Annotated in this window: 54 protein-coding genes (2 of these 54 running past the window's edge); 30 read left to right on the forward strand and 24 right to left on the reverse strand. The window is 71.3% G+C overall.

Annotation, left to right across the window (positions count from 1 at the left end; genetic code table 11):
* Both RBR11_RS12915 and RBR11_RS12920 read left to right on the forward strand, forming a co-directional pair.
* Window positions 1-343: the end of a ParB/RepB/Spo0J family partition protein gene (locus RBR11_RS12915; protein WP_308489756.1), read on the forward strand. The gene continues 635 nt to the left of window position 1, outside the view; 343 of the gene's 978 nt are visible here — the last part of the coding sequence; the start codon falls outside the window, past its left edge; the stop codon is at window positions 341-343.
* An 86-nt stretch (window positions 344-429) separates the two neighbouring features.
* Complete coding sequence (locus RBR11_RS12920) at window positions 430-771, forward strand: tryptophan synthase subunit alpha (protein WP_308489757.1); 342 nt, start codon at window positions 430-432, stop codon at window positions 769-771.
* Between the two features lie 577 nt (window positions 772-1,348).
* Here the strand turns inward: RBR11_RS12920 and trxA are convergent.
* The 5 genes from trxA to RBR11_RS12945 all read right to left on the reverse strand — a co-directional run bounded on the left by trxA (window position 1,349) and on the right by RBR11_RS12945 (window position 7,289).
* Window positions 1,349-1,672: a thioredoxin gene (gene trxA, locus RBR11_RS12925; protein WP_308489758.1), complete on the reverse strand. Its 324-nt coding sequence runs from the start codon at window positions 1,670-1,672 to the stop codon at window positions 1,349-1,351.
* Window positions 1,673-1,745: 73 nt separating this feature from the next.
* Window positions 1,746-2,699 (reverse strand): thioredoxin-disulfide reductase, encoded by a 954-nt coding sequence (gene trxB, locus RBR11_RS12930; protein WP_308489759.1) that lies wholly within the window; start codon window positions 2,697-2,699, stop codon window positions 1,746-1,748.
* Window positions 2,700-2,832: 133 nt separating this feature from the next.
* A complete protein-coding gene (locus tag RBR11_RS12935; protein WP_308489761.1) occupies window positions 2,833-3,486 on the reverse strand; it encodes an IMPACT family protein in 654 nt (217 codons plus the stop codon).
* Between the two features lie 10 nt (window positions 3,487-3,496).
* On the reverse strand, window positions 3,497-5,116 hold the full coding sequence (murJ, locus tag RBR11_RS12940) for a murein biosynthesis integral membrane protein MurJ (RefSeq protein WP_308489762.1): 1,620 nt from the start codon (window positions 5,114-5,116) through the stop codon (window positions 3,497-3,499).
* On the reverse strand, window positions 5,109-7,289 hold the full coding sequence (locus RBR11_RS12945; RefSeq protein ID WP_308489763.1) for a DUF6049 family protein: 2,181 nt from the start codon (window positions 7,287-7,289) through the stop codon (window positions 5,109-5,111). The genes murJ and RBR11_RS12945 overlap by 8 nt, the downstream gene beginning before the upstream one ends.
* Window positions 7,290-7,446: 157 nt before the next feature.
* On the opposite strand from RBR11_RS12945, the gene RBR11_RS12950 reads away from it, so the two are divergent.
* The 7 genes from RBR11_RS12950 (at window position 7,447) to RBR11_RS12980 (ending at window position 17,421) form a co-directional block, all read left to right on the forward strand.
* Window positions 7,447-8,979, forward strand: a complete 1,533-nt coding sequence (locus tag RBR11_RS12950; protein ID WP_308489764.1) for a DUF7059 domain-containing protein — start codon at window positions 7,447-7,449, stop codon at window positions 8,977-8,979.
* A gap of 20 nt (window positions 8,980-8,999) precedes the next feature.
* The gene (locus RBR11_RS12955; protein WP_308489765.1) at window positions 9,000-10,058 is read left to right on the forward strand and encodes an LLM class flavin-dependent oxidoreductase; all 1,059 of its coding nucleotides are present in this window, start codon (window positions 9,000-9,002) and stop codon (window positions 10,056-10,058) included.
* A 162-nt stretch (window positions 10,059-10,220) separates the two neighbouring features.
* Window positions 10,221-11,648, forward strand: a complete 1,428-nt coding sequence (locus RBR11_RS12960) for a CCA tRNA nucleotidyltransferase (protein ID WP_308489766.1) — start codon at window positions 10,221-10,223, stop codon at window positions 11,646-11,648.
* A 187-nt stretch (window positions 11,649-11,835) separates the two neighbouring features.
* Entirely contained in the window at window positions 11,836-13,467 is a 1,632-nt protein-coding gene (locus tag RBR11_RS12965; RefSeq protein WP_308489768.1) for an ABC transporter substrate-binding protein, read from the forward strand.
* A gap of 90 nt (window positions 13,468-13,557) precedes the next feature.
* The gene (locus RBR11_RS12970) at window positions 13,558-14,634 is read left to right on the forward strand and encodes an ABC transporter permease (RefSeq protein ID WP_308489769.1); all 1,077 of its coding nucleotides are present in this window, start codon (window positions 13,558-13,560) and stop codon (window positions 14,632-14,634) included.
* 103 nt (window positions 14,635-14,737) lie between these two features.
* A complete protein-coding gene (locus RBR11_RS12975; RefSeq protein ID WP_308489897.1) occupies window positions 14,738-15,709 on the forward strand; it encodes an ABC transporter permease in 972 nt (323 codons plus the stop codon).
* Window positions 15,706-17,421 (forward strand): ABC transporter ATP-binding protein, encoded by a 1,716-nt coding sequence (locus RBR11_RS12980; RefSeq protein ID WP_308489770.1) that lies wholly within the window; start codon window positions 15,706-15,708, stop codon window positions 17,419-17,421. The genes RBR11_RS12975 and RBR11_RS12980 overlap by 4 nt, the downstream gene beginning before the upstream one ends.
* A 198-nt stretch (window positions 17,422-17,619) precedes the next feature.
* On the opposite strand, the gene RBR11_RS12985 is transcribed toward RBR11_RS12980, so the two are convergent.
* The 3 genes from RBR11_RS12985 to RBR11_RS12995 all read right to left on the reverse strand — a co-directional run bounded on the left by RBR11_RS12985 (window position 17,620) and on the right by RBR11_RS12995 (window position 20,799).
* Entirely contained in the window at window positions 17,620-18,825 is a 1,206-nt protein-coding gene (locus tag RBR11_RS12985; RefSeq protein ID WP_308489771.1) for a hypothetical protein, read from the reverse strand.
* Between the two features lie 122 nt (window positions 18,826-18,947).
* On the reverse strand, window positions 18,948-19,940 hold the full coding sequence (locus RBR11_RS12990; RefSeq protein ID WP_308489772.1) for a hypothetical protein: 993 nt from the start codon (window positions 19,938-19,940) through the stop codon (window positions 18,948-18,950).
* 22 nt (window positions 19,941-19,962) lie between these two features.
* Window positions 19,963-20,799 carry a class I SAM-dependent methyltransferase gene (locus RBR11_RS12995; RefSeq protein ID WP_308489773.1) on the reverse strand — a complete coding sequence of 279 codons (837 nt, stop codon included), beginning with the start codon at window positions 20,797-20,799 and terminating at the stop codon, window positions 19,963-19,965.
* Between the two features lie 319 nt (window positions 20,800-21,118).
* On the opposite strand from RBR11_RS12995, the gene rpsF reads away from it, so the two are divergent.
* The 4 genes from rpsF (at window position 21,119) to rplI (ending at window position 22,806) form a co-directional block, all read left to right on the forward strand.
* Window positions 21,119-21,484 (forward strand): 30S ribosomal protein S6, encoded by a 366-nt coding sequence (rpsF, locus tag RBR11_RS13000; RefSeq protein WP_308489774.1) that lies wholly within the window; start codon window positions 21,119-21,121, stop codon window positions 21,482-21,484.
* Between the two features lie 6 nt (window positions 21,485-21,490).
* Entirely contained in the window at window positions 21,491-21,994 is a 504-nt protein-coding gene (locus RBR11_RS13005; protein WP_308489775.1) for a single-stranded DNA-binding protein, read from the forward strand.
* Between the two features lie 93 nt (window positions 21,995-22,087).
* Entirely contained in the window at window positions 22,088-22,342 is a 255-nt protein-coding gene (gene rpsR, locus RBR11_RS13010; RefSeq protein ID WP_040168021.1) for a 30S ribosomal protein S18, read from the forward strand.
* Between the two features lie 11 nt (window positions 22,343-22,353).
* Window positions 22,354-22,806 carry a 50S ribosomal protein L9 gene (gene rplI, locus RBR11_RS13015; RefSeq protein ID WP_308489776.1) on the forward strand — a complete coding sequence of 151 codons (453 nt, stop codon included), beginning with the start codon at window positions 22,354-22,356 and terminating at the stop codon, window positions 22,804-22,806.
* A gap of 161 nt (window positions 22,807-22,967) precedes the next feature.
* Here rplI and RBR11_RS13020 read toward each other — a convergent pair whose 3' ends face one another.
* Window positions 22,968-23,120: a hypothetical protein gene (locus RBR11_RS13020; protein ID WP_308489777.1), complete on the reverse strand. Its 153-nt coding sequence runs from the start codon at window positions 23,118-23,120 to the stop codon at window positions 22,968-22,970.
* A gap of 84 nt (window positions 23,121-23,204) precedes the next feature.
* Complete coding sequence (locus RBR11_RS13025) at window positions 23,205-24,194, reverse strand: hypothetical protein (protein WP_308489778.1); 990 nt, start codon at window positions 24,192-24,194, stop codon at window positions 23,205-23,207.
* 372 nt (window positions 24,195-24,566) lie between these two features.
* Between RBR11_RS13025 and RBR11_RS13030 the strand changes: the two genes are divergently transcribed.
* A complete protein-coding gene (locus RBR11_RS13030) occupies window positions 24,567-24,770 on the forward strand; it encodes a hypothetical protein (protein WP_308489779.1) in 204 nt (67 codons plus the stop codon).
* 550 nt (window positions 24,771-25,320) lie between these two features.
* A complete protein-coding gene (gene dnaB / locus RBR11_RS13035; RefSeq protein ID WP_308489898.1) occupies window positions 25,321-26,670 on the forward strand; it encodes a replicative DNA helicase in 1,350 nt (449 codons plus the stop codon).
* Window positions 26,671-26,683: 13 nt separating this feature from the next.
* Here the strand turns inward: dnaB and RBR11_RS13040 are convergent, their stop codons facing one another.
* Together RBR11_RS13040 and RBR11_RS13045 are read right to left on the reverse strand one after the other, a co-directional pair.
* Entirely contained in the window at window positions 26,684-27,142 is a 459-nt protein-coding gene (locus tag RBR11_RS13040; protein WP_308489780.1) for a MarR family winged helix-turn-helix transcriptional regulator, read from the reverse strand.
* A gap of 4 nt (window positions 27,143-27,146) precedes the next feature.
* Entirely contained in the window at window positions 27,147-27,968 is an 822-nt protein-coding gene (locus RBR11_RS13045; RefSeq protein ID WP_308489781.1) for an N-acyl homoserine lactonase family protein, read from the reverse strand.
* 144 nt (window positions 27,969-28,112) lie between these two features.
* On the opposite strand from RBR11_RS13045, the gene RBR11_RS13050 reads away from it, so the two are divergent.
* Window positions 28,113-28,697 carry a dihydrofolate reductase family protein gene (locus tag RBR11_RS13050; RefSeq protein WP_308489782.1) on the forward strand — a complete coding sequence of 195 codons (585 nt, stop codon included), beginning with the start codon at window positions 28,113-28,115 and terminating at the stop codon, window positions 28,695-28,697.
* 15 nt (window positions 28,698-28,712) lie between these two features.
* Here RBR11_RS13050 and RBR11_RS13055 read toward each other — a convergent pair whose 3' ends face one another.
* From RBR11_RS13055 to RBR11_RS13065, 3 genes are all read right to left on the reverse strand, one after another.
* Window positions 28,713-28,940 (reverse strand): RNA-binding S4 domain-containing protein, encoded by a 228-nt coding sequence (locus tag RBR11_RS13055; protein ID WP_308489783.1) that lies wholly within the window; start codon window positions 28,938-28,940, stop codon window positions 28,713-28,715.
* Between the two features lie 10 nt (window positions 28,941-28,950).
* Window positions 28,951-29,703 (reverse strand): potassium channel family protein, encoded by a 753-nt coding sequence (locus tag RBR11_RS13060; protein WP_308489784.1) that lies wholly within the window; start codon window positions 29,701-29,703, stop codon window positions 28,951-28,953.
* A 182-nt stretch (window positions 29,704-29,885) separates the two neighbouring features.
* Window positions 29,886-30,833: a DMT family transporter gene (locus RBR11_RS13065; RefSeq protein ID WP_308489785.1), complete on the reverse strand. Its 948-nt coding sequence runs from the start codon at window positions 30,831-30,833 to the stop codon at window positions 29,886-29,888.
* Window positions 30,834-30,903: 70 nt separating this feature from the next.
* Between RBR11_RS13065 and RBR11_RS13070 the strand changes: the two genes are divergently transcribed.
* The 6 genes from RBR11_RS13070 (at window position 30,904) to RBR11_RS13095 (ending at window position 34,851) form a co-directional block, all read left to right on the forward strand.
* Entirely contained in the window at window positions 30,904-31,755 is an 852-nt protein-coding gene (locus RBR11_RS13070) for a LysR family transcriptional regulator (RefSeq protein WP_308489786.1), read from the forward strand.
* A gap of 99 nt (window positions 31,756-31,854) precedes the next feature.
* Window positions 31,855-32,640: an SDR family NAD(P)-dependent oxidoreductase gene (locus tag RBR11_RS13075; protein WP_308489787.1), complete on the forward strand. Its 786-nt coding sequence runs from the start codon at window positions 31,855-31,857 to the stop codon at window positions 32,638-32,640.
* 92 nt (window positions 32,641-32,732) lie between these two features.
* Window positions 32,733-33,119 (forward strand): YciI family protein, encoded by a 387-nt coding sequence (locus RBR11_RS13080; RefSeq protein WP_308489788.1) that lies wholly within the window; start codon window positions 32,733-32,735, stop codon window positions 33,117-33,119.
* A gap of 6 nt (window positions 33,120-33,125) precedes the next feature.
* Complete coding sequence (locus tag RBR11_RS13085; protein WP_308489789.1) at window positions 33,126-34,205, forward strand: RNA polymerase sigma factor; 1,080 nt, start codon at window positions 33,126-33,128, stop codon at window positions 34,203-34,205.
* Between the two features lie 17 nt (window positions 34,206-34,222).
* The gene (locus RBR11_RS13090) at window positions 34,223-34,477 is read left to right on the forward strand and encodes a ribbon-helix-helix protein, CopG family (RefSeq protein WP_308489790.1); all 255 of its coding nucleotides are present in this window, start codon (window positions 34,223-34,225) and stop codon (window positions 34,475-34,477) included.
* A complete protein-coding gene (locus RBR11_RS13095; protein ID WP_308489791.1) occupies window positions 34,474-34,851 on the forward strand; it encodes a type II toxin-antitoxin system VapC family toxin in 378 nt (125 codons plus the stop codon). Before RBR11_RS13090 ends, RBR11_RS13095 begins: the two co-directional genes overlap by 4 nt.
* A gap of 59 nt (window positions 34,852-34,910) precedes the next feature.
* Here the strand turns inward: RBR11_RS13095 and pgi are convergent, their stop codons facing one another.
* Window positions 34,911-36,599: a glucose-6-phosphate isomerase gene (pgi, locus tag RBR11_RS13100; RefSeq protein ID WP_308489792.1), complete on the reverse strand. Its 1,689-nt coding sequence runs from the start codon at window positions 36,597-36,599 to the stop codon at window positions 34,911-34,913.
* Window positions 36,600-36,708: 109 nt separating this feature from the next.
* On the reverse strand, window positions 36,709-37,461 hold the full coding sequence (locus RBR11_RS13105) for a sulfite exporter TauE/SafE family protein (RefSeq protein WP_308489899.1): 753 nt from the start codon (window positions 37,459-37,461) through the stop codon (window positions 36,709-36,711).
* A gap of 150 nt (window positions 37,462-37,611) precedes the next feature.
* On the opposite strand from RBR11_RS13105, the gene RBR11_RS13110 reads away from it, so the two are divergent.
* The 3 genes from RBR11_RS13110 (at window position 37,612) to RBR11_RS13120 (ending at window position 39,608) form a co-directional block, all read left to right on the forward strand.
* Window positions 37,612-38,496 carry a helix-turn-helix transcriptional regulator gene (locus tag RBR11_RS13110; RefSeq protein WP_308489793.1) on the forward strand — a complete coding sequence of 295 codons (885 nt, stop codon included), beginning with the start codon at window positions 37,612-37,614 and terminating at the stop codon, window positions 38,494-38,496.
* A 217-nt stretch (window positions 38,497-38,713) separates the two neighbouring features.
* Complete coding sequence (locus tag RBR11_RS13115; protein WP_308489794.1) at window positions 38,714-39,040, forward strand: hypothetical protein; 327 nt, start codon at window positions 38,714-38,716, stop codon at window positions 39,038-39,040.
* On the forward strand, window positions 39,027-39,608 hold the full coding sequence (locus tag RBR11_RS13120; protein WP_308489796.1) for a carboxymuconolactone decarboxylase family protein: 582 nt from the start codon (window positions 39,027-39,029) through the stop codon (window positions 39,606-39,608). The genes RBR11_RS13115 and RBR11_RS13120 overlap by 14 nt, the downstream gene beginning before the upstream one ends.
* Before the next feature lie 26 nt (window positions 39,609-39,634).
* Here RBR11_RS13120 and RBR11_RS13125 read toward each other — a convergent pair whose 3' ends face one another.
* Window positions 39,635-40,942 (reverse strand): serine hydrolase domain-containing protein, encoded by a 1,308-nt coding sequence (locus tag RBR11_RS13125; protein WP_308489797.1) that lies wholly within the window; start codon window positions 40,940-40,942, stop codon window positions 39,635-39,637.
* Between the two features lie 183 nt (window positions 40,943-41,125).
* Here RBR11_RS13125 and RBR11_RS13130 point away from each other — a divergent pair, with 183 nt between their 5' ends.
* Both RBR11_RS13130 and RBR11_RS13135 read left to right on the forward strand, forming a co-directional pair.
* Complete coding sequence (locus RBR11_RS13130) at window positions 41,126-42,352, forward strand: serine hydrolase domain-containing protein (protein WP_308489798.1); 1,227 nt, start codon at window positions 41,126-41,128, stop codon at window positions 42,350-42,352.
* 1 nt (window position 42,353) lies between these two features.
* On the forward strand, window positions 42,354-43,637 hold the full coding sequence (locus RBR11_RS13135) for a serine hydrolase domain-containing protein (protein ID WP_308489799.1): 1,284 nt from the start codon (window positions 42,354-42,356) through the stop codon (window positions 43,635-43,637).
* Between the two features lie 186 nt (window positions 43,638-43,823).
* Here RBR11_RS13135 and RBR11_RS13140 read toward each other — a convergent pair whose 3' ends face one another.
* From RBR11_RS13140 to RBR11_RS13150, 3 genes are all read right to left on the reverse strand, one after another.
* A complete protein-coding gene (locus tag RBR11_RS13140; RefSeq protein WP_308489800.1) occupies window positions 43,824-44,525 on the reverse strand; it encodes a response regulator transcription factor in 702 nt (233 codons plus the stop codon).
* Window positions 44,516-46,363 carry a sensor histidine kinase gene (locus RBR11_RS13145; protein WP_308489801.1) on the reverse strand — a complete coding sequence of 616 codons (1,848 nt, stop codon included), beginning with the start codon at window positions 46,361-46,363 and terminating at the stop codon, window positions 44,516-44,518. The genes RBR11_RS13140 and RBR11_RS13145 overlap by 10 nt, the downstream gene beginning before the upstream one ends.
* 110 nt (window positions 46,364-46,473) lie before the next feature.
* On the reverse strand, window positions 46,474-47,424 hold the full coding sequence (locus RBR11_RS13150) for a J domain-containing protein (RefSeq protein ID WP_308489802.1): 951 nt from the start codon (window positions 47,422-47,424) through the stop codon (window positions 46,474-46,476).
* A gap of 87 nt (window positions 47,425-47,511) precedes the next feature.
* On the opposite strand from RBR11_RS13150, the gene RBR11_RS13155 reads away from it, so the two are divergent.
* Both RBR11_RS13155 and RBR11_RS13160 read left to right on the forward strand, forming a co-directional pair.
* Window positions 47,512-48,324, forward strand: a complete 813-nt coding sequence (locus RBR11_RS13155; RefSeq protein WP_308489803.1) for a 2-phosphosulfolactate phosphatase — start codon at window positions 47,512-47,514, stop codon at window positions 48,322-48,324.
* A gap of 165 nt (window positions 48,325-48,489) precedes the next feature.
* Window positions 48,490-51,357, forward strand: a complete 2,868-nt coding sequence (locus RBR11_RS13160) for an FAD-binding and (Fe-S)-binding domain-containing protein (RefSeq protein ID WP_308489804.1) — start codon at window positions 48,490-48,492, stop codon at window positions 51,355-51,357.
* A gap of 51 nt (window positions 51,358-51,408) precedes the next feature.
* Here the strand turns inward: RBR11_RS13160 and RBR11_RS13165 are convergent, their stop codons facing one another.
* From RBR11_RS13165 to RBR11_RS13175, 3 genes are all read right to left on the reverse strand, one after another.
* Window positions 51,409-51,651 carry a PLDc N-terminal domain-containing protein gene (locus RBR11_RS13165; protein ID WP_308489805.1) on the reverse strand — a complete coding sequence of 81 codons (243 nt, stop codon included), beginning with the start codon at window positions 51,649-51,651 and terminating at the stop codon, window positions 51,409-51,411.
* Between the two features lie 147 nt (window positions 51,652-51,798).
* Window positions 51,799-53,157, reverse strand: a complete 1,359-nt coding sequence (locus tag RBR11_RS13170) for a hypothetical protein (protein ID WP_308489806.1) — start codon at window positions 53,155-53,157, stop codon at window positions 51,799-51,801.
* A gap of 77 nt (window positions 53,158-53,234) precedes the next feature.
* Window positions 53,235-54,245: a hypothetical protein gene (locus RBR11_RS13175; protein WP_308489807.1), complete on the reverse strand. Its 1,011-nt coding sequence runs from the start codon at window positions 54,243-54,245 to the stop codon at window positions 53,235-53,237.
* Window positions 54,246-54,407: 162 nt separating this feature from the next.
* Between RBR11_RS13175 and RBR11_RS13180 the strand changes: the two genes are divergently transcribed.
* Window positions 54,408-55,259, forward strand: the 5' portion of a protein-coding gene (locus tag RBR11_RS13180) for a SufS family cysteine desulfurase (protein WP_308489808.1). The gene runs 453 nt beyond the window's last position; only the first 852 of its 1,305 coding nucleotides appear in the window; the start codon lies at window positions 54,408-54,410; the stop codon falls past the right edge of the window.

The following is a 55,259-nucleotide window of genomic DNA, read 5'->3' on the forward strand; positions in this document are numbered from 1 at the left end:
GACCGCCGGCCATGCCCGCGCCATCTTGTCGCTCGACGATGTCGACCTGATGCAGCGCCTGGCCGACAAGGTCGTGAACGAGGATCTCTCCGTCCGCGCCACTGAGGAGGCCGCGAAGAGCATCGGCGCGTCGGGCAGCGCGACGATGTCCTCGAAGCCGCACGCCGGCGCCCGGCGGGCCTACCTCGACGACGTCGCGGGCAAGCTCGGGGATCGGCTGAACACGCGCGTCCAGATCGCTCTCGGCGCACGGAAAGGCCAGGTCAAGATCGAGTTCGCGTCCATCCAGGACCTGAACCGCATCCTCTCCGAACTCGGCGAGGACAGCTACGGCACGAATTGAGCCGATCTCCGGACATCGAGGCCCGGATCTTCCGCAGCGCGGGAGGTCCGGGTTTCGTCGTCGTACGGAACGCGTAGGCTTGTCGAGTGACCGAATCCCCGACGACGAGACGCGCGAGCCTCGAGGTTCTGCGCGCGGAGGCGGCCGATGAGCTGGCCGTGCTCGTCCAGGAGCGCCTGCTCGGGGGAGAGGACCCCTGGGAGTTCATGGAGGAGCTCCCGCGTGTCGACGAGCTCGTCGTGTTCCTGCTTCGCGCCGATGAGATCGTGGAGAGCGGCGGTGTCCGTCCGGACGAGGCGCGCAACTTCGAGGTCCTCCGTCGCATCGCGATCGACTACCCGGAGCTCACCCGGATCGTGTGGGGTCTCCTGGGCGACGGTCCCAAGTACCGCCGCTGGGATCTCCTGACCGACGACGCTCACTCCTGAGCACCTTTGCGCGGACGTTCCCCGGTCGGTCCCCGGTCGCGTCCCGTTCGATCCCTGAGACGCTATCCTCCGTCCCTGAGCCACCATCCCCGGTCCCTGAGCCTGTCGAAGGGCCCTGTTCTCTTCTCGTGTTCGCACCCTGTGCTCTGTTCATCGGGACGGTCTGGTCGAGAGCGTTTCACGTGAAACGTCGGTCAGTCGGAGTGTGACGCGGGCCAGGAGACGATGTTTCACGTGAAACGTCGTGAGAAGCGAATCCGCTTACGCCGCGGGTGTGGATCTGACGGCGAGGACGGGGCGTCCCTCCGGCAGGCTCAGGGACCAGGAAGCGTGAAGAGGGCGGCTGAAGTCCCTTCGATGGGCTCGGGGACCGGACAACAGGTCCTGATGCACAGAGCGAAGGGCCCCCTCCCGGAGCGGGCGCCACCACCAGGGACCGGACAGGCCCCTTCGACGAGCTCAGTGACCGTGCCACGCACGAACCAGGAACGAGCGCAGCCAGGGAACGAGTGACCCCTGGGAACGACGAAGCCCGCCCTCCGTGGGGGAGAGCGGGCTTCGAGGAGAGCGTGTGGAATCAGCCGAGGAAGGCGGCCAGGTCCTGCTCGAGGGCGAACTTCGGCTTGGCGCCGATGATCGTGGTCTTGACCTCTCCGCCCTGGAAGACCTTCATCGCCGGGATCGACGTGATCTGGTACTTCATCGCCAGGTCGGGGTTCTCATCCACGTTGAGCTTGAGGATGGTGATCTTGTCGGCGTTCTCGGACTGGATCTCGTCCAGAACGGGCGCGACCATGCGACACGGACCGCACCACGCAGCCCAGAAGTCGACCAGAACGGGGCCGTCGGCCTGAAGGACGTCCTGCTCCCAGGTCGCCTGGCTGGTTGCCTTGGCAGTCATGAATTCTCCTTGATTGTGAAAGACGCTGAGATAGGTGAACGCCCGAGGGCGTGGATCTGTTCCCTCGAGGGACTCAGGCGACCGCGGCCGCGGCGGGTGCGCCGTCCGCGAGGGCCGCGAGGAAGTGCTCGACATCCAGAGCCGCGACCGTGCCGGATCCGGCGGCCGTGACCGCCTGGCGGTAGGTCGGGTCGATGACGTCGCCGGCCGCGAAGACACCGGGGACCGAGGTGCGCGAGGAGCGCCCGTCGACCCAGATCGTGCCCTCGGCGGTCAGGTCGAGCTTGCCGTGCACGAGGTGGGTGCGCGGGTCGTTGCCGATCGCGATGAACAGACCGTCCACGGCGAGGTCCGTGACGGACCCGTCGACCGTGTTGCGCAGGCGGACACCGGTGGTCGCGTCGTCGCCGAGGATCTCCTCGACGGCGCTGTTCCAGATGAACTCGATCTTGTCGTTCGCGAAGGCGCGGTCCTGCATGATCTTCGACGCGCGCAGGGTGTCCTTGCGGTGGATGACGTAGACCTTCGAGGCGAACTTCGTGAGGAAGGTGGCCTCCTCCATCGCGGAGTCGCCGCCGCCGACGACGGCGATCGTGCGCTCGCGGAAGAAGAATCCGTCGCAGGTGGCGCACCAGGAGACGCCGTGGCCGGAGAGACGGTCCTCGCCGGGGATGCCGAGCGTGCGGTAGGCGGACCCGGTCGCGTAGATCACGGAGGCCGCCTCGAGCACGGTGCCGCTGCCGAGCGTGACCTTCTTGACCTCGCCGTCCAGGTCGAGCTCGGTGACGTCGTCGTACAGCACCTCGGTGCCGAACCTCTCCGCCTGCTCCTGCATCTTGGCCATGAGGTCGGGGCCCTGGATCGCCTCGGGGAAGCCGGGGAAGTTCTCGACATCCGTCGTCTTCATCAGCTCACCGCCGACCTCGACCGAGCTCGCCACGAGCACGGGATTCAGATTCGCGCGCGCCGCATAGATCGCGGCGGTGAAACCCGCGGGACCGGAGCCGATGATGATGACCTGTCGCATTGCTTCTCCTTGCTTCCACGGGCCTCAACACATGCTACCGGCGCGGCATTCCGCAGGCCTGGGAGCGTGACATGCCCGAGGGTGCACTCCGCGGTCGTCCCGGGTGGCCGGGGGCGCGGGCTCCCCGGGTCGATCAGAGGGCCGCGGGCAGGTCGACGACGCGGGTCGCTCCGAAGACGGGGGAGAGGGATCCCGCCGAGAGCGCGGCCAGATCGTCGACGAGAGGGTCCTGCTCCGCGGGAGGGATCCAGAGCGTGAAGGTCGCCGAGGATCCGTACGTGACGTCGCCGAAGGAGGACCCGTGCACGGTCGCCCATTCGCGCAAGGCGTTGTCGATGCGGCCGGCGTCGGCGTGCGGGACGTCGATGCGCGCCTCGCGCAGCGGGACGCGATGCAGCAGCCGCGCGTCGTCGAGCGCCTCCGAGACGGCCGTGGAGTAGGCGCGGACGAGACCGCCGGCGCCGAGCTTCACGCCGCCGAAGTAGCGCGTGACCACCGCGACCACGTCAGTGAGGCCGCGCCGGCGCAGCATCTCGAGCATCGGGATGCCCGCGGTGCCGGAGGGCTCGCCGTCGTCGGAGGAGCGCGCCTGGTCGCCGGTGATCCCGGTGACCATCGCCGTGCAGTTGTGCCGCGCGTCCCAGTACTGCTTGCGGATGACGGCGATGACGGACTCCGCCTCCTCGACGGATCCGGCCGGCGCGAGGTGCGCGATGAAGCGCGACTTCTTGACGACGAGTTCGCGCGAGACAGGGGCCGCGATCGTGTCGGGGTACGGCGAGGACATGAGGACCGGATCAGCGCGACGGCACGAAGCGCCGGATGAGACCCTTGACCGCATCGAGCTCGGGCGTGCGCATCAGGAACAGGGCGCCGAGGTAGACCGCGAGCGTCGTGATCCCGACGATCGCTGCGCCCACGGCTCCGAGGTAGATGTTCGAGGTCATCCAGCTCTTCGCACCGCCGAGCAGCAGATAGGCGCCCCATCCGGCCCCACCGGCGGGGACGGCGGCGACCAGGAAACGAAGGAGGCCGAGCAGCCAGGTGCGGGTGTGGATCCCGCCCAGACGACGATGCAGCAGCCAGGTCGCGACGATGGTCTGCAACGTTCCGGAGATGGATTGGCCCAGGGCGATCGCGGCAGCCAACCAGGCGAGCGGAATCGCCCGGGCATCGACGAGTGCGCCTGCGGCCAGCGCGCTGACGACGATCAGCACGCACTGGAACAGCGTGAAGAGCAGCGGGGTGCGGGTGTCGCCATACGCGTAGAAGGTCCGCTGGATGATGAACAGCACGGCCAGCGGGACGAGCCCGGCCAGGTAGCAGAGGAGCACCTGGCCGGCCGCCACCGCGTCCGGGCCGGAGTTCGTGAAGATCCGCGATGCGGGAACGGCTGCCGCCGCGACCGCCGCCATCGCACCCATCAGGAAGAAGCCGAGCGTGCGGATGCTGCGCGAGATGTCGTTGCGGACCTCGTCGTCCCGGCCCGCGTGGGCGTGCTCGCTCAGCTGGGTGAAGTACGGAGTCCCGATCGAGTGCACGATCACGGAGTAGGGGAGCATGAACACCAGCCAGGCATTCATCATCACGGCGACGGACGGGTACTCGCCGGACGCCTGATAGGCGATGCGGGTCTGGACGAAGCCTGCGACCACGCTGATCACGGCCATGAGCAGTGTCCAGCCCGCGAGCTTGCCGACCTTGCCCAGGCCCACACCCCGCCAGCGGAAGTCGGGCTTGAGGGCGAGGCGGGTCCTCGGCCAGAAGAGCAGCAGGATCCCCGCCTGGATCGCGATCCCCAGCGTCGCGGTGCCGCCGAGCAGTGCGATCCGATCAGGGGTCCATGCGCCCGTGGCCTTCAGCGGGCCGCCGAACAGCGCCTGGATGACGAGGAAGCCGGCGATGGAGATCACGTTGTTGGCGACCGGTGCCCAGGTGAACGGTCCGAAGATCCGCCGTGCGTTCAGCGTCTCGCCGATGAGCGCGTAGAGCCCGTAGAAGAGGATCTGCGGCAGACACCAGTACGCGAACGCGGTCGCCAGGGCGATCTTGTCCGGGCTCGTCGTGGGCGACACGTTCACGAGGATCAGCAGGGGCGCGGCGAGCATCGCGATCCCGGTCGCAGCGAGGAGCACGACGGTGCCGAGGGTGAACAGTTTCGAGATGAAGGCGGAGCCTGCGTCGTCGTGAGAGGCCGCCTGCACGATCTGCGGCACGAGCACGGCGGTGAGCACACCCACCGAGATCAGCGAGAACACGTCGTTCGGCAGCTGGTTGGCGAGGCCGAACGCATCGGCGGCGGCGGAGGCGTTCGCGCCGATGACCGACACCAGCACGATCGTGCGCAGCAGCCCCGTGACTCGCGACACCATCGTCCCGGCGGCGAGCAGGGCGCTCGCGCGGCCGAGGCTACTCACTCGAACCTTCATCGGAGTCGGCGGCGGACTCGCCCCCGCCCTCGCCGGATCCATCCATGCCGACCGCGGCATACTTCGCCGCGGCCGCCCTGCGCCGCCGGACCGTGCGGAAGATCCCTCCGCCGATCAGCAGCACGGCGATGGACCCGAGCACGATGAGGCCGATGGTCTCCCACTCCGCGCGAATGGTGAGCTGCGCGGTCTGCGAGGCGCCGATGGCGACGCCGCTCGTGCTGGTGAGCCTCATGGTCAGACCGACTTCGGCGTTCGAGAGGCGCACCTCGACCGGGATCTTCACCCGGGTCGTGCTCGACGGCTGCGCGTCGATCTCGGTGAGCGCCGGCAACTGTATGCGCCCGTCGTTCGCGGTGATGTGCAGCTGCACGCGCACCGGGTACGGCAGGTCGTTGCGCACCCAGACCGGCACGTCGACCTTGGCGCTGATCAGGATCGGGTTCGACGGCTGGATCGCGACGGCGTCGAGGGTCTTCTCGGTCGCGGCCCGCTGGGCCTTGAGGGCGGTGGCGAAGTCGGCCGTCGTGGTGTGCACGCCGACGCCGAGCAGCCGCAGCACGGAGATGCGCTGGCGGATGGTCAGATCGGCGGGCTGCGCGAGGATGCTCGCGAAGTCCAGGATGCGGGCCTCGTCGCTCTCGAGCGTCCGCACGGCGTTCGCTCGGTCCGCGGCCGAGCTCGTGGCGACGGTGAGGTCGACCGACGGGGCGGACAGCACCTGCGAGAGATGCCCGTCGATCCCGCCGCTGAACGTGCTGACGGCCGCGCTCAGCCCCTGGTCGGAACGCACGTCCGCACGGGACAGGCCGGCGAGGACGGTGGATCCGGGGGTCGCGAACCAGAGCATGGCGTTCGCCTCGGCCAGGGACCTGCCGCGACGGGTGGCATCCGGTTCCACCGCGGCGCTGCTCAGCGCGGCGGACACGGCGGCGTCGGTGACGAGCACGGACGCGCCGCCGACGGTGCCGTGCGCCGAGACCGGCCCGCTCTTCGCCCCGGACGAGAACGTCGTCGACGGCAGGATCGGGAACGCGGTCGTCGCAGGAGCGGAGGCGTAGTTCGCCATGGTGGCGATGTCCCCCGCCGACACCTCGCCGCGCGGCCAGAGGATGTCGTCCCGGGCGCCGGCGATCGTCATGACGTCGGCCGGAGCCGGGGCGGTCGACGCACCGGCTCCCGGAGAAGGGGTGGGGACCGGGGTCGCCGTGCCCGACGACGACAGGAAAGGATCGAGCGAGTCGACCGTCAGCGGGCTGCGCAGGCCCGCGGCGGCCTGGGCGGCCACGTCGGCATCGCCGAACTGGAGCACGAGCTTCTCGTTCGACAGCGCCTCGAGGCGCGACAGCCATGCGGTCGCGGACGGCGGAGCGGTCGTGCCGAGCACCCGGATCGCGGCGGGGATGGACGGATCGATCGCGAGCACCGCGGAGGTCCCGGTGACTCCGGTCAGCTGCGCGGTGAGGGCGCCGGTCGGCGCGGTGAGGGCGGTCAGCTCGGTCGCGGTCAGCAGATCGCCGGCGGCCGGGGCCGCGGTGATCGGAACGACCGTGAGGACGGACGGCGCGGCTCCGCGGGCGACCACCAGCACGCTCACCGACGACGCCGTGGACTGGTGCGGCGTTCCTGCCGCGGTCTGCGCCTGGATGGTCGCCCGCAGCGGGTACACCCCCGGGGTGAGCGCACCGACGTCGGCCGCAGGGACGACGACGGTCGTCCGGTAGCTGTCGCCGGCGCCCGTCGCGGAGGTGCTGGCATCGCCGATCCCGGTGAGGGCGGGGGAGGAGCCGGATCCGCGCAGCCAGGCGCTCACCGCGGAACGGTCCGCGAGGGGCGTCCGCCCGAGCTCGAGGTGCATGGTGCCGGGCGCGAGCCCGACCGTGTCGTCGTTGCGGACGGCGAGCGTGGTGGTGAGCGGGGATCCGGGCGTGTATGCGCCGTTCGCATCCGGCAGCAGGGTGAGCTGCAGCCCCGCGTGCGCCGGGGTGGGCGACGGCGAGGGCGCCGGCGTCGCGGCGAGGGCGGGGGCGACCGAGGACAGCGGCAGCAGCAGCCCGGCGGCGACCGCGAGCACCCGCGCGGCGCGGCGCAGGCGGTCGCGCAGAGGCGCCGGCGTGGAGGACGCCCGCGCGGAGGAGAGCGGTGCAGGGGAGACTGTCATGAAGGATCCGTCGGGCGCACGTCAGGCGGGCGCGGAGAGTACTGGCCCTGTGATTCTAGGCGGCGAGCCCGCGGGATCCCTGGAGGCGGGCGGCCGGGCAGGGGAACGCGCAGGCCGGGGCCGGTCGCCGGCGGAGCCCGCCGCGTAGAGTGACGCCGTGGTCCGTCACCTCGTCCCCCGTCCCGATCCCGTGCTCTGCGCCGCTCTCGCCGCCGACCTCGACGCCGCGGACTTCCGGTCCGAGCCGCTCCGCACGGCCTGGGGCGCGGAGGCCGATGACGCCCTCGGGCGAGGGATCCGCTCCCCACTGCTGCGCGCGGTCGAGGGCCGCACCGACCCGCTCGTCACCCTCGGCAGGCTGTTCGTGCTCGGCATGCCGCAACCGGAGGCGCCCGTCGCCGCTGCCCTGGCCCGTCTCGGGATCGACGGCCTGGAGAGCCTCGGTCTCGGTTACCGCGAGGACGGACGAGTCGTCCCGGCCGCGCTCATCCGGCCGCAGTCCTTCGTCGACGCGGACGGCGTCGGAGAGTGGTGGATCGCGAGTGACCTCGACGAGCTCGCGCTCGGCACCGCACTCCCGCCCGACCATGTGCTCGGGGTCGGCGGCGCCTCGCGCACGCTGGCCTCGCTCGTGATGCCGATCGAGGTCGATCGCGCCCTCGACCTCGGCACCGGCTGCGGGATCCAGGCGCTCCTCGTCGCCCGGCACGCCGGATCCGTCGTCGCGACCGACATCTCCGAGCGCGCTCTCGCCTACGCCGAACTGAACGCGCGGCTCGCCGGCGTCGGCAACATCGAGTTCCGTCGGGGCAGCATGTTCGAGCCGATCGCCGGCGAGAGCTTCGGGCTCATCGTTTCCAACCCGCCGTTCGTGATCACCCCGCGCGGTGCCGACGTTCCCGAGTACGAATACCGTGACGGCGGGCTCGTCGGCGACGCCCTCGTCGAGGCGTTCGTCCGCGAAGCCCCCGCACACCTGAGCCCCGGCGGATCCGCGCAGCTGCTCGGCAACTGGGAGTCCGTCGGGGCGACGCTGGGGCTGCGCCGCCTCGAGTCCTGGATCGCGCCGGAGCTCGACGCCTGGGCCGTGCAGCGCGAGACCCTGTCACCGCTGGGCTACGCCGAACTGTGGATCCGGGACGGCGGCACGACCCCTCGTGACGCCGGTTTCGAGCCGCTGCTGAACGCCTGGCTCGACGACTTCGCGGCCCGCGACGTCACCGAGATCGCCTTCGGGTACGTCCTCATCCGCCGCCCGGCGACCCCCGGCGATCCGGCCGCGCCGGACGCAGCGCTGCGTCGCTTCGAGACGCTCATGCAGCCGGTCACGAGCCCGGGCCGCGCGTTCCGCGACGGCCTGGCCGGACATGACGCGCTCGCCGACGGTGTCCCCGACGTGCTCCTCGTCGCGCCGGACGTCACCGAGGCCCGCCACCACCTGCCCGGCCAGGACGCGCCGAGCGTGATCGAGCTTCGTCAGGGCGGTGGCTTCGGGCGCACGGTGTCGGTCGACCCCGCCCTCGCCGGCTTCGTCGGCGCCTGCGACGGCGATCTCACCGTCACCCAGATCGTCGCGGCGCTCGCCGACCTGTTCGAGGTGCCGCTCGTGGAGCTCTGGGCCGACCTCGAGCCGCGGCTGCGCGCCCTCGTGACCGACGGATTCCTCATCCCCGGGGAACAAGGATCCTGATCCATGCGTTCGAATAGATCATGAAGGCTTTCGGATTCCTCTCCTTCGGGCACTACGCGAACGTGCCCGGATCCGTCACCCGCACCGCGGGGGAGATGCTGCACCAGAGCATCGAGATCGCGCAGGGCGCCGATGAGATCGGCGTGAACGGCGCCTACGTGCGCGTGCACCACTTCGCGCGCCAGGCCGCCTCGCCCATGCCGCTGCTGTCGGCCATGGCTGCGACCACGAAGCGGATCGAGGTGGGCACCGGCGTCATCGACATGCGCTACGAGAACCCGCTGTACTTCGCGGAGGAGGCCGCCGCGCTCGACTACATCGCCGACGGCCGGATCGCCCTCGGCGTCAGCCGCGGTTCACCCGAGACCGCGCTGCGCGGCTACGAGGCGTTCGGCTACACCGACGACGAGGACCGCGAACGGGGCAGCGTCCTCGCCCGGGAGAAGTTCGACCTCTTCCTCGAGGCGATCGACGGCGCCGGTATCGCCCCGGGCGACCCGCGCATGGTCGGCGCCGGCCGCTACCTGGCGGTCGAGCCACACGCGCCGTCGCTGCGCGATCGGATCTGGTGGGGATCCGGATCCCGCGCGACCGCCGAGGAGACCGGGCGCAAGGGCCTGAACATGATGAGCTCGACGCTCGTCACCGAGGCCACAGGGCAGCCGTTCCACGAGCTGCAGCGCGAGCAGATCGAGCTGTTCCGCGCCGCGTACAAGGAGGCCGGGCACACCGGCGCTCCCCGTGTCTCGGTGAGTCGCAGCGTCTTCCCGCTCGTCAGCGACCAGGACCGCGCCTACTTCGGCCTGCGCAGCGAGGACGGCGACGATCAGATCGGCATCATCGACGGCTACCGCTCCACGTTCGGCAAGACCTACGCGGCCGAACCCGACGTGCTCATCTCGCAGCTGAAGCAGGACGAGGCCGTGATGGCCGCGGACACGCTCATGCTGACGATCCCGAACCAGCTGGGACCCGAATACAACCTGCACGTGCTGCAGGCCTTCGCCGAGCACGTCGCCCCCGCGCTGGGCTGGAAGCCGAACACCGAGGGACCCGTCCAGGGCGACCCGGTCGCCTGAACCGGGTCCCAGACCGCGAGACCGAACTCGCGTCTCGAGACCGACGATGAAGAGCGCGGTCTCGGGACGGAGGTTCGGTCTCGCGGTCACTCGACGGTGTCGGACCCGGGGCCGGGACAACCGGCGCAAGGCCCGGAGCCCGGCCCCGGTACCCTGGAATCCATGCTCAACATGGCCGAGGGACTCGCCCGTCTGGGCGCACTCGCGGAGAACCCGGTCGTGCGGACCCTGGCGCTCGCCTTCGCGGACGCCGGGTTCGACCTCGCCGTCGTCGGCGGCCCGGTGCGCGACGCGCTGCTCGGGCGCGCCACGCACGACCTCGACTTCACCACGAACGCCCGCCCGGACGACATCCTGCGCGTCGTGAAGCCGATCTCGTCCACCCAGTGGGACATCGGCCGGGAGTTCGGCACGATCGGCGCCCGCGTGCAGGGCGAGCAGGTCGAGATCACGACCTACCGCGCCGACGCCTACGACGGCGTCACCCGCAAGCCCGTCGTCGAGTTCGGCGACGCGATCGACGGCGACCTCGTCCGCCGCGACTTCACCGTCAACTCCATGGCGCTGCTCGTCCCGCAGGTCAGACTGGTCGACCCGACCGGCGGCGTCGAGGACCTCGTGCAGGGCGTGCTGCGGACCCCGACGGATCCGCAGATCAGCTTCGGCGACGACCCGCTGCGGATGCTCCGCGCGGCCCGGTTCAGCGCCCAGCTCGGCTTCGGCATCGAGGACCGCACGCTCGACGCGATCGGGGAGCTGCGCGAGACGCTGCGGATCGTCAGCCCGGAGCGCATCCAGGCCGAGCTCGTGCGTCTGCTGCAGGCCGACGACCCGGTCCGCGGGATCCGCGTCCTCGTCGACACCGGGCTCATCGAGGAGTTCCTCCCCGAGGTGAGCGCGCTGCGGCTCGAGGTCGACGAGCACCACCACCACAAGGACGTCTACGAGCATTCGCTGACCGCCCTCGACCAGGCGATCGCGCTGGAGCGGTCGCGGCACCCCGGCGAGCCGGCCGACGCGATCCTGCGCCTCGCGGTGCTGCTGCACGACATCGGCAAGCCGCGCACCCGCAAGCTCGAGCCGGGGGGATCGGTCACCTTCCACCACCACGACGTCGTCGGATCCCGCCTCGCCCGCAAACGGCTGCAGGCGCTCCGGTTCGACAAGGAGACGACCGAGGCGGTGGCCAAGCTCATCGAGCTGCACCTGCGCTTCTTCGGCTACTCCGAGGGCGCCTGGACGGACTCGGCCGTGCGCCGGTACGTGCGCGACGCGGGCGACCAGCTCGAGCGGCTGCACATCCTCACCCGCGCCGACGTCACCACGCGCAACAGGCGCAAGGCGACCCGCCTGGCGACCGCGTACGACGACATCGAGGCCCGGATCATCGCCCTGCGCGAGCAGGAGGAGATCGACGCGATCCGGCCCGAGCTCGACGGCAACGACGTGCAGCGGATCCTCGGGATCGCCCCGGGGCGCGAGGTCGGCGAGGCCTACCGGTTCCTGCTCGAGCTGCGTCTGGACGAGGGCCTGATCGGCCCCGAGGCGGCGGAGAGGCGACTCCTCGACTGGTGGGCCGCCCGCGTCTGACCCGCCCGCCCGGGTGGTATTGGAATCCGCGGACGCTGAGATCACGTCTCAGTGTCGAAACGGTCGGCATCGTTTCGCAATGCGAAATCCCGTGCCTACAATCGGGTGTCCTGTGTGCCGTGACCCCGACGGCCACAGATTCGCGGCCGCGAGGAACTCCGGCCAGGGAACCGATACAGAGGTGTATATGTCATTCCACAGCACAAGAGGCCGCATCGGCCTCGCCATCGGCGCGCTCGGCGCCACCGCCCTCGTCCTCGCCGGCTGCGCCACCAGCAGCACCGGCGGCAACGGCGGCTCCGGAGGATCCTCCTCGACGATCACGGTCGGCACCACCGACAAGATCACGTCGCTCGACCCGGCCGGGTCCTACGACAACGGATCCTTCGCCGTCATGAACCAGATCTACCCGTTCCTGATGAGCAGCAAGCCCGGCTCCGCCGAGGTCACCCCGGACATCGCCGAGTCGGCGAAGTTCACCACGCCGACCGAGTTCACGGTCAAGCTCAAGAAGGGCCTCAAGTTCGCCAACGGCGACGCGCTCACCTCCGCCTCGGTCAAGTTCTCCTTCGACCGCATGGTGAAGATCAACGACCCCAATGGCCCGGCCTCGCTGCTCGGCAACCTCGCCAGCACCGCCGCCCCCGACGACACCACGGTCGTGTTCACGCTGAAGAACGGCAACGACCAGATCTGGCCGCTGATCCTCTCCAGCCCGGCCGGCCCGATCGTCGACGAGAAGGTGTTCTCGGCCGACAAGGTCACCACCGACGACGCGATCGTCAAGGGCAAGGCGTTCGCCGGCCAGTACCAGATCACCGACTACAAGCTGAACCAGCTCGTCGCCTACAAGCCGTACTCCGGCTACCAGGGCAACCTCGGCAAGCCGGCCAACGCGGGAGTCAACGTCAAGTACTACGCCGACGCGTCGAACCTGAAGCTGGCGATCGGCAAGGGCGACATCGACGTGGCGTACCGCAGCCTCTCCGCCACCGACATCGACGACCTGAGCAAGAACAAGAAGGTCAAGCTCGTCGAGGGCCCCGGCGGCGAGATCCGCTACATCGTGTTCAACTTCGACACGATGCCGTACGGCGCGAAGACGCCCGAGGCCGACAGCGCCAAGTCGCTGGCCGTGCGTCAGGCGGCGGCCGACCTGGTCGACCGCTCCGCGATCGCGAAGGACGTCTACAAGGACACCTACAGCCCGCTCTACTCCTACGTCGCGGACGGCATGACCGGTGCGACCACGGTGCTGAAGTCGATGTACGGCGACGGCAGCGGCAAGCCCTCGCTCGACAAGGCGAAGAAGGCGCTCGCGGACGCCGGCGTGCAGACCCCGGTCACGCTGAACCTGCAGTACAACGGCGACCACTACGGCCCGTCCTCGGGTGACGAGTACGCCGCGGTCAAGGCGCAGCTCGAGAACGGCGGCCTGTTCAAGGTGAACCTGCAGACCACCGAGTGGGTGCAGTACACCAAGGAGCGCACCGCCGACGTGTTCCCGGCGTACCAGCTCGGCTGGTTCCCGGACTACTCGGACGCCGACAACTACCTGTCCCCGTTCTTCACGACGGACAACTTCCTGCACAACCACTACGCGAACCAGGCTGTCAACGACCTGATCGTGAAGCAGGCGACGGAGACCGACAAGGACAAGCGCACCGCCGACATCCAGCAGATCCAGGACATGGTCGCCAAGGACCTGTCCACGCTGCCGCTGCTCCAGGGCAAGCAGATCGCGGTCGTCGGCTCCGGTGTCAACGGCACCACGCTCGACGCGTCGTTCAAGTTCCGCTACGCCTCGATCTCGAAGTAAAGCGATCCGGAGACGGGGCACCGCCGCACACGCGACGGTGCCCCGTCCTCTTTCCTGCTCCACCCCTGATCCTCACGAAGGTCCCCCTCCATGTCCGTTGACGCCCTGACCGCCGATCCCGCGGTCGCGACGCGCGCGAGTTCCTCCGCGGGACTCTGGCGCTACATCCTGATCCGCCTGGTGCTGATCATCCCGACGGTGCTCATCCTGATCACCACTGTGTTCTTCCTGATGCGGATCACCGGCGATCCCATCACCGCCGCCCTCGGCGGCCGCCTTCCTCCGGCGCAGCTCGCCCAGCGCGTGCACGAGGCCGGCTACGACCGGCCGCTGCTCACGCAGTACGCCGAGTACCTCGGCAACATCCTGCACGGCGACTTCGGCACCACCATCACCGACCGCCAGAAGGTCACCACGGTGCTGCTCACGTACGGATCCGCGACCCTCGAGCTCGCGATCTACGCGCTCATCGTCGCGTTCACCGTGAGCATCCCGCTCGGTCTGATCGCCGCGCACCGCCGCGACCGCTGGCAGGACGCTTCGCTGCGCATCATGGCGATCCTCGCCTACGCGACCCCGATCTTCTTCGTCGGCCTGCTGCTCAAGCTCGTGTTCTCGGTGTGGCTGGGCTGGCTGCCCGTCTCCGGGCGGGCCGGCACGCAGACAGAGCTCCTGATGAGCGGGGTGAACACCCCGACCGGGATCTACCTGCTCGACGCGATCCGGCTCGGCAACGGCCCCGCGATCCTCGACGTGCTGTGGCACGCGATCCTCCCGGCGCTCGCGCTCGGCATGCTCACCGCGGGCGTCTTCCTGCGCCTGATCCGCACGAACGTGATCGGCACGCTCGGCCAGCAGTACGTCACCTCGGGCCGTTCCCGCGGCGTGAGCGAGTTCCGCCTGGTCACCAAGCACGCGTTCCGCCCGGCGCTCATCCCGATCATCACGGTGATGGGCCTGCAGATCGCACTGCTGCTCGCCGGCGCCGTGCTCACCGAGACGACCTTCGAGTGGAAGGGGATCGGCTTCATGCTCGCCGAGTACCTGAAGGCCCGGGATTTCGTGGCCGTGCAGGGCATCGTCGTGATGATCGCCGTGATCGTCGCGGTCACCAACTTCATCGTCGACATCGTCGCGGCCATGATCGACCCGAGGGTGAGGTACTGAGATGACCATGGATCCCTCCATCGACCCGGTGATCGACCGGGACGACTCGCTTCGACAGGCTCAGGGAGCGGAGGCCGAGGCCCTCGCCGCACGGGCCCCGGAGATGGGCGCGCAGACGTCCGCGCTCGGGGCACAGGCGCCGCGCAAGCGCCGCTGGACCGAGAAGGTCCCCGTGATCTCGCAGCTGCGTCAGAGCGTCGGGCTGCAGCGCGGCATGCTCATCACCGGTCTCGTGATCACCGGCGTGTTCGTGCTCGTCGCGATTTTCGCGCCGTTCATCGCGCCGTACTCCTGGGCGCAGCAGGCCACCGCCTCCGGGGACAAGTTCGGCACGCAGCTGCCGCCGAACCCGCTGAACATCCTCGGCACCACGGTCAGCGGCTTCGACGTGTTCTCCCGCACGATCTGGGGTGCGCAGACCGCGCTGCTCGTGATCATCGCGGCGATCATCTGCTCGATCTTCCTGGGCATCGCGCTCGGGTTGCTGTCCGGCTACTTCGGCGGCTGGCTCGACCGGATCCTCGTCGTCATCGCCGACGCGATCTACGCGTTCCCGTCGCTGCTGCTCGCGATCGTCATGTCGATCGTGATCGGGCACGGCCAGTCCAGCCTCATCAACGGTGTAATGGCGACCGCGCTGTCGATCACGGTCGTCTTCGTGCCGCAGTACTTCCGGGTCATCCGCGCCGAGGTGGTGCGGGTGCGGGCCGAGCCGTTCGTCGAGTCGGCGAAGGTGATCGGCGTGCCGACCCGGCGGATCCTGCTCCGGCACGTGCTGCGCAACTCGACGCGGTCCCTCCCCGTCGTGATCACGCTGAACGCCTCCGAGGCGCTGCTGACCCTGGCCGGCCTCGGCTTCCTCGGCTTCGGCATCGAGGCGACCTCGGCCGCCGAATGGGGTTACGACCTGAACCGCTCGGTGGCCGACGTCACCAGCGGCATCTGGTGGACCTCGATCTTCCCCGGTCTCGCGATCGTGCTGGTGGTGCTCGGCATCACCCTCGTCGGCGAGAGCCTGAACGACCTGAGCGATCCGCGACTGCGCACCCGCCGTCGCGCGGGAGGTGCGGCATGACCAGTGTGATCCCAACCCAGGAGATCGCCGAGATCCGGGGGCTGTCGGTGCGGTTCGCGACCGACGCCGAGCCCGTCGACGCGATCAAGGGCATCGACATCCAGGCGCATGCGGGCGAGGTGCTCGCGATCGTCGGCGAATCGGGATCCGGCAAGACCGTCACCGCGAACGCGCTGCTCGGCCTGCTGCCCGAGACCGCGACGATGTCGGGCGCGGTGATCGTGCGCAGCCGCACCGGCGACGAGACCGACGTCGTGCACGCCTCGCCCGCGAAGCTGCAGGCGATGCGCGGACGCGACGCGGCCATGGTGTTCCAGGAGCCGTCCACGGCGCTGAACCCCGTCTACACCGTGGGCTGGCAGATCGCCGAGGGCCTGCGCGCGCACCACCACGGCGGGAAGCTGTCCAAGAAGGAGGCGAAGGCGAAGGCCGTCGAGATCCTCCGCAAGGTCGGCATCCCGGATCCGGATCACCGTGTCGACGACTACCCGCACCAGTTCTCCGGCGGGCAGAAGCAGCGCATCGTGATCGCGATGGCGCTCGTGCTGAACGCCGGGCTGATCATCGCGGACGAGCCCACGACGGCGCTCGACGTGACCGTGCAGGCCGAGATCCTCGAGCTGCTGCGCGCCTGCCGCGACGAGTTCGGCGCGACGATCGTGCTCATCACGCACAACATGGGCGTGGTCGCCGACCTCGCCGATCGGGTCGTCGTGATGCTGCGCGGCGACATCGTCGAGCAGGCGCCCGTGCGCGAGCTGTTCGCGAACCCGCGCGAGGCCTACACCCGCGAGCTGCTCGCGGCGGTCCCGCACGTCGGCCAGGGCAAGTCGGCGCTGGCTTCGATCCCGGAGCCTGCCGAAGGGACGTCCTCCGCGGCGCCGGCCGGCAGCCTCATCGTCGCGCGGGCGTGCGACATCGGCTACCCGGGCCGATTCGGCCGCGGCGGAGTCGTCGCGGTCAAGGGCGTGGACTTCCACGTCGGGCCGGGCGAGGTCGTGGGCCTCGTCGGCGAGTCGGGATCGGGCAAGACCACGATCGGGCGTGCGGTCGTCGGCCTCACCACGGTCGTCGGCGGATCGCTCACCGTGCTCGGGCAGGAGATGAAGGGCGTCAAGCCGCGCCAGCTCGCGCCGCTCCGGCCCGAGATCGGGTTCGTGTTCCAGGACCCGGCGACGAGCTTCAACCCGCTGCTGTCGATCGCGGAGTGCATCGCCGAGCCGCTCGTCGTGCACGGCCGCGCCTCGAGCGTCGCCGCCGCCCGCGCCCGGGTCGACGAGCTGCTCGACGCGGTGCGGCTGCCGACGAACTTCGGCGACCGGTTCCCGCACGAGCTGTCCGGCGGTCAGCGCCAGCGGGCCTCGCTCGCGCGGGCACTGGCCCTGGATCCGAAGCTGCTCATCGCGGACGAGCCGACGAGCGCGCTCGACGTCTCGGTGCAGGCGAAGGTGCTCGAACTGTTCGTGCAGCTGCAGGCCGAGCTCGGCTTCGCGTCGCTGTTCATCAGCCACGACCTCGCCGTGATCGACGCCGTGTCGGATCGGATCATCGTGCTGCAGCGCGGCACGATCCGCGAGCAGGGCACGACCGCGCAGGTGCTGAACGACCCGCGGGATCCGTACACGAAGGAGCTGCTGGCCGCGCTGCCCGTGCCGGATCCGGTGGAGCAGGCCGAGCGCCGCGCGCTCTGGCAGGCGGTGCGGCGGAGCTGACCCCGCGCAGGCTCGTCGAGCGCCCTTCGTCTCGTGGAGATGGAAAACGCCGCTGCAGTGTGGTCTGCAGCGGCGTTTTCCATCTCTGTCGTCGGCTCTTGACGCCGCGCAGATGGAATTCGTCGCTCCCGGCGCGCTTGCAGCGACGTTTTCCATCTCCGAGTGACCGGATCCCCCGCGCGCCGGGGGACGGGGCCGTCAGTGCGAGAACAGCGCCCCGATGACGCCTCCGAAGAAGTTGCCGAACACCCACACGATCACGACGACCCCGAAGATCAGCGCGCCCCAGGAGAAACTCCGTTTGAGTCGCCGTCCCGGCGCGGCCACGCCCGGCGGGGGAGCCCACCGCGACGCGCCGGGCATCGGCGTCGGCGCGGCCACGCCGGCGGGAAGGAAGCCCGGCGGCGCGACCGGCACGCCCGGCGCCCCCGGAGCCGAGGCCGCCGCTCCCGAAGCGACCCCCGAGGCGGCGAGCCGCTCGTCCCGCCACCGCGCCCATTGCGCGAGCTTGTCGATCACCGCGCCGACGGTCGCGAACATCCGCGCCCACACGGCCGGATCCACGGTCGACACCTCCTGCCGCTGCGCGTACAGGAACAGCCAGTCGTCGACGATCTCGACGTCGAACGCCGCCGCGTGGTCGAGGAACCGGGCCATGATGTCGGGCGTGAACAGGTACAGGGCGTCGCGCTCGTAGCCGACCGGGCAGTACAGCGCGAAGCGGCGGTCGAAGTCGCCCTCGAGCGACAGCCGCTGATGCCTGTCGTAGCGCGCGGGGAGGTTCGACCCGAGGAAGCCGTTGTTCGCGAGCGAGTCGAGCACGATGTTCGGCAGCGGCACGTCGAGCCTGATCGCGATGTAGCCCCATTCGTGCGTCTGGGCTTCCTTCCCGGATCCGGTCGTGTACTGGTAGTTCGCGAACTCGACGAAGCGCGGCGCGGTGCCGCGGACGAGGCTCTTCGCGATCCGTCCCCGTCCGAGGTCGAAGATCATGCCGGGCAGGGGCGGATCCTTCACCTCCGGCACGTACGTCATGCCGTTCGCGGCGGCGAAGGTCGCCAGTCGGTACTGCCGGATGCCCTGCCGGTGCCGCAGCACGACCAGCAGCGCGATCACGCCGCCCACCGCGAGGATGAGCAGGACCGGCACGAATGCGCTCAGCCCGAAGCTGCTCCCGCCACCGGCCGACACGATGACGCCCACCATCACCACGGCGACGATCAGGAACATGACGCCGACGAAGGCGAAGACGAGCACGGCGCCGACGGTCTTGGCGACATCGCCCCACGTCCGGGTCGTCCTCACGGAACGCCGGTACGCCGCCAGTGCCGCCGGATCGACGGGATCCGTCAGCGGCCGGGCGTCGAACGGGAAGGCCCGTGTGGGCGATTGAGGTGTGTCCACGCTCCTCAGAGTCGCACGCCATCGGTCGTCGAGCGAGCGCAGCGGACGAAACCCGGCGTCCGGAAGAGACGGCGTCTCGTCTCGGCCGCGCGGATCCGTCGCCTGAGGCGACCGGGATCGGATCAGCGGTTCACGTCGTCGGCGTCCCAGGAGAGGTCGGCGCCCTCGGCGATCGGCAGGGCTTCGATCCGCGGATCCGCGCACAGCGCCCGCACGAGCGCGGCGGACCCGCCGACGACCGTCGAGTCGAAGTCGATCTCGCTGACCAGTATCCAGGCGCGATCCGCCGGCCAGATCAGGCTCGGGTGCTGCGCGGTCGGCGGGAGGCCGTGGGCCTCGGCACCGGCCCCTGGGCCGGTCGAAGGGTCGCGCCACGGGGCGGAGAGCACCCAGGACGGATCGGCGAACGCGCGCGGCGGCGCCGCGAACAGCACGTGGTTGCGCTGCGGCAGCTCGAGGCGCGCTCCTTCGGAGATCTCCCGGGAGAGGATCCCGTCCTGCCAGACCGCCTTCGGATACGGGTTGTTGAACGGGTCGTGGAAGCTGCGGGCGAGCATCTCCGCGTGCGGACCCGCCGCGGGGTCGTCGTCATCGGCGGCCAGTAACACCCGCGCCGTCGACATGTGACCGCCGAGCAGCCCGCCCCAGCCCTCCCAGACGCCAGCCACGCCGTCGTCGGGCGTCGTGGTGTGCACGACGAGGTGCTCGGCGACGGGCGCGAGCTCCTCCGGCGGCAGGTCGCCCTCGATCGGCGCGGTGAACAGACGTCCGTCCGGAGCGCGCCGATGATGCCAGTCCTCGCCCTCGGGCGTCCGCACGATGCGGTTCCATTGCGCGAGCGGGTGCAGGGTCGTGCCGAACGCCTCGGCCGTCGTCGCCCAGGTCGCCGGCTCGTCGCGCGTCTGCGCCCTGAGCCGCTCGAACCCGTCGTCCGGCAGTGCACGCCAGGCCTCGGTCGTCACTGCCGGCCCGGACGCGCTGCGCACCGAAGCGCGGTGGAACACCCGCGCATACGCCTCGAACCCGTGCGGCACGACCGCGTGCATGCCGTCGGACCAGCCGCCCAGGCGATCCCGGATCCAGCTCCCGACCTCGGTGTCGTCCTGCCAGCGCATGCCGTCAGGCTACCCGCGCCGCTCAGTCCTTGATCGCGATGACCGTGAACGTGCAGGGCACGAGGTCGCGCTCCGCGCGCGGCCACTCGAAGTCCTCGCCGACCGGGGTCATCCGCGGGCTGAACCGCCAGGGCAGGGTCTTGCCCTCGTCCATCCGCACGATCCGCAGGCCCGCTCCGATGAGCGCGTTCACGACCTCGGAGAGGGGGTGCGGCCACTCGTACGTGCGGGTGTGCGTGACCGTGCCGTCGCCGACGTAGGTGCCCGGATCGTCCCACGCCTGCGCGGATCCGTCACCGAAGTAGGGGTAGCGCAGCACGAGCTCGTCGCGCTCCTCATCGAGGCTGTACACGAGGGGGTGCCCGTCGCGGATGTAGAAGGTGCCGCCGGGACGGAGCAGCCCGGCGATCTGCGTCGCCCAGCGATCCAGGTCCTTCAGCCACGTGATCGTGCCGATGCTCGTGTAGACGAGGTCGAAGTCGCCGGCCACGGCGGCCCGGGCGTCGAGCACGTCGGTCTGCACCCAGGTCGCCTCGAGACCCAGGCGGCCGGCGAGGGCCGCCGCCGCGTCGAGGGCGGGCCGGGAGAAGTCGACGCCGGTGACCCGGGCGCCGAGGCGCGCCAGGGAGAGCGTGTCGGTGCCGATGTGGCACTGCAGGTGGCAGACGTCGAGCCCGTCGAAGCCGTCCGCGAGGAACGGCGCGAGGGCTGCGGCATCGGCGCGCACGACCTCGGAGAGGTGGGTCGGGTCGTCGTACGCGTCCAGCCCGTACGCCTCGACGTGCAGGGCCGCGCGCTCGTCCCAGTTCTCCCGGTTCGCCTCGCGCGCCGGCTCCCATCCGATGTCGACCTGGTCCATGCCGGCCACGCTACCGATGTTCCCGAGCCGTCGCGCGGGAGCCGGACGTGCGACGCCCGCCCGACCATGCGACGCCCGCCCGACCGTGCGACGCCTGCACGACCCGTTCGCCGGATCCGTCGTGCATCCGTCGCGCGATCGTGCATCCGTCGCAGGGTCTCCCGCGCCTGTGCCTCCGCGGGATCCTGGTTCGCGACGGTCAGGCGGATCCGCTAAGCTGTGCAGGTTGCCTGGGCGCATCATGCCCCGGCACGTGCAACACACCCTCCTGCTTCCGGGAAAGTCCCGGAAGCCGTTCTAGTCCGAAGGAGGTGGGTAAGTGACGCACCAGTACGAGCTCATGGTCATTCTGACCCCCGAGCTGGACGAGCGCCAGGTCGCCCCGAACCTCGACAAGTTCCTGAAGGTCATCACCAACGATGGTGGCTCGATTGACAAGGTCGACATCTGGGGCAAGCGCCGTTTCGCCTACGAGATCAACAAGAAGACCGAGGGCATCTACGCCGTCGTGAACTTCACCGCGACCAGCGAGGCCACCAACGAACTCGACCGCCAGCTGAACCTCAGCGAGCTCGTGTTCCGCACCAAGGTGCTGCGTGCCGAGGAAGCGATCGCCCAGGTCGCCGCCGAGGCCAAGCGCGCCGAGGAGAAGGCCGCCCGCAAGCCCAAGGCCGCGAAGGTCTAAGGCACCATGGCCGGCGAGACCGTCATCACCGTGGTGGGGAACCTCACCGCCGACCCCGAGCTGCGCTACACGCAGAACGGGCTGCCGGTGGCGAACTTCACCATCGCCTCGACGCCCCGCACGTTCGACCGCCAGGCGAACGAGTGGAAGGACGGCGAAGCGCTGTTCCTCCGCGCGTCCGTGTGGCGCGAGTTCGCCGAGCACGTGGCGGGTTCCCTGACGAAGGGCATGCGGGTCATCGCATCCGGACGCCTGCGTCAGCGCTCCTACCAGGACCGCGACGGCAACAACCGCACCGCGATCGAGCTGGAGGTCGACGAGATCGGCCCCTCGCTGCGTTACGCGACCGCCCAGGTCACCCGTGCCGCCTCGACCGGCGGCGGCGGGAGCTTCCAGGGCGGCGGTCGTCCGCAGCAGCAGGTCTCGGAGGAGCCGTGGTCGACGCCCGGCTCTTCGAGCGCCGACGCGTGGAGCACTCCCGGCAGCTTCGGCGACGACACGCCTTTTTGAGGCGGGTCTCCGGTCCCTGAGAGGGGCCCGGCCGGACACAACAAGATTCCGGATCCTCACGGATCCGATCATCATTTCTCGTAAGGAAAACTCATGGCTGGAAAGTCGAGCGGCGACCGCCGCAAGCCGCGGAAGGGCGCGAAGAACGCCGCTCCCGCGAAGTCCATCCGCGTGGGTGTCATCGACTACAAGGACGTCGCGACCCTCCGCAAGTTCATCTCGGAGCGCGGCAAGATCCGCGCCCGTCGTATCACCGGTGTGTCCGTGCAGGAGCAGCGTCTGATCGCCAAGGCGATCAAGAACGCGCGCGAGATGGCTCTCCTGCCCTACGCCGGCGCCGGCCGCTAAGGAGCACCGACATGGCAAAGCTGATTCTCACGAATGAGGTCGCCGGGCTCGGTAGCGCCGGTGACGTGGTCGAGGTCAAGAACGGGTACGCCCGCAACTACCTCGTCCCGCAGGGTTTCGCCGTCGCGTGGTCGCGCGGTGGCGAGAAGCAGGTCGAGCAGATCCGCGCCGCCCGTCAGGCGCGCGCGATCCACGACCGTGACGACGCCGTGGCGCTGAAGAACGCGCTCGAGGCCGCCAAGATCCGCCTGGCCGTCAAGGCCGGTGCGGAGGGTCGCCTGTTCGGCTCGGTCAAGACCGCCGATGTCGCCGCCGCCGTCGAGGCCGCGGGCGTCGGTGCGATCGACAAGCGCAAGGTGCACATCACCTCGCCGATCAAGTCGGTCGGCGAGCACGAGGCCACCGTTCGTCTGCACGACGACGTGACCGCCGTGATCACGCTGCAGGTCGTCGCCGCCAAGTAAGGCTGCGCACGCCCTGAACGGGGCCGTCTCCTTCGGGAGACGGCCCCGTTCGCATGCGCTTCGTCAACGGAAGGGGCCGCTGGGGAAGGCGCTTCCGGACGCGCATGCGCTGGCCGGCGGGTCGCCACTGGGGACGGCGACCGGTCGGCGAGAACCGGGCATCAGCTCATGCGAGCCCGGTGGATCAGGGGGCCCGCGTCGGTCGACGCGAGCGGCAGTGCGAGCAGGAACCGAGGCGGTGGCGCGTCGCCGCGGCTGCCGGCGGTCGTGGCGCCGAGCGCGCCCCGGAGGGCATGCTTCACGGATGCGGGCATGATGATGCTCCTGACATCGAGTCGTTTCGGGTGATCGTGCGCGATCGCGCGTTATCCGCTGTCGTCGAGGACAGCCCGTCGGACTCAGTCAGGAGCGACGTCGGCGGGATACACCGGCGAGGAGGGGAGATCGTCGTCTTCAGGCGCGCCCGCAGCGCGCCCTGAGGGCGGGAGGGTGCCGGTCAAGGGGTGCTCGGCGGCGGAGGCGAGCGGTGCGGAGGCGGCGCCCGATCCGGAGGCGCCCGTCACCGCAGGACTCGCCAGGCCCCACCAGGGACCGGGCGACGGGGGAGCGGGCGGCGCGGAGGGCGGAGCACCGGGTGGTCGGGCGGCCGACGTATCCGAGTCGGAGGGCCCGCGGTCCAGCGGTGGGAAGACGGACTCCCCTCGCGCAACGGCACGCACCGCCCAGGGGGCGGGACCCCGTGGCTGAGCCGCGGCGACGAGGAGCGCGGGATCGCCCGAGTGCGTCACGGGTGCCGTCAGTGGCGGGCGAAGCGCGCCGACGGCAACGCCGTGGTGCAGCCTGTCGACGACGGGTGACGCGATCGACGTGACCGGTTCTGATCCGAGGGAGGCGGTGACGGGGCGTGCGACGTCGCGGGTCACGACGTCGATGGCGGTCGCCGCGAGGGCGTCGACGTGGCCCGTCGCTTCGTCGAGTGCCGGTGCGAGCGTCGCCCCGACCACGGGGGCGACCGCGCCCACCACCGGCGCAGTGACGGCGGGTGCCGGAGCGTCCTCGAGGATCGGGGCGGGATGCCCGCCGGGAGCCGGAGGGGCCGGCGTCGTCGGAGCGGCAACGGCGTTGACGGCCGCCGACGCGACCGTTCGCGCCGGTTCCGTCACGGTGTTCGTCACCGCGGTCCCGACAGGCGGGATCGCCGCGTCGACGGTGCGGACGAGCGAGGTGAGCACGGTGCCCTGTCCCGCTGCGTTCGGGTTGGACGGCTCGCTCGCGTGGGCCGGGCCCGAACCGAGCAGCACGGAGAGCGCCGCCCAGCCGAGCGCGAGGCACGCCCCGGCGAGCAGGCCGAATCCGGCCCGACGCATCGCGTCGCTGCTCCCGTCCACGTTCACCCCCGACAACACAGTCCGTCCCTAGACCGAGTGTTCTTTGGGGCTGACAGTACGCCGGTGCGCGGCATCCGTCCAGAGGAACCGAAATATTGCAGGCGAAGCGATAGAGCGGTATATTGCGCTCAAAGGTTGCGCGACTGGGGTGTGAAACCTGCCGGTGTGGGGCCGGAAACGACGATCCTTGGGGAAAAGGCGCGTCGCATCGTTCTTCACCGTGACCGGAGATGTCACTCCTCTTCCACGTGGTCTTCCATCGATCACATCGAATTCTGGGGAGGGACGATGTCCCGTTCGAAGGGGAGCGCTGGGGCGCTCCGACATGTCGCATCCGCCACGGGGACGCTCACGCTCGCAGGGGTCCTGATCATGGTCCCGGCCGCGTCCGCGGAGGGCACCGCAACGTCCGTGTCCGTGAAGCCGGTGTCCGAGACGTACGTGATGCAGATCGCCGCACCGAACGATCCGTACGCCGACGCGACCGCGGTGGGCGTCCTCGCGGGCGCGCTGGGTCTGATCGCACTGGGATCGGTGGCCGCCGCCGGCCTGATCTCGCGCGGTCACCGCCGCTGAAACCGTTGCGCCTCACGGCATGGATGTGCCGTCCCGGTGGTCCGGGACGGCTGGATCAGAGCGCTCGGACGGGCCGATCCGGATCCGGATCCGCGCGCGCCACACCCGCCGAAAAGACGACTTGACAAACGGGGGGCGGACCTGAGCGTCATCCCCAAGTTGTGCACATCTGAGCGGCGCCCTTACGAACCTTCAAGAAGTACTTGAGGCAGAATCCCATCCACAGGCTGGGGAAACGAAGAATCCCTGTTCCAAAGGAAATAATCGGGCTCATTCCCGAGTGTTCCCCACAGTTATCCCCAGGCGTTCTGCACAGACACTCCAGAGTTTCCCGCAGACTCTCCACAGAGTTATCCACAGGGGGTGTTGCACCCGTGGAGCGGCCCTTCTAGCGTGGTCGAGCAACCCCGATGTCGGACCCCCCTGGTGTGCTGTTGCACACGGGCATTGGTCCCGTCCGCGTGCGGATCCGACGGGGGTGCGCACGGCCAGGGGAGAGCAGAGAGGGGCGCGTGTGTCGATCGCGGACATCGCCGAAGAGCGGCTCGGTATGGAGCGCGGCCCCGAGCGGACCCCTCCGCACGACCTCATGGCCGAGCAGTCCACGCTCGGCGGCATGCTTCTCTCGAAGGACGCGGTCGCCGACGTCATCGAGTCGCTGCGCGGATCCGACTTCTACATCCCCAAGCACGAGCTGATCTTCGACGCGGTCCTCTCGCTGTACTCGCATGGCGAGCCGACCGACGTCATCGCGGTCACCGACGAGCTCATCAAGACGGGCAACCTGTCCCGCGCCGGCGGCGCCGACTACCTGCACTCGCTGACCTCGATCGTGCCGACCGCGGCCAACGCCGGCTTCTACGCCGGGATCGTGTCGGAGCGCGCGATCCTGCGCAAGCTCGTCGACGCCGGCACCCGCATCGTGCAGATGGGCTACGACGGTCAGGGCGACGCGGTCGACCTCGTCAACAGCGCCCAGGCCGAGATCTACTCCGTCACCGGCATGGAGCAGGCCGAGGACTACGTCCCGCTCACCGTCGCCGTCGATGCGGCCGTCGAGGAGATGGAGGCCGCAAGCGGCCGCGACGGATCCATGACCGGCGTGCCGACCGGGTTCCGCGAGCTCGACGAGCTCACCAACGGCCTGCACGGCGGGCAGATGATCGTCGTCGCGGCCCGTCCCGCGATGGGAAAGTCGACGCTCGCGCTCGACTTCGCCCGTGCCGCCTCGATCGGGCACAACCAGCCGTCGATCTTCTTCTCCCTCGAGATGGGCAAGGCCGAGATCGCCATGCGCCTGCTCAGCGCCGAAGGCGCCGTGCCGCTGCAGAACCTGCGCAAGGGCACGCTCGACCAGCGCGACTGGACCACGGTCGCCGCCACCCGTGGGCGCATCAACGACGCCCCCCTGTACATCGACGACAGCCCGAACATGACGCTCGTCGAGATCCGCGCGAAGTGCCGTCGGCTCAAGCAGCGCGTCGGCCTGAGGATGGTCGTCATCGATTACCTGCAGCTGATGACGAGCGGCAAGAAGGTCGAGTCGCGTCAGCAGGAGGTCTCGGAGTTCTCCCGTGCCCTGAAGCTGCTCGCGAAGGAGCTGCAGGTGCCGGTGATCGCGCTCTCGCAGCTGAACCGTGGCTCTGAGCAGCGGCAGGACAAGAAGCCCGCGATCAGCGACCTGCGCGAGTCGGGCTCGATCGAGCAGGACGCCGACATGGTGATCCTGCTGCACCGCGACTCCGTCTACGACAAGGACGTGCGCCCCGGCGAGGCGGACCTCATCGTGGCCAAGCACCGTAACGGCCCGACCGCGACGATCCAAGTCGCCTTCCAGGGCCACTTCTCCCGCTTCGCCGACATGGCGAGCGACTTCCAGGGCGGCGGCGACTTCCACTGACGCCGGGTGGCGATCAGACCCCGGGATCGGCGTCGATGCGTCGCCGCAGCGCCTCGCCGGCGGGGTGGCCCGCGACGAGGAGTTCGAGCGGTGCGATGAGCTCCGCCGCGCCCGGAAGGCCGTCGATCGCCTCGTACAGCGCATCCTCGACGGCCCGGGTCTCCTGCTCCTTGGCCATCCCCGTCGCCGTCAGCCGGAGGTGCACCCGGCGGCGGTCGCCCGGGTCCTCGATCCGTTCGATGAGGCCGGCCTGCACGAGCCGTTCGATGAGTCGGGAGGGGTTGGTGCCGCTGTCGCAGACGAGCATGCGGCCGACGCCGGAGACGGTGAGCTCACCGTTGTCGCCGAGGATGCGCAGCACCTCGGACTGTGCGGGGGAGAGCCCGAGCGGCTCGAGCGCGGCCGCGAGCCGGCGGTTGCCCTCGCGCTGCGCGGCGAGCAGGAGGTAGCGGATCTTCTCTGCCTGCCTCATCCCTTCACTCCAGGGTGCGATTCGCCGCGTCCAGCAGCCCCTGCGCCGCGGGGTCGTGAGCGGCGAGCACGACGAGGCCCGGATGGAGTTCGGCGAGGTGCGCCACGCGTCGGGTCGATGCGTGCAGGCCGGCCTTGTCGCCGACGCCGGGGATCACGTCCTGGCCGAGGAGGGCCACGTCGTAGGTGAGATCCCCGACCAGCAGGAGGGGAGGCGGATCGGCCCGCTGCACGAGGGCGGAGAGGGATCCCGGGGTGTGGCCCGGGGTCGGCAGCAGGGTGATGGCTCCGTCGCCGAAGAGGTCGAGCTCGCCGTGCACCGGGACCCAGTTCAGGCCCGGCAGGAAGATGTGCTTCGCCAGATAGCCGCCGAGCTCTGCGGAACGGCCGCGCGCGGCATCGAGCTCGGCCGCGCCGACGAGGATGCTCGCGTGCGTGAGCTCGGCGAGGCCGCCGATGTGGTCCTGGTGCAGGTGCGAGACGACCACGGTGCGGACGTCGGCGATGTCGTACCCGATCCGTGCCAGCTGCGCCGTCAGCGTCTCGTCGGGAGCGATCGCGAACCGGGCCAGGCGGCGATAGAAGAAGCCGTTGAGACCACGGGGGAAGTAGTCGGGATCCGTGACGGATGCCCGATCCTGGCCGGTGTCGAACAGGACGAGGCCCTTCTCGTGCTCGATCACGTAGACGTTGATCGGGCGAGGAGAAGTCCACCGGCGCGAGGTCGCGAGCCACCAGAGCAGGGGTGCGCCCGTGCGGGACACGTGCTCGGGACGGATCGCGACGCTGCCGGTGCTGACGACCGAGACCCTCCTGATGGGATTCATGTCACGACACTATATGTTGTGACACATAATATCGAGCTCCGGAGTGCGACTGTTCCGCTCGCCCCGTCCCCGGCCTAGACTCCCTCGCGAAGCCTCCGTGCGCGGATCTTCCGCGATACCGCGGAGAGCGGAGGAGAGGCACGCATGCAGACCCTGACGATCGACTTCATCTGCTCCCTGGACGGCTACGGCGCCGCCGAGGGCTGGCCGGGCCTGTGGGGGATGGGCGGGCCCGACTACTTCGAGTGGCTGAACACCGCGATCGACAAGGACGCCCCGATCCTGATGGGCGCCACGACGTACCGGCTGATGTCGGCGCTCGCGGCGGGCGGCGAGGAGGGCACGGACGTGCTCAACGCGATCCCGAAATACGTGTTCTCGTCGACGCTCGAGGATCCGCTGACCTGGGAGAACTCGATCCTCGTCCGCGAAGACGCCGTGACCTTCGTGCGCCGACTGAAGGAGGAATCGGATCGGCCGCTGCGCACGCTCGGCAGCGTCGCCCTCTGCCGGGCGCTGCTGAACGCCGGTCTCGTCGACCGGTACCGTGTCGTGCTGTTCCCGGTGATCACCGGAGCGACGGGGTCGGACCGGATCTTCGACGGCTACCCCGACGTCCGCCTCGAGCTGGTCGAGTCGCGCACGTTCGACCATCGGCTGCAGCTGCTCGAGTACGTCCCCACGGTGCTGGACGGGCCGCCGGGCCGCGACGGGAGCATCAGCTCCTGACCGCGGCCGGGATCCTCAGGGGCGGACCCGCACCGTGCGACCCCGGAACGCGACCAGATCCCCGTCGACGAGCTGGCGCCCGCGGCGACGCTCCTCCACGCCGTTGACATCGACGTAGCCGTCGATGATGGCCTCCTTGGCGTTGCCGCCGGAGTCGAGCAGCCCGGCGAACTTGAGGAACTGACCGAGGCGGATGGACTCGCCGCCGATGGAGATCTCGTCGATCGGATCGCTGCTCGTCATGCCTGAAATGCTAGACGCCGGAGCGGGCGTCAGGATCCTCCTGGTCGAGGATGCGCTGTTCCGCCTCCGCCGCGAGCAGCCCCTTCAGCTCGGCGATCTCGGCGCGTAGCGCGTCGATGTGGGCGACCGTGGCGGTCTGGCGGGACGCCTCCTGCGCATAGACCCGCTCGACGATCCACGACGCGAGCGTGGCGGTGACGACACCGAGGAGGGCGATGCCGCTGAACATCAGGCCGACGGCGATGACCCGGCCCTGGAACGTCACGGGGACGTAGTCGCCGTATCCGACGGTCGTGATCGTGGTGAAGGCCCACCAGATCGCCTCACCGAACGTCTGGATGCGGCCGGCGCCGCTGCGCTCGACATCGAGGACGGCCAGGGCAGCGACGTACACGAGCAGGATCGCGGATCCGGCGACGTAGATGACGATCCGGCCCCGCAGTGCCCGGCCCGCGGTCCGCTGCAGGACCGTCAGCAGGGTGACCACGCGCAGCGCCCGCAGCGGGCGGAGCATCGGGAGGACGACGGCGCCGAAGTCGAGCAGGTGCGTGTAGAACCAGTGCCACCGCCTCGGCGCGATGCTCAGGCACACGATGTAGTCGAGGAGGAACACCGCCCAGGTGACCCAGATCAGATCCTCGAGCAGCAGTCCGGGCGCCCCGGGCGGGTCGGAGATGGCCTGGACCGAATACGCGATGAGGAAGATCGCGGACGCGCCGATCAGCGGCCATTCGGCGATCTTCCGCCACCGCTCGAGCGTCATGCGCTCAGGCTATTCCTCTGCACGCCCGTATGGATCCGGGAATCCGCGCTGAACCGGGTGACGGGCGTACGCTGGCCTCACCGACGAGAGACAGGGACGGCGCATGGGGATCACCGCGGGCGCCCTGGTGGCCGTGTTCGTGACGCTCTTCATCGTGCTGGTGGTGCGCCGGCGGCGGTAGCTCAGGACACGTCGGCCGAGACCGGATCAGCGGCCGCTCGAGCGGTCCGTCGGACCAGAACCCCCTGGCTGACGAGGATCCCCGCGATCACGATCGCACCGCCGACCGGCTCGTACCAGTGGATCCCCTCGCCCAGCACGAGCACGCCGAGCGCGACGCCGATGACGGGCGCCAGGTAGGTCACCGTCGAGGCGCGCACCGGGCCCCAGGCGCGGATCACCCGGGTGAACCAGATGTAGGCGATGCCGGTGCCGAGTACCCCGAGCGCGGACACACTGAGCACGACCGGCAGGGTGAGCGAGACCGGGCCGCGCGTGGTGAACGGCGCGAGCAGCAGCACGACTCCGCTCGCCATGGTCAGCTGCACCGACGACAGGGTCACCGAGTCGTAGGGCAGGCCGCTCACGAACCGGCGCAGGTACAGACCCGCGAAACCGTAGCTGACGGTCGCGCCCAGGCAGGCGAGCTGCGCCGGAAGCGTCGTGCGCAGGTCTGCGGCGCCGATCAACTGCCACGGCCCGCTCAGCACGACCACGCCGACGATGCCGATGACGAGGCCCATCGTGCGGGAGCGGTCGAGCCGCTCCGACCGCAGCACGAGCGGCGTGAGCAGCAGCGTCATGATCGGCGTGGTCGCGTTGTAGATGCTGGCCAGGCTCGACGGGAGGAACTGCTCGGCCCAGGCGAACAGCGAGAACGGGATCGCGCAGAAGAACGCGCCCACGACGACCATGTGCGCCCACACCCGCGGCTCCCGCGGCCAGCGCCGGCGGGTGACGAGCATGATCACGGCGAGCGCGATCGCGCCGAGCAGGATCCGGCCGAGCACGACCTGCGCGGGGGAGAGGCCCTGCAGGCCGACCTTGATGAACAGGAAGCTGGCGCCCCAGACGAGCGACAGCGCGAGGAACACACCCACGGTGGCGGGGGACTTGCCGACGTTCTCCATGAGGCCTAGTCTCGGAGCCACCGGGGCATGAAGCAAATGCATCGCGCTCATCGACTCATGAGGAGATTGGATGTCCCTCACCCTCGCGCAGCTGCGGGCGCTCACGAGCGTCGCGGAGCACGGATCCTTCACGGCGGCGGCCGACCGCCTGGGTATCAGCCAGTCCGCCGTCTCGCACGCCGTCGCGGGCCTGGAGCGGGAGATCGGCGGACGCGTGCTGCAGCGCGACAACGGCGTCGCCCTCACCGCGATCGGGCAGCGCGTGCTCGAGCACGCCCGCGCCGTGCTCGCCTCCGTCTCGGCGCTGGAGAGCGCGGTGCACCAGGACGGCACGCTGACCGGATCCGTCCGGCTCGGCGCCGTCGCGACCGTCTGCCAGGGGCTGCTGCCGGATCTGCTGCCGCTGTGGGCGGCCCGGCTGCCGCACGTCGACGTGCAGATCTACGAAGGCGACGACGACGAGATGCCGGAGTGGCTGGAGGCCGGTGTGGTCGACGCCGCGATCCTGGTCGAGCCCTCGCCGACCCCGCCCGGCGGCAAGCTCGTCGCGACGGACGAGTTCGCCGCCGTCGTCCGGGCGGACCATCCGCTCGCCGGGCTCGACGGCATCCCGCTCGCCGAGCTGCAGGTCGACGGGCTCATCGTCTCGGCCGGCGGCTGTGAGGGCCACGTCCGCCGGATGCACGACGAGGAGGGTCTGGCGTTCACCTACTCGCACCGGGTGCGCGAGATGAGCACCCTGTTCCGGATGGTCGAGCAGGGCATGGGCGTCGCGATCGTGCCATCGCTCGGCCGGGGCATGCTGCCGGCGGACCTGGTGATGCGGCCGCTCGCAGCCCCCCGCCCGCGCCGGCTCGTGCTCGCGGGGCCCGCGTCGCGGCCGTGGCACCCGCTCGCGCAGGCGCTCGTCGACGCGGTCTGAGGCGCGGGCCGGCCGGGCTCCCGGGGCCGGACGCCGGGGGCAGGATCCGGGTGCGGACTCCCGGGCGCCGCCAAGGCCGCGGGCGTCTAATTTGATCTCATGACACTACGGCTCACGGGCACGACCGCCCTCGTCACCGGCGCCAGCTCCGGTCTCGGCACGGCCTACGCCAACGAGTTCGCGCGTCGCGGGATCGACGTCGTGCTGGTCGCCCGCCGCGAGGATCGGCTGAAAGCGCTCGCCGCGCAGCTCTCCGCCGACTTCGGGGTGACCGCGACCGCCATCGCCGCGGACCTCGCCGCACCGGGATCTGCCGCGGCGCTGCGCGCGGAGATCGACGCCCGGGGGATCCGGGTGGGTGCGCTCGTCAACAACGCCGGCTTCGGCCTGCACGACGACTTCCTCGACGCGGATCCGGCGCGCACCGCCGAGATGATCGACCTCAACGTGGCGGCGCTCGTCGCACTCACCCGGGAGTTCCTGCCGGGCATGGTCGCCGCGGGGCACGGCGTCGTCGTGAACCTCGGGAGCACCGGCTCGTTCCAGCCCTGCCCGAGCATGGCCGTCTACGGCGCGACCAAGGCGTTCGTGCTCTCCTTCACCGAGGCGGTGGCGTACGAGGTGCGCGGGCAGGGCGTGCAGGTGCTCGCGGTGTGCCCCGGCGCGACCGCGACCGAGTTCCGCGCGGTCTCCGGCCTGCACGCGGATCGAATGGAGACCGGGTCGCAGACGCCCGCGCAGGTCGTCGCCGAGACGTTCCGCGCCCTCGACCGCGGCCGGACCGGCAGCATGGTCTCCGGCCGGCGGAACAAGGTGCTGATCGCCCTGGGCCGGATCGCGCCGCGCCGGCTGGCGACCGCGGCCTCCGCACGCATGCTGTCCTGACCGGCCGGTGCCGGCGGATCCGGATCCGGATGTCGATCGGCGCCCCCTTCGATCGTCACCATGATGTCGATATCCTCACGAAAGGACGGATCATGCGTTACACGCTTCTGCTGCAGTACCCCGAGATGAGCGCCGAGGACCTCGGGGCGGAGGCCCTCGCCGAGGGCATGCGCGCCTTCGACGAGTACGCCAAGGCCCTCGACGAGGCCGGTGTCCTGCGCAGCGCCGAGGTGCTGCACCCCTCCGCCGTCACCACGACCGTGCGCGTCCGCGACGGGCAGCTCCTGGTGCAGGACGGCCCGTTCGCCGATACGAAGGAGCAGCTCGGCGGATCCTTCGTGATCGAGGTCGACGACCTCGACGCGGCGATCGCCTGGGCGGGCAGGGCCCCCTCCGTCGCCTGGGGCGCCGTCGAGGTGCGCCCGATCGCGACCCGGTTCGTCGACGGCGCCTGGCAGGGCGCCGCGCCGGTCCAGTAGCCGCCGATGGCCGCGACCGACGAGGTGCGCACCGCCGCCGAACGCGCGGTGCGGGCCTCGTACGGCCGGCTCGTCGCCCTGCTCGCGGCGAGCACCGGCGATCTCGCGCTCGCCGAGGACAGCCTCGCCGACGCGCTTGAACGGGCGCTCGTGACCTGGCCCGATGCCGGCGTGCCGGACAACCCGGAAGGATGGCTGCTCACCGTGGCACGCAACCGACTCCGCGACGTGCTCGGCTCGGCCGCGCACCGCACGAGCGTGCCGCTCGACGCTGCCGGGGAAGGCCCGGGCGGCTTCGACGTCGACGCGCTCGTCGAGTACGGGGACCGGATCCCGGATCGCCGGCTCGAACTGCTGTTCGCGTGCGCGCACCCGGCGATCGACCCCGCGATCCGCACGCCGCTCATGCTGCAGACCGTGCTCGGCTTCGACGCCGCTCGCGTCGCCCGGGCGTTCGACGTCGAGCCGGCCGCGATGGCGCAGCGGCTGGTGCGGGCGAAGCGGAAGATCCGTGACGCGGGGATCCGGTTCGCCCTGCCCACCCGCGCCGACATGCCTGCGCGCACGACCGCGGTGCTCGAGGCGATCTACGGCGCCTACGCGCTGGACTGGCTCGACCGGCACGACGACGTGCGCGCCTCGATCGCCGATGAGGCCCGCTGGCTCGCCGTCCTCACCGCGACCCTGCTCGAGACGGATCCGGAGGCGTGGGGCCTGGCCGCGCTGCTCACGCTCGCCCAGTCCCGGGCGCCCGCGCGGATCGGGGATCCCTGGCCTTCGCTGGACGAGCAGGATCCCGCCCTGTGGGACCGCGCGCTGATCGCCGAGGGCGAGGCGCTGCTGCACCGGGCCGCCCGGGAGGGCAGGGCCGCCCGGCTCAGCGGGGTCGCTGACAGCGGCGAGCCCGGCAGGTTCCAGCTCGAGGCCGCGATCCAGTCGGTGCACTGCGACCGCGCTCGCACGGGCGTCACCGACCGCGCCGCGCTGCGCAGGCTGTACCGGGCGCTCGTCCGGATCGCGCCGACCCGCGGTGCGCTCGACGCGCTCGCCGCGGTCGAGGCGGCGGATCCGTCAGAGCGGACATGATGTAATCTGGTTACATCATGAAGCTGACCCGGACCCAGATCTCCCTCAGCGACGACGACCGTCGCGTGCTCGACGCGGTCTCCCGCCGCACCGGCAGTTCGATGAGCGCTCTGATCCGGGAGGCGATCCACTCGACGTACGGTGACGTCGGCGATCCCGAGCGTCTTCGCGGGCTGATCGACGCGAGCTTCGGGACGATCGCGAGGGAGGTCTCCGGGGAGGAGCTGGTGGACGGTCTGCGCTCCGGTCGGCGACTGTCGGGTCTCGCATGAGCAGTCTCATCGACACCTCCGTGCTCATCGATCACAGCCGCGGCGTTCCCGCGGCCCGGAGGGCGCTGTTCGACGCGATCGATCGGGGCGCCCTCCATTCGAGTGAGGCCGTCCGCGCCGAGCTGCTCATCCTGATCCGCGACCGAGAGCTCCGGTTGATCGAGCCGCTGCTCGAGGCGATCACCTGGCATCCGGTCGATCGGAGGGTCGCCGAACTCGCGGGAGAGCTCGGGCGGCGCTGGCTCCCCGCGTACAACGGGATCGACGCGGCCGACTTCGTCATCGCGGCCACGGCGATCCATCTCGAAGCGCAGCTGCTCACCCGCAACGTGAAGCACTTCCCGATGTTCGAGGGCCTCGTCGCGCCGTACTGAGCCGCCGTCATCGATCGTCAGCGGCCGGCCCGGATCCCTCCGGACCGGCGGCCCCGACGTCAGCGCCGGTGCGCGTGGTAATACGCGAGCAGCGCGCGGGTGGACGGATCCTGCGCCGCGGTCGCGTCGGCGTCGCCCTCGATCGCGGGGGCGATCTGCAGGGCGAGCTGCTTGCCCAGTTCGACGCCCCACTGGTCGAACGAGTTGATGCCCCAGATCACGCCCTGCGTGAACGTGATGTGCTCGTACAGTGCGATGAGCTGGCCGAGCACGGCCGGGGTCAGTGCGGCGGCGAAGATCGACGTCGTCGGGCGGTTGCCCGCGAACGTGCGCGCCGCGACGAGGGGGCCGGTCGTGCCCTCGGCCTCGACCTCCTCCGCCGTCTTGCCGAAGGCGAGCGCCTTGGTCTGCGCGAGGAAGTTCGCGAGGAACAGGCCGTGCACGTCGCGGCCGTCGTCGGCGAGCGGATAGGCCGGGTTCGCGAAGGCGATGAAGTCGGCCGGGATCAGCCGGGTGCCCTGGTGGATGAGCTGGTAGAACGCGTGCTGCCCGTTGGTGCCCGGCTCGCCCCAGAAGACCTCGCCCGTCTCGGTCGTGACGGGGGATCCGTCCCAGCGCACCGACTTGCCGTTCGACTCCATCGTGAGCTGCTGCAGGTAGGCGGGGAACCGGCTGAGCTGCTGCGCGTAGGGCAGTACCGCGTGCGACTGCGCGCCGAGGAAGTTGCCGTACCAGACGTTGAGCAGGCCCATCAGGACCGGCACGTTGCGCTCGAGCGGCGTGGTGCGCACGTGCTCGTCGACGGCGTGGAAGCCGGCGAGCAGATCGGCGAACACGTCGGGCCCGAGCGCGATCGCGAGCGACGTGCCGATCGCGGAGTCGACCGAGTAGCGGCCGCCGACCCAGTCCCAGAACCCGAACGCGTTCTGCGGGTCGATCCCGAACGCGGCGACCTTGTCGAGCGCGGTCGACACGGCGATGAAGTGGTGCGCGACGGCGTCGTTCTTCGCGTCGTCGCCCGCGACGTCCACGCCCTGCGCGGCGAGCCGCTCCCAGAGCCAGTCCCGGGCGAGGCGGGCGTTGGTGAGGGTCTCGAGCGTCGTGAAGGTCTTCGACGCGACGATGAACAGGGTCGTCTCGGGATCCAGGCCCGTCGTCTTCTGCGCCAGGTCGGTCGGGTCGATGTTGGAGATGAAGCGGGCCTCGATGCCCGCGTCGGCGTAGGGCTTCAGAGCCTCGTAGACCATGACCGGGCCGAGGTCGGATCCGCCGATGCCGATGTTCACGACGTGCGTGACCTTCTTGCCGGTGATCCCGGTCCACTCGCCCGAGCGGACCCGGTCCGCGAACGCGGCGACCCGGTCGAGGACCTCGTGCACGTCGGCGTCGACCTGCTGGCCGTCGACGACGAGGGCGGGGAAGGCGTCGGCGGGGCGGCGCAGCGCCGTGTGCAGCACCGCGCGATCCTCGGTGGTATTGATGTGCGCGCCCGAGAGCATGGCCTCGAACCGCTCCGCGACGCCGGTCTGCGCAGCGAGGCGCACGAGCGAGGCGAGGATGTCGTGGGTCACCAGGTTCTTCGACAGGTCGACGTGCAGGTCGGCCAGCGGCAGGCTGAGCCGGTCCGCGCGACCCGGATCCTCCGCGAACCAGGTGCGCAGATCGGGCGCGAACACGATGTGGTGCGCGGTGAGCTCGGCCCAGGCCTGGGTGGTGGTGGCATCGATCGGTGCGGCGCTGTCGGTCATGTCGCCCACGCTAGCGGCCGACGCCCGGCGGCGCACACGGACCCGTCACCATCGCGGGCGGGGTCGGGACCTCGCCGGCGACGGGGCAGGATCCCGGAAGCCGGCCGGCTCAGGGGATGAGCAGGTAGGCGGCGCCGAGGACCGTCAGCATGAGCACGATCCGGTCGAACACCCCCTGGTGGATGCGGGGGATCAGCCATCGCCCGAACAGGGCGCCGAGGACAACCATCGGCACGAGCACGGCGTCCAGCAGCAGCACGGGCGCGGTGATGAGCCCGAGGCCGACGAGCACGGGCACCTTCACGAGGTTCACGATCGCGAAGAACCACGCCGCGGTGCCGAGGAACACGTTCACCGGCGTGCGCATCGCGAGGAAGTACAGCGACATGACCGGGCCGCCGGCGTTGGCGACCATGGTCGTGAAGCCCCCGAGGGTGCCGTAGCCGAGGGTCGTGTCGAGGTGCCCGTGCGGTTCGGCCGCGGTCGGGGCCCGGCGCCGGCGCCACAGCGTGATGCCGGTCATCGCGAGCAGGATCGCACCGATGACCGGCCGCACGACGCCGTTGCCGGCGAACGCGAGGAACACCGCCCCCAGGACGAGGCCCGCCGCCACCGCCGGTGCGAGGCGCAGCAGCGTGGGCCAGTGCGCGTGCCTCCGGTAGCTGAGCAGCGCGAACATGTCGCCGACGATCAGCAGCAGAAGGAGCGCGCCGGTGGACGTCCGCGCGGGCAGGATCGCGGCGAAGACGGCGATTGAGATCGTGTTCGCGCCCGGCAGGGCCGTCTTCGAGAGTCCGACGATCGTGCCCGCGAGGGCGAGCAGGATCCACGCCCCGGGGGCGAGGTCGATCAGGCGCTCCAGGGGAAGGGGCGCTCCTTGTCGTAACCAGTCATGCCGCCACGGTATCCCAGCCGTGTGTGAGGAAGGGCTGGATCCGTGACGACGCGGGGCGGGATGACGGGTACCGTCAGGCCCTCCCATCGCCCGGGGCGGCGGCGTAGCGTCGGAGGCATGGACCACCGCAGCGAAGTGCGCGAGTTCCTGTCCAGTCGTCGCGACAGGATCACGCCGGACCGGGCCGGGCTCCCGGCGTTCGGCGGCAACCGGCGCGTGCCCGGACTGCGCCGCGAGGAGGTCGCGCTGCTCGCGGGCGTCAGCGTCGACTACTACACCCGGCTCGAGCGCGGCGACCTCTCCGGCGCCTCCGACAGCGTGCTCGACGGGCTCGCCCGCGCGCTGCAGCTCGACGAGGCGGAGACGGCGCACCTGCACGACCTCGCCCGCACCGCGCAGGGTTCGCCGGTCGCACGCCGTCCGCGCACGCGCGCCGAGGCGATCCGCCCCAGCATCCAGCGCCTGCTCGACGCGATCTCCGACGCACCCGCGCTCATCCGCAGCTCCCACTTCGACTACCTCACGGCGAACCGTCTCGGGCGCGCGCTCTACTCCCCGGTGTTCGCCGATCCGGCGCCGAACAGCGCCCGGTTCGCGTTCCTCGATCCGGCGGCGCGCGACTTCTACCCGGAGTGGGACCGGGTCACGCAGGAGCTCGTCGCCACCATGCGCGGCGAGGCCGGACGCAACCCCTACGACCGACGGCTGACCGACCTCGTCGGCGAGCTGTCCACGCGCTCCGAGCGGTTCCGCACGCTCTGGGCCGCGCATGACGTCCGCTACCACCGCACCGGCCTGAAGAAGCTGCATCACCCGGTCGTCGGCGACCTCGAGCTGACGTACGAGGCGTTCGACCTGCCCGCCGATCCGGGGCTGATGCTGTCCACGTACACCGCGGAACCCGGATCCGCCTCGGCCGACGCCCTGCGGCTGCTTGCCAGCTGGGCCGCCACGCAGGATCTCCCCGCGCCGCGGCCGTCGCCTGCGCGCACCGAGAACTGACCCGCATCCTCGGCCGGCGAGTCGACTCTCTCGTCGTAGCCCCCGCGTACCGTCCGCGCCCCCTCCTGCCGACGTCGGTGCGAGGGGGCGCGGACGGTCAGAGGGGGCGACGATGCAGGGTCGCGTCGGCGGGACTCGCCGGCCGATCAGGTCGGCCCGGGCCCGCCGATGCTTCCGGCCCCGTGTCGCCGTCGGCGCCGCGGAGTAGGTTCGAGGGATGGCAGCGGACACGGGCCACCGGGCACTGGCCGAGGAGCTCCGACGGCGGGCGCGCGCCGGCGCGGATCCCGCCGCGACGTCCGCCGCGCTGCGGATCGGCGCGGACGAGCAGGCGGACGCGCGGGAGCCGTACGCCGATCTCGCGCGGACCATCGGCGAGGCCTCCTACCGCGTCACGGACGCGCAGGTCGCCGCGGTGCGGGACGCGGCAGGATCCGATCTGGGCGCGTTCGAGGTCGTCCTCGCGGCGGGCGTCGGCGCCGGGCTGCGTCGCTGGGATGCGGCGATCCGGGCGATCGAGGAGGCGCGGGATGCGGCTGGATGAGGTCGAGCGCGGCGACACGCTCCGGCACCGGCTGCTGATCCGGCTGATCTCCCGAGTCGCCGGCTACCGCCTGCCCGACGCCGCCCGGGTCGCGTTCTACGACCGCGGCTTCGCGGGCCCGGCGCTCGGCGCGTGGACGCAGAGGGCGATGCGCGCGCCGAGCCCGTGGACGGTGTCCGAGCGCGAACTCATGGCGGCGATGGTCGCGTCGTGGAACGACTGCCCGTTCTGCGTCGGCGCGCATCGCGCGATCTCGGTGCGCGGCATGGACGCGGCCGTCGCCGACGCCGTGCTGACCGACTACCGCACCGCGCCGATCGGCGAGCCGCTGCGCGCGACGCTCGCCTTCCTCGAGACGATGACGAAGGATCCCGACGGGCTGTCGGCCGCCGAGGCCCGGGAGGCCCTCGACGCCGGTGCCACCGCCGAGCAGCTCGAGGACGCGGCGGCGGTCGCGGCCGTGTTCGCCGTCATCACGCGCAACGCCAACGCGCTCGACTTCGCGATCCCCACGGCGGAGGAGTTCGACCGCGCCGCGGGGATGCTCCTGCGCCGCGGCTACTCCTGACCGGCCTGTCGACTGCTGACGGTCCGCTACTTCTTCTGCGGGGCGAACGGGGTGCCGAGCGCCGTCGCGATCCCGGTGAAGACGCGGGTCGCGGGGGAGCTGCACGGCAGGTCCGTCGGGTTGTCGGTGAGGGTGCGCGCCTCGCATTTGCCGGTGGGGATGTCGCTGTTCGACAGCACGATCACGGTCGTGTCGTCCTTGGTGCTGTAGAACATCGAGGTGTTGTAGCCGGGCAGCTCGCCGGTGTGGCCCACCCAGCCGTTCTGGCAGCCCCAGCCGATCCCGTAGCCGCCGGTGCCGGCTCCGGCGAACTCGCGGAACGAGGTGAGCCGCTCGGTCTGCAGCTTCGCCGGCAGCAGTCCGGCGCCGGTCGCCTCGGCACGACCGAAGCGGAGCAGGTCCTGCGCGCTCGAGATCAGCTCGCCGGCGCTCCACCCCCACGACGGGTTCCAGTCCGTCGCGTTCGCGGGGTTGTCCGGGGTGCCGTGGCCGCCCTGCAGGGTGAAGCCCTGGGCGTGCGGGTCGGGGAAGGCCGCGGATCCGCCAGGGAAGATCGTGTGCGTCATGCCGAGCGGAGTGGTGATCTTCTCGGCGAGCACGTCCTGGTAGCTCTTGCCGGTGACCTTCTCGATGACCTTGCCGAGCAGGATCGTGTTCGTGTTGGAGTAGTCGAACGCCGTGCCGGGTGCGAAGTCCTGCGGCTTGAGGGACAGGCCCGCCTTCAGCAGTTCGTCCGGGGTCCACACCTTGGTCGGCTCGGAGAAGAAGATCTTCTGCCAGCCGTCGTCCTTCGTGTAGCTCGTCACGGCGCTGGTCATGTCCGCGAGCATGCGGATCGTGACCTTGTCGCCGTTGGGCACGCCGTCGACGTACTTCGAGATCGGGTCATCCAGGCCGATCCTGCCGTCGGCGACGAGCTGCATCGTGAGCGTGCCGGTGAACGGCTTCGTGATGGATCCGACCCGCTGGTAGACGTCCGTCGTCATCGGCGCGCCGGTCGCCGGATCCGCGATGCCGTAGGCCTTGAGGAACAGCCCCTTCGGCGACTGCACCGCCACGACCGCGCCCTTCGCGGAGGCGGCGGAGAAGCCCGCCTGGGCGGCCTTGTCGATCGTCGCGGTGAGGTCGGCGGGCATGGCGCTGGTCGGAAGGTCGGCGGTGCGGGCGATCACGGCGGCGGGATCGGCGACGCAGGTCGAGACCGCGGGGACCACGATCGCGGGAGTCGGGCTGCCCGGGGAGGTCGGACCGGTCGAGGGCTGCCCCGAGCAACCCGCCAGCAGGAGGAGCGCGGCGGTGAGGGCGATCGGCGTGGCAAGGCGTGCGGAGACCATGGGTGTCCCTTCCTGCAGAGCTGTGTCACCAGAACTCTGGCACCGCCGTGCCGGACAAGGAATAGACGTAGACCCATTCCGCCGCGTCGGGTGTCTCGGGAGACTGGACGGCAGGGGAGCGGAGGGGTGACCGGAGGGCGTTCCGCCGCAGGGCGGGACGAGTGCGACGAGAAGAGGCCGGGCATGGTGACATCGGACGGGACCCGCCGGGGGTTCGCGGCCGCCGCGATCGTGGCCATCGGCCTGCTCGTCTCGGGCTGCACGGCCGGACCGGGCGGGTCCGGCCGTGTCGCGCCGTCTCCGTTTGCGGCGACCGTGACCGTCGACCCAGCGGCACTGCGCACCCGGTTCGCCGGCCTCGCGAAGGAGCTCGGGCAGCCCGGCGCGGCGATGCTCGTGCGCACGCCGCAGGGAGAGATCACCGCGACGTACGGCGTGACGACGCTCGGCGGATCCACTCCGGTGTCGCTCGACGACCACTTCCGGATCGGCTCGAACACGAAGACGATGACGGGCACCGTGATCCTGCAGCTCGTGCAGGAGGGGAAGCTCGCGCTCACCGACAAGGTGTCGAAGTACCGCCCCGACGTGCCGAACGGCGACCGGATCACCATCGAGCAGCTGCTCACGATGCGCAGCGGGCTGGCGAACTACACGACCACGCTCGCCCTCAACACGGCGCTCGACACGCAGCCGTCGCGCGCCTGGGATCCGGAGGAGCTCGCGGCCATGGGGCTCGCCGAGCCGCCCACGTTCGCCCCCGGCGACGGCTGGAACTACTCCAACACCAACACGGTGCTGCTCGGCCTCATCGCCGAGCAGATCGAGGGCAGGCCGCTCGCCGAGATCCTCCGGACCCGGCTGTTCGACCCGCTCGGGCTGCGCGAGACGTCGTTCCCGGCGATCACCGACGCGTCGCTTCCGGCACCGTACGCGCATGGCTACATGTACTCGAACAACGTCGACACGATCGAGACCAGCGCGCTCCCGCCCGACCAGCTCGCCCAGGCGAAGGCCGGCACGCTGCTGCCGAGCGACACGACCGACCTGAACCCGTCGTGGGCGTGGGCGGCCGGATCCGGTATCTCCACGATCCGCGACCTCGCCCACTGGGTGGAGGCGCTCGGCGACGGAGGCGCGCTCGGTGGCACGCTGCAGAGGGAGCGCCTGACGAGCGTGCAGCCCGTGAAGGTCGCGCTGCCCGACGCGAAGTACGGCTGGGGGATCGCCGAGATCGGGCCGCTCTACGGCCACACCGGCGAACTGCCCGGGTACAACTCGTTCATGGGCTACGACCCCGTGCACAGGGTGACGATCGTCGTCTGGTCGAACCTCGCCCCCGCTGCGGACGGCCGCCCGCCCGCCGCCACGATCGCCGTCGCACTCATGCAGAGCATCTACGGAGGATGAGATGAGATCGTCCCGCGTTCTTCGCGCGCTCGCCGTCTTCGCGGCGGCCGGAGCCCTCGTCCTGACCGCTTGTTCGCCGTCGGGCACGCCCTCCGGCACGCCCTCGCCGTCCGCTCCCGCCGCGAGCACCTGCGTCGCGGATCCGGCCAGGGCCGCCTCCGCCACCCCGGGTGCGCGCACGATGTCGGCGCTGCCGGCCGCGACCGCTGCGAAGCTCGACGCCGCCGCGAAGAGGGCGTTCGCGCTCGGCGCCTCGCCGGGGGCGATCGTCGGCGTGCGCACGCCCCAGGGCACCTGGATCACGGCCTACGGATCCGCGGATCCCGCCGCCGGCACGCCCATGCGGATCGGCATGCACACCCGCATCGGGTCGCTCACGAAGATGTACACGACGACGATCGTGCTGCAGCTCGCCGAGGAGGGGAAGCTGAAGCTCGACGACACGATCGGGCAGTACGTGCCGGGGATCCCGAACGGCGACACGATCACGCTCCGGCAGCTCGCCGACATGACCAGCGGCGTCGCGAGCTACACGATGAACGAGCGGCTCGTGGACGCCTACCTCGCCGATCCGTCGGTCGTGTACACCCCGGACCAGCTCATCGCGGCCGCCGTGCCGCTCTCGCCGCTGTTCGAGCCCGGCACGGGCTTCAGCTACTCGAACACCAACACCGTGCTGCTCGGGGAGGTGATCGAGAAGGTGACCGCACTGTCGTTCGGCCGCGAGCTGCAGCTGCGGATCATCGACCCGCTGCACCTGAAGAACACGTCCTGGCCGGACGGCTCCACCGCGATCCCGGCCCCGTACGCGCACGGCTACACGCTGAACGGACCGGACGCGACCCCGACCGCCCCCACCGACTCGACGAGCTGGAACCCGGCCTGGAGCTTCACCGCCGGGGAGATCATCTCCGACATCGACGACCTCCTCACGATGGGCCGGGCGCTCGGCACCGGGCAGGGCCTCGTCGACGCGCAGAGCCAGCAGATGCGGCTGACCTCGTTCTCGAAGATCGGCTACGGCTTCGGGATGAGCTGCTCGAACGGCTGGGTCGGGCACACCGGCGACATCTCCGGCTACAACAGCTCGCTGTACTACGACACCGCGACCGACACCACGGTCGCCGTGCAGACCAACAGCGACATCGCCTCGGGCGGCTGCAAGAACTCGCCCACCCTGGCCGACGACCCGGGTGACGCGATCTGCCAGACCCCGGCCGTGCGGCTCCTCGTCGCGCTGAGCGGCGAGCTCGGCACGGCGTACGCCCCGCCGCCGCGCTCGTAGCGCGGGCGGGATCCGGCCGCACGTGATCCGGTCGCTGAGCCTGTCGAAGCGGCCTCATCGTGCTCGGCCGGGCCCTTCGACAAGCTAAGGGACCGGCCGGACGTGGACCTGGTCGCTGAGCCTGTCGAAGCGGCCTCACCGTGCTCTGCCGGGCCCATCGACGAGCTCAGGGACCGGCCGAGGCGCTCACGGACCTGCAGAGGGGCTCGGTGACCGGTCCGGCCAGCGGTACTCCTCTGCGACCGACGCCAGGAACCGCAGCACGGCGAGCACGCGCCGGTGGTCGTCGCCGTCCACGGTCAGGCCCAGGGCCGAGTAGATGTGCGACGTGTGCTGCACGACCGCCTTCTCGGAGAGGAACAGGTCCGCGGCGATCCGCGCGTTGCTGCGGCCCTCCGCCATGAGCGAGAGCACCTCGAGCTGGCGCGGGGTGAGGGATCCGACCGCTCCGCTCGCCCGGCTGGCCCGGGTCACCAGCACCGCGACGACCTCGGGATCCAGGGCGGTGCCGCCCGCGGCGACCCGGCGCAGATCGGCGGTGAACGTGGTCACGTCGGCGATGCGCTGTTTGAGCAGATAGCCGAAGCCGCCGCCGTTCTGGTCGAGCAGCTCGGTCGCGTAGCGGCGCTGCACGTACTGCGAGAGGACGACGACGGGAAGCCCGGGATGCGCCTCGCGGATCCGCAGCGCGGCGATCAGTCCCTCGTCGGTGTGCGTCGGAGGCATCCGGATGTCGGTGATCACCAGGTCCGGTTGCAGCAGATCCACGTGTTCGCGCAGCGTCTCCGCGTCGCCGACGGCGGCCAGGACCTCGAACCCGTCCTGCGCGAGCAGGTGCCGCAGCCCCTCGCGGAGCAGCACCTCGTCCTCGCCGATGATCACGCGCATGGCAGCTCCACCCTCACCTCGGTGCCGTGTCCCGGATCGGAGCGCACCTGCAGCCGCCCGCCGAGGGCGTCCACGCGGTCGAGCAGGCCGTGCAGGCCGGCGCCGCGCCGGAGGTCGGCGCCGCCGATCCCGTTGTCGCGCACGTCGATGTGCAGCCTGCCGCGGTCGGCGTGCAGGGCCACGCGCACCCAGGACGCCTTCGAGTGCTTGACGGTGTTCGTCAGCGCCTCCGCGATGATGAAGTACGCCGTGTGCGCGGTCGTCGCCGAGATCGCGGCGTCGTCGACGTCGGTGTCGAGGGTCGCCGGGATCGACAGCCGGTCGACGAGGTCCTCCGCCGCCGCGGTGAGGCCGCGCTCCGTGAGCGTGACGGGCAGCACGTTGTGCACGAGGCGCCGCAGATCCGCCGCGGCCTGGTCGATCCCCTGTCGCAGCCGCGCCGAGGCCTCGCTCGTCTCCGGACTCGCGTCGGGGGCGTTCGCGATCGTCTGCGCGCCGAGCGCCAGCAGCACGAGCTGGACCTGGATCCCGTCGTGCAGATCCTGCGCGATACGCGAACGCTCCCGATCGGCGGTCTCGACGAGACGGATCCGGGACTGCATGAGCGCCTCGTTGGTCGCGAGCAGCTCGGTCGTCAGGCGCTCCCGGTCGACGGCGATCGCGAGCACGTCGCCGGCGCGGCGCACCGGACCCGGATCGGCCGTCATCCGGGTGTCGTAGACGATCGCGCCGACGAGACGCGACCCGACGTGCACCTCGTACCACCCGCGATCCGGGCCGCGCTCGGCGGGGTCGATCGGCACGCCATCCGCGTCGACGAACTCTTCGCGCTCCTCGGACCAGTAGACGACCCGCAGCGAGTCGTCGCCGAGGGTGGAGGCGAGCGCCCGGGCGACCGCGGTCCCACCCGCGCCGCTCGCGCCGAGCCACGCGCTCAGCGGCTCGAGGTCGCCGGTGCGCCGGAAGCCGCCGAGCAGCACGCCGAGCAGGAACGCGATCGGGATCGCCGCCGACACGAGAAGCTGCACGACGCCGCCGACGGCCGGATCGCCGCCGAGGGCCTGGACGACCGTGTGCGCGAAGGCGAGCACGAGCACGGCGACGATCCCGTAGCCGAACAGGGGCAGCAGCACGCGACGGTGCGCCGGATCCGCCGCGACGAGCCGGCGGGCCAGCACGATCGCCGTCAGGATCATCACCGAGATCCCGAGCGTCTTCTGCGCCGTCGCGACGATGTCGAACGCGGTGCGGGCGCTCACCGGGATGAGCACGAGCGCGAGCTGGAACACCGGGCAGGAGATCCAGCCCAGCACGACCGTCACGATCGACAGGCGTCCGCGCAGGCGCCCGGAGGGGAACGCGTGCAGCAGGTGCACGGTCATCGCGAGCGGGCTCGTCGCGAACACCGCACTGAGGATCGCGAGCGCCGGGACCTGCAGGTTGCCGAGTCCGGCGAGGAACAGGGCGATCCCGCCGACGACGATGAGCAGGCCCGTGCCGTTGGACGGCCGACGCCACCAGGCGAGCAGACCTGCGGCCACCCAGATCCAGAACACCCCGGTGAACAGCGCGACGACCCAGAGCGAGTCGGGCGTCATCGTTCCGGCGCCCAGTTCGACGGCGCCGAGCAGGAACGCGAACACCGCGATCATGACGAGAGCGGCGGAGAGCGCGCGGCGGGTGCTCGAGTGCAGACGTGCGACCGCGGGCGGGTCCGCGGGGCGGGGAGAGGCGGAGGTGCGGCGAAGGAGGGCCGGTGCGGGATCCGCGGCACCGGTGTGCTCGCCCGGCGTCGGGGATCCCGGTGCGGGGCGGCTCGTGAGATCCTGATCCGTCATCGCCGGTCCTCCCTCCTCCGATCGCGGGCGCGCCGGATGCGCACACACCCATGATCGTCCGCCGTGGGCATGGTGACCATGGGCCTGGGTCGCGTGCGCAGGTGTCGTTCTCAGGCGAAGCGCACGGTGTGCTGGATCCGGGTGCGCAGGTCGAACAGCTCGGTGCCGCCGATCGTGCGGGATCCGGGCACGCCCTCGCGGAGCAGGGTCCGCAGGGCGCTGCGCCGGACGACGACCACGGTGGTGCCGCGGATGCTGCCGAGCGGCACGATCGCCTGCGCCAGGTCGTCGTCGGGGAGGACGAGGATCGCGCCGCCGAACTTCACCCGTGCGGCCCGCGACACGACGCGGATCTGCGTGAGCAGCGCCGTGATCGGGGCGCGGTCCCCGGCCGGCCCGCCCGCCTCCGTGCCGATGACCTCGCCGCCGCGGAACCGCACGATCCCGCCGAAATCGGCCGACATCAGTCCGTACAGACCGGACGGCCCGAGCACGATGTGGGCGAGCTTGTCGAGCTCCTGCGCGGTGTTCGGGCCGGCGGCCGGCCCGGCGGGTACCGCCACGTCGTGCCAGGCCGTGAAGCCCATGCCCAGGTCGCCGACCGAGCGGGCGGTGTCCTCCTCGGCGAGGGCGTCGGCGAGCAGCCGGCGCAGCTCCCGCGGGACGGTGCGCACGAACGCGGGGTCGTAGGGATCCGGGACCGCGGATCCGGCCCACTCCTGCACGAGGGCGACGAACCTCCGGCGCTGCCGTCCGCCCGCCTCACCGGAGGACTTCGCCCGGGGCCGGGTGTCGGTGCGCGCGGACGGGGCGCGCCAGCCGTCCCAGGCGGTGTCGTCCTCGGCGAAGCCGTGCCCGCGGTCGTAGGCGGCGCGCAGCTCCGGGGTGCCGACCAGCTCCCATGCGCGCTGCACCTGGATGAACACGCTCGCGTCGCCGCCGGTGTCGGGGTGCGTGCGGCGCAGCTGCAGCCGGTAGGCGCGGCGGAGCTCCTCGTGGTCGACCGTCGCGGCCACCCCGAGCACCTCGTAGGCCGAGGCGGAGAGCGGGCTGTCGAACATCGCCGTCCCCTTCTTCCCGGCCGGATTCGCGGGAACCAGGCTATCCGGTCCGAGCCGGCGCGATCCGGGCGCGGGTAGCATTCCGGGGTGAGGACACCGCTCTCCCCGGATCAGCCGTTGCAGCAGGACTACGAGGTGCGCTTCGAATGGGCGCACGAGGGACTGCGCTCGATCGCGCCCGGAGCAGGCGTCGTGGTTCTGGTCGACGCCGTCTCGTTCAGCACCACCGTGGAGCGCGCCGTCGCCGAGGGCATCGAGGTGCAGCCCTTCGCAGGGGGCCGGGACGAGGCCGAGCGCCTGGCGGCCGAGGGAGCCTTCGGTGACGCCCGGCTGGCGGGACGGCGCGGGGACCCTGGCGTCTCGCTGTCCCCGTCCAGCCTCACGGCCGAGAACGTGGCGGCCTTCGGCGCCACCCGCGCGGTCGTCACCTCGTTCAACGGATCGCGGCTCGCGGCCGCAGCCGCCTCCTTCGGGGTGCCGGTGATCGCCGCATCGCTGCGCAACCGCACCGCCGTCGCGGAGTGGATCCTGGCGCACCAGCACGGCCTCGGCCGCCGGGCGCGCGTGGCGGTCGTCGCCGCCGGCGAGGTCCGCGACGACGAGACGGTGCGCTTCTCCGTCGAGGACATGCTCACCGCGGGCGCCGTGATCGACGCCCTGGGCACGCTCGGGATCGACGCCTGCTCGCCCGAGGCCGCCGCCGCGTGCGCCTCCTACACCGGCCTCTCCCGCGCGATCCGGCACCTCTTCACGGCCTCCACGAGCGGCGTGGAGCTGCGCGAGGACGGCGAGGGCGCCGACGTCGACCTCGCCGCGCAGGTCGACGTGTCGAGGACCGTGCCCGTGCTCGTGGACGGCGTGTTCCGGGTGATGGATCCGGTATCACCCGTGTACGGCTGACGCAGACGCCGTCGAGGCACGCCAACCGGCGCGTCCTTCGTCCGCGCCCCCTCATGTCGTCTGCGCCCCCTCACAGCGGCGTCCGGCAGAGGGGGCGTCGACGCCAAGAGGGGGCGCGGAGGACGATACTGGTCGGATCCCCCGAACCTCGTGCGAGGAGATCCCATGCCCGCCACCACGGTCCCTGAGCCTGTCGAACGGGCCCCGCTCGACGAGGCCGTGCTCGGCCCCGACGTGCGCATCGCATCCCGGACGATCGACCGGTTCGCCCGGGCGCACGACGCCTCGCATTACCTGCTCGTGCCCGATGCGGTGCTGGCCCCGCATGACGCCCCCGCGGTCGCACGGGTGTTCGACGCGGTGCGCGCGGCCGGCCGCAGCCTGACCTTCCGCTCGGGCGGCACGAGCCTGTCCGGGCAGGGCGTGACCGGCGATGTCATGGTCGACACCCGCTCGGCCTTCCGCGGCATCCGGGTCTCCGAGGACGGCCGCTCGGTCGCGGCCGAGCCCGGGGCGACGGTCCGTCAGGTGAACACCCGGCTGGCGCGGTTCGGGCGCAAGCTCGGGCCGGATCCGGCGAGCGAGATCGCCTGCACGATCGGCGGGGTCGTCGCGAACAACTCGAGCGGCATGGCGTGCGGCATCGTCGAGAACTCGTACCGCACGATCGAGTCCCTCCTGCTCGTGCTGCCGAGCGGCACGATCCTGGACACGGGCGCGCCCGACGCCGGCGAACAGCTGCGCCGCCGCGAGCCCGCGATCGCCGAGGGCCTGGCCGAGCTGCGCGACCGGCTCCGCGCCGACCCCGACGCGAGCGCCGAGGTCGCCCGGCAGTTCTCCCGCAAGAACACGATGGGCTACGGGCTGAACGCGCTGCTCGACTTCGACGACCCGGTCCGGATCCTCGAGCATCTCGTGATCGGATCCGAGGGCACGCTCGCCTTCGTGGCGGAGGCGCGGTTCCGCACGATCCCGATCCAGCCGGAGGCGTCGACAGGACTGCTCGTGTTCGACACGCTGTCCGACGCGATGGCGGCCCTGCCCGGGCTCACCGCGCTCGGCCTCGCCACGATCGAGCTGATGGACGCGGCCTCGCTCCGGGTCGCGCAGGGCCTCAGCACGGTGCCCGCCGCGATCGCCGACATCGACGTGCAGGGTCATGCGGCGCTGCTCGTCGAGGTGCACGCCGACGACCCCGCCACGCTGGCGCAGGGCACCGAGGCGGCGCTCGCGCACATCGCCACGCTGCCGCTGACGACGCCCGCACGCATGACCCAGGATCCTGCCGAGCGCGGCGAGCTGTGGCTGGTCCGCAAGGGGCTGTACACCGCGGTCGCCGGCGCGCGCCCGTCGGGCACGACCGCGCTGCTCGAGGACATCGCCGTGCCGGTCGAACGGCTGCTCGGCGTCTGCGAGGGGCTCACCGCGCTGTTCGAGAAGCACCGTTACGAGGGGTGCGTCATCTTCGGGCACGCCAAGGACGGCAACGTGCACTTCCTGATCAACGAGCGCTTCGAGGATCCCGCCAGCCTCGCCCGCTACGAGCGGTTCACCGAGGACCTCGTCGAGCTCGTGCTCGCGCAGGGCGGCACCCTCAAGGCCGAGCACGGCACCGGCCGGATCATGGCGCCGTTCGTGCGGCGGCAGTACGGCGACCTGCTCACCGATCTGATGTGGGACCTCAAGCGCCTGATCGACCCGGACGGGATCCTCAACCCGGGCGTCGTGCTCTCGGACGATGCCGCCTCGTACCTCGCCGACCTCAAGATCGTGCCGACCGTCGAGGGCGAGGTCGACCGCTGCGTCGAGTGCGGGTACTGCGAGCCGGTCTGCCCCAGCAAGGACGTCACCCTCACCCCGCGGCAGCGGATCGTGCTGCGCCGCGACATGGCGGCCGCCCGGGAGCGCGGAGACGAGGCGCTGGTCGCCGACATCGCCCGCGACTACGACTACGACGCGGTGCAGACGTGCGCCGTCGACGGGATGTGCAGCGTGGCCTGCCCGGTCGACATCAACACCGGCGACCTGGTGCGGCGGCTGCGGGCCGAGCAGGCCGGCCGGGTCGAGGAGCGGATCTGGGACGTCGCGGCGCGCGGATGGGGCGGCATCACCCGCGGCGGCGGGATGGCGCTGAGCGTCGCGAAGGCGCTGCCCGCGCCGCTCGTGGCCGGGGTGACCCGGGTGGGCCGGGCCGTGCTCGGCACCGACACGGTGCCGCTGTACGACCAGGGGCTGCCCGCGGGCGGATCCCGGGCGCCGCGGGCGGAGGATCCGGCCGACGCGCAGGCGGTGTTCTTCGGCGCCTGCATCGGCACGATGTTCGGTCCCGAGCCCGCTGCGCCGGGCGCGCACGGTGAGGGATCCCGCGACGCGGTGCGGGCACTGCTGGAGCGGGCGGGGATTGCGGTCGTCATCCCGGAGGGCGCCGGGTCGTTCTGCTGCGGCACGCCGTGGAAGTCGAAGGGCCACCTCGCCGGCTACGCGACCATGTCGGAGCGGGTCCTGCCCGCGCTCTGGGCCGCCAGTCGCGAGGGCGCGCTGCCCGTGGTGTGCGACGCCGCGTCCTGCACGGAGGGCCTGCACGTGATGCTCGCCAAGGCCGCTGCCGACCATCCCGAGTACGCAGGTCTGCGGATCGAGGACGCGACCACGTTCCTCGCCCGCGAGGCCCTGCCGAAACTCACCGTGCGGGAGCGGATCCGATCCGTCGCAGTGCACCCGACCTGCTCCACCACGCAGCTGGGCGCGAACGGGGCGCTGCGCGCGCTCGCCGCGGCGGTGGCCGACGAGGTGTTCGTGCCGGACGGCTGGGGCTGCTGCGCCTTCGCGGGCGACCGCGGCATGCTGCACCCCGAGCTGACCGCGAGCGCCACCGCGGTCGAGGCGGCCGAGATCTCCGCCGCCGACGAGGAGCGGGGCGGGTTCGACGCCTACGTCTCGGCGAACCGCACCTGCGAGCTCGGCATGACCCGCGCGACCGGACGACCGTACCGGCACGTCGTCGAGGTGCTCGAGGAGCTCACCCGGCCGTGACGGGCGGCTCGGCTCGTCTGGACGGGATCGCCGATCCGGCGGGGGGCCTGGTCAGACGGTGGGGCGCGTCCGGGAGCTTCGATCCGGGGCGCGGTATCGCGGACGCGCGGCGAACCAGGCGGTGGGTCCGGCGACCGGCAGCGCGAAGACGAGCACGACCCAGAGCAGGAACGCCAACGGCCGCATTGCCTTCGTGAGCATGAGCGAGATGAACGCCACGGCGGTGAACGCCATGGCGACGAGCGTGATCGCGGCCAGCACGAGGTCCGGGTCGGACGGGATGAGCGGGTTCATGGTCTCGGCTCACCCTAGCGCCGGGCTCGCCCACGCGGGACGGCCCGACAGGGCCTGTGGACAACCGGCGGAGGCCGACTCGCGAGGGAGCGCGGTCTTCCGGGAAGGGGAGGGCTCCTGACCCGCCCCTTCCCGGAGTGGTGCGGATCAGTGCAGCCCGAACCGCTTCATCCCGACGCCCGCGAGGAGCAGGAGCACGCCGGCGAGGAGCGGGAACGGGTTGCTGCCCGTTCCGGTCTGCGCCAGGCTGCCGCTCTTCCCGGTGAAGGCCGCGGTGCGCACAGCGTTCAAGCCGTGGTTCGCCTGCGTGACGACCTGACCGAGGAGGGAGCCGAGGTCGGTGACCCCGCCCGGGAGGGCGCCGATGCCGCCGTCGCCGGAGACGCCGCCCGTGTCACCTGCGCCACCGGTGTCGCCGCTGGCCGCCGCCAGGACATCCGACAGCCCCGGGAGGTCGGTCACGAGGTCCGGGAGATTCAGCACGTTCGGCAGTGCCGGCAGTGTCGGCAGCGCCGGGACCGGACCGCCCTGGAGGCCGAGGTTCGGCACGCCGAGGTTCGGTACGGCGAGGTTCGGCACGCCGAGGTTCGGCACGGCGAGGTTCGGCACGGCGAGGTTCGGCACGGCGAGGTTCGGCACGCCGAGGTTCGGCACGGCGAGGTTCGGCACGGCGAGGTTCGGTACGGCGAGGTTCGGCACGGCGAGGTTCGACAGACCGAGGTTCGGCAGGGCGAACGTGCGGGCTGTTCCGGTGGTGGGCACGGTCGCGTCGGCGAGGACACCGGCCGCGCCGGTGCCTGTGCCGGCGGCGCCGGTGGCCGCGACGCCCTGCGAGCCCGTCGTCAGGGCCAAGGCGTCCTTCGTGCCGGGGATGACGGCGCCTGTGCCGCCGTTCAGGCCGCCCAGAGCGACACCGGCGTCTGCCGTGCCGACTCCGGGGACCGGAACCGTGAGCGCACCGGGGGCGCCGGTTCCCGGCAGACCCGGAGTCGACGTGCCGGTGTCCGACAGGGTGACGGTCGCCTGCGGCGTCGTCGTGCCCGCGGTCGGGACGGCCGTGTCCGCGACGACATTGGCCGTGGCGATCCCGGTGCCGGTGCCGGTGCTATCGGTGGCGGTCGCCCCGAGGCCTCCGCCACCACTGGGGGTGCTTCCTACTGTGATGCCTCCGCCGGCAGCCGAGCCGGCCGGGGCGGATCCACCCGGTGCGGGCGCCTGCGGGGCGGCCACTCCGAGGGTGTCGGAGACGAGGGTGCCCACGTCCGTGGCGACCTGGGGAAGAGCGGCCGTGCTGCTCTGGACCGGCTGGCTGCTGCCGACCTGCGTCGGAGTGCAGGTCGCGGTCACCAGGTCGGTCACGGTCGTGAGAGTGGAACTGACGACGTTGCAGCCGACGGTGGAGGCGCTGGACGGCGCCTCCGCCGCATTGGCAGCCGTTGCGCCGGCGAGAGTGATCCCGCCCGCGATGAGCGTGCTCCACAGAGCACGCTTGACGAAGCGATTCATGGTCTTTTCCTTTTCTGATCCGGGGTTTGCGCGGATGCGCATTGACACGTGCCGTCAGGAAGACGGCCGCACCCCGATCAGTCGGGAGAGGAGTCGTGGTCCGCGACGGGCGAGGCCGGAAGGCGGTCGTCGCCCGCGGATCCACTGCGGACGGAAAGCAGGCGGTCGCCCGCGGACGTCGAGGAGACGGCTCCGAGGAGCCGGAGATCACCGGATCCGCCGCCGGCGGACGATCCCGCTCCGGGCGCGGTCAGCGCACCAGGGGGAGGGGACCCCGCAGGATCCTTCGCCGGCGCGGCCGGCGGGCTCAGCGCCGAGGCGGCGTCACCGGATGCGAGCACGGCGGCCCCGCCGTCGAGCACGCGCGGCAGGCCCCGATCCGTCCTGGGCGGCGAGGACGGCGATGCGGCGACAGGCGGCCCGGATCGGATCGGATCCGACGTCCCCGGGGGCGGAGTCACGAGCGCGGGGACGATCGCCGTCGTGTCGTGCACGGCCTCGGCCACGGTGCCCACGGCGCCGTCGAGGGAGCCTGCAACGCCGGGCAGGCCCGCGGTCACCGTGCCCAGTGCCGCCGGCACCTTCGTCAGCATTGCGTCGACGGGGGCAAGCGCGGGGGAGAAGGAGTCGGTCGTGGTCGCGACCGCCGTGATCGCCGTGTCGGCCCTGCCCGCCACCGTCTGCAGGATCGGGCGGACGGCCTCGACGAGCGGTGCAACCACGGGCGGGGCGGGCTGGTCGCCGGGCGCGAGTGTCACCTGCGGGACGGCGTCGGCGACGGGTGCGGGAAGCGCGTCGTGCACGGCCTGGACCGCGCCCTGGGCGGCGGTGTCCGGCGCGGCGGCGACGGCGCTCTGCACGGTGTTCTGGAGGGCGCCGATCGTGTCCGGGAGGGTGTTCCGGACGGCGCCGACCGCGGCCTGGACGGTGCCCTGCGCCGAGCTCAGGAGGCTCGGCGGCGGGGTCTCCGCGGCGCGCGCGGATCCGGATCCGAGGGTGATCGACAGCGCGACCCAGGCCAGCGCGAGGAATCCGCCCGCGACAGCTGCGGGGATGAAACCCCGCAGCTTTCGCGACCGACCCGGCATGTATACCCCCCGATATACCGTTCCACGGCTCAAGATAGGCGCCCGTCCGGGTTCTGTCCAGGGCGCCCGGAATGTTTCCGAAATCCCGCTGCGTCGATTCCCCGGTCGGCGGAGTCGGACGATCCGCGCCCTCCCGGCCCGCCGCTGACGTAGCGTTGAAGGGTGAGTACCGACGTTCTCGATGTCGCCGCCGTCCGCGCCGACTTCCCGCTCCTCGCCGAATCCGTGCACGGGGCGCCTCTCGCGTACCTGGATTCGGCCGCGACGAGTCAGAAGCCGCGGGCGGTGCTCGATGCGGAACGCGGCTTCCTGGAGCATTCCAACGCCGCGGTGCATCGCGGCGCGCACACCCTCGCGGCCGAGGCGACCGAGCTCTACGAGGACGCGCGCGCCGCCGTCGCGGGCTTCGTCGGCGCCGCCCAGGACGACCTCGTCTGGACCCATGGCGCGACCGAGGGGCTCAACCTCGTCGCCTACGCGATCGGAAACGCCACTCTCGGCCGCGGCGCCCCCGCGAGCGCCCGGTTCGCGCTGCAGCCCGGCGACGAGCTCGTCGTCACCGAGGCCGAGCACCACGCCAACATCGTCCCGTGGCAGGAGCTCGCTGCCCGCACCGGCGCGATCCTGCGCGTGATCAGGATCCACGACGACGGGTCCCTCGACCTCGACCACGCCGCCGAGGTCATCGGATCCCGCACCCGCGTGGTCGCGTTCACGCACGTCTCGAACGTGCTCGGCATCGTGAACCCGGTCGCCGAGATCGTCGCCCTCGCCCGTGAGGCCGGCGCGCTGACCGTTCTCGACGCCTGCCAGAGCGCCCCGCACCTGCCGCTCGACCTGCCCGCGCTCGGCGTCGACCTCGCCGTGTTCTCCGGGCACAAGCTGCAGGGGCCGTACGGGGTCGGCGGGCTGTACGGCCGCCGCGACGTGCTCGCCGCGCTGCCGCCGTTCCTCACCGGCGGGTCGATGATCACGCGCGTCACCTTCGAGCGGACCGAGTTCCTGCCGCCGCCC

The sequence above is a fragment of the Microbacterium capsulatum genome (assembly GCF_030865425.1).
Taxonomy (GTDB): Bacteria; Actinomycetota; Actinomycetes; order Actinomycetales; family Microbacteriaceae; genus Microbacterium; species Microbacterium capsulatum.

Excerpts from the sequence above, each read along its gene's own strand:
- pgi (WP_308489792.1), bottom strand. The coding sequence starts at position 36,599 with ATGACCGACAGCGCCGCACCGATCGATGCCACCACCACCCAGGCCTGG.
- RBR11_RS13040 (WP_308489780.1), bottom strand. The coding sequence starts at position 27,142 with ATGAGGCAGGCAGAGAAGATCCGCTACCTCCTGCTCGCCGCGCAGCGC.
- RBR11_RS12970 (WP_308489769.1), top strand. The coding sequence starts at position 13,558 with ATGTCCGTTGACGCCCTGACCGCCGATCCCGCGGTCGCGACGCGCGCG.
- RBR11_RS12975 (WP_308489897.1), top strand. The coding sequence starts at position 14,738 with ATGGGCGCGCAGACGTCCGCGCTCGGGGCACAGGCGCCGCGCAAGCGC.
- RBR11_RS13165 (WP_308489805.1), bottom strand. The coding sequence starts at position 51,651 with ATGAACCCGCTCATCCCGTCCGACCCGGACCTCGTGCTGGCCGCGATC.
- rpsR (WP_040168021.1), top strand. The coding sequence starts at position 22,088 with ATGGCTGGAAAGTCGAGCGGCGACCGCCGCAAGCCGCGGAAGGGCGCG.
- dnaB (WP_308489898.1), top strand. The coding sequence starts at position 25,321 with ATGGAGCGCGGCCCCGAGCGGACCCCTCCGCACGACCTCATGGCCGAG.
- RBR11_RS12990 (WP_308489772.1), bottom strand. The coding sequence starts at position 19,940 with ATGCGCTGGCAGGACGACACCGAGGTCGGGAGCTGGATCCGGGATCGC.
- rplI (WP_308489776.1), top strand. The coding sequence starts at position 22,354 with ATGGCAAAGCTGATTCTCACGAATGAGGTCGCCGGGCTCGGTAGCGCC.
- RBR11_RS12955 (WP_308489765.1), top strand. The coding sequence starts at position 9,000 with ATGAAGGCTTTCGGATTCCTCTCCTTCGGGCACTACGCGAACGTGCCC.
- RBR11_RS12960 (WP_308489766.1), top strand. The coding sequence starts at position 10,221 with ATGCTCAACATGGCCGAGGGACTCGCCCGTCTGGGCGCACTCGCGGAG.
- RBR11_RS13175 (WP_308489807.1), bottom strand. The coding sequence starts at position 54,245 with ATGCCGGGTCGGTCGCGAAAGCTGCGGGGTTTCATCCCCGCAGCTGTC.
- RBR11_RS13130 (WP_308489798.1), top strand. The coding sequence starts at position 41,126 with ATGGTGACATCGGACGGGACCCGCCGGGGGTTCGCGGCCGCCGCGATC.
- RBR11_RS13160 (WP_308489804.1), top strand. The coding sequence starts at position 48,490 with ATGCCCGCCACCACGGTCCCTGAGCCTGTCGAACGGGCCCCGCTCGAC.
- RBR11_RS13080 (WP_308489788.1), top strand. The coding sequence starts at position 32,733 with ATGCGTTACACGCTTCTGCTGCAGTACCCCGAGATGAGCGCCGAGGAC.
- RBR11_RS13090 (WP_308489790.1), top strand. The coding sequence starts at position 34,223 with ATGAAGCTGACCCGGACCCAGATCTCCCTCAGCGACGACGACCGTCGC.
- RBR11_RS13140 (WP_308489800.1), bottom strand. The coding sequence starts at position 44,525 with ATGCGCGTGATCATCGGCGAGGACGAGGTGCTGCTCCGCGAGGGGCTG.
- RBR11_RS13135 (WP_308489799.1), top strand. The coding sequence starts at position 42,354 with ATGAGATCGTCCCGCGTTCTTCGCGCGCTCGCCGTCTTCGCGGCGGCC.
- RBR11_RS13125 (WP_308489797.1), bottom strand. The coding sequence starts at position 40,942 with ATGGTCTCCGCACGCCTTGCCACGCCGATCGCCCTCACCGCCGCGCTC.
- trxB (WP_308489759.1), bottom strand. The coding sequence starts at position 2,699 with ATGCGACAGGTCATCATCATCGGCTCCGGTCCCGCGGGTTTCACCGCC.
- RBR11_RS13115 (WP_308489794.1), top strand. The coding sequence starts at position 38,714 with ATGGCAGCGGACACGGGCCACCGGGCACTGGCCGAGGAGCTCCGACGG.
- RBR11_RS13030 (WP_308489779.1), top strand. The coding sequence starts at position 24,567 with ATGGTCCCGGCCGCGTCCGCGGAGGGCACCGCAACGTCCGTGTCCGTG.
- RBR11_RS13055 (WP_308489783.1), bottom strand. The coding sequence starts at position 28,940 with ATGACGAGCAGCGATCCGATCGACGAGATCTCCATCGGCGGCGAGTCC.
- RBR11_RS13110 (WP_308489793.1), top strand. The coding sequence starts at position 37,612 with ATGGACCACCGCAGCGAAGTGCGCGAGTTCCTGTCCAGTCGTCGCGAC.
- RBR11_RS13075 (WP_308489787.1), top strand. The coding sequence starts at position 31,855 with ATGACACTACGGCTCACGGGCACGACCGCCCTCGTCACCGGCGCCAGC.
- RBR11_RS13070 (WP_308489786.1), top strand. The coding sequence starts at position 30,904 with ATGTCCCTCACCCTCGCGCAGCTGCGGGCGCTCACGAGCGTCGCGGAG.
- RBR11_RS13045 (WP_308489781.1), bottom strand. The coding sequence starts at position 27,968 with ATGAATCCCATCAGGAGGGTCTCGGTCGTCAGCACCGGCAGCGTCGCG.
- RBR11_RS13060 (WP_308489784.1), bottom strand. The coding sequence starts at position 29,703 with ATGACGCTCGAGCGGTGGCGGAAGATCGCCGAATGGCCGCTGATCGGC.
- RBR11_RS13020 (WP_308489777.1), bottom strand. The coding sequence starts at position 23,120 with ATGCCCGCATCCGTGAAGCATGCCCTCCGGGGCGCGCTCGGCGCCACG.
- RBR11_RS13170 (WP_308489806.1), bottom strand. The coding sequence starts at position 53,157 with ATGAATCGCTTCGTCAAGCGTGCTCTGTGGAGCACGCTCATCGCGGGC.
- RBR11_RS12965 (WP_308489768.1), top strand. The coding sequence starts at position 11,836 with ATGTCATTCCACAGCACAAGAGGCCGCATCGGCCTCGCCATCGGCGCG.
- RBR11_RS13065 (WP_308489785.1), bottom strand. The coding sequence starts at position 30,833 with ATGGAGAACGTCGGCAAGTCCCCCGCCACCGTGGGTGTGTTCCTCGCG.
- RBR11_RS13145 (WP_308489801.1), bottom strand. The coding sequence starts at position 46,363 with ATGACGGATCAGGATCTCACGAGCCGCCCCGCACCGGGATCCCCGACG.
- RBR11_RS13120 (WP_308489796.1), top strand. The coding sequence starts at position 39,027 with ATGCGGCTGGATGAGGTCGAGCGCGGCGACACGCTCCGGCACCGGCTG.
- RBR11_RS13150 (WP_308489802.1), bottom strand. The coding sequence starts at position 47,424 with ATGTTCGACAGCCCGCTCTCCGCCTCGGCCTACGAGGTGCTCGGGGTG.
- RBR11_RS13005 (WP_308489775.1), top strand. The coding sequence starts at position 21,491 with ATGGCCGGCGAGACCGTCATCACCGTGGTGGGGAACCTCACCGCCGAC.
- RBR11_RS12980 (WP_308489770.1), top strand. The coding sequence starts at position 15,706 with ATGACCAGTGTGATCCCAACCCAGGAGATCGCCGAGATCCGGGGGCTG.
- RBR11_RS13095 (WP_308489791.1), top strand. The coding sequence starts at position 34,474 with ATGAGCAGTCTCATCGACACCTCCGTGCTCATCGATCACAGCCGCGGC.
- RBR11_RS12945 (WP_308489763.1), bottom strand. The coding sequence starts at position 7,289 with ATGACAGTCTCCCCTGCACCGCTCTCCTCCGCGCGGGCGTCCTCCACG.
- RBR11_RS12935 (WP_308489761.1), bottom strand. The coding sequence starts at position 3,486 with ATGTCCTCGCCGTACCCCGACACGATCGCGGCCCCTGTCTCGCGCGAA.
- RBR11_RS13085 (WP_308489789.1), top strand. The coding sequence starts at position 33,126 with ATGGCCGCGACCGACGAGGTGCGCACCGCCGCCGAACGCGCGGTGCGG.
- trxA (WP_308489758.1), bottom strand. The coding sequence starts at position 1,672 with ATGACTGCCAAGGCAACCAGCCAGGCGACCTGGGAGCAGGACGTCCTT.
- RBR11_RS12995 (WP_308489773.1), bottom strand. The coding sequence starts at position 20,799 with ATGGACCAGGTCGACATCGGATGGGAGCCGGCGCGCGAGGCGAACCGG.
- RBR11_RS13050 (WP_308489782.1), top strand. The coding sequence starts at position 28,113 with ATGCAGACCCTGACGATCGACTTCATCTGCTCCCTGGACGGCTACGGC.